The organism is Shewanella sp. SW32 (assembly GCF_025653365.1).
Taxonomy (GTDB): domain Bacteria; phylum Pseudomonadota; class Gammaproteobacteria; order Enterobacterales; family Shewanellaceae; genus Shewanella; species Shewanella oncorhynchi.
On sequence record NZ_JAKKSJ010000038.1, the window covers coordinates 1 to 51068 of the forward strand.

The window sequence follows — 51068 nt, forward strand, 5'->3', positions numbered from 1 at the left end:
GCCTGTTAAGCCCATTGGCCTGGAAGTTGTTATGGCTAAAGACGGAAAAAAGCCAACCGCCCGAACAAGTCCCCAGTGTGCATTGGGCTTATCTAAGATTAGGAAAACTCGCGGGCTGGAATGACAGCAAACGAAGCGGAATTGTGGGCTGGGAAAGGTTATGGCAAGGATGGTTTAAACTGCAAACCATCCTTGAAGGTTACCAGCTAGCCTTGTCTCTTGAGCAAAAGATGTGATCAAGAGACAGCGCAGTGCGGGGGATTTTATTTACATAACAGCAACCCCATTCAAACCTTGCTTTTATAGTATAAAGTCAACGCACATTACCCAGATAAAATCCGCTGTTTTTTTGTTCTAAAATCATTTTTACCTCTCGCTTTAAATACCTCTTTAGAAATAGAAAGATCCAAGTCACACATTAGCAAAGGCCTTGGAGATTTTAAGGTCATGTTAGGTTAGCCTTTCCTTGGGGAATTCTATTTCCAGCATCCACTTAAGTCGCTTCTAATGACCAAAAACACAGACATAGAATCTGTTGGCTCTAGAACATAGCGTTTAAGCAATGCCAAACCTATGCAGGGAAAAAAATGATGAACGCACAAACAACTAAAATCGCACTGCTGTTAGCAGCAAGTGCAGTCACTATGGCCTTAGCTGGCTGTGGTGGCAGCGATGGTAATGATGGTAATCCCGGTGAACCTGGTGGCGAACCTGCTCCAGCGATTCAAACCCTTAATTTCGCCTTTGACAAATCTGTCGTCACTAACGGTATTCCGAGTGTTGAGTTTACCGTCACTAACGAAAATGATTTACCCGTTGTTGGCCTACAAAAAATGCGTTTTGCCGCAGCACAATTAATCCCACAAGGCGCAACTGGTGCAGGTAATGCGTCACAATGGCAATACTTTGGTGATGAAACCTGTGATGTCGCTGCAACATGCCCTGGGACTTTCGTTGACAAGAAAAACGGTCACTACAGTTATACTTTTAGCATGAACCTGACTGCTAACACTAAAGTCACCTATAACGAACAGTTAGCTCAACGGGTATTAATCCGCGCTTATAACACTCCGCTTCCCGATGGTACTCAAGTACCAAACAGTAACGCCTTTGTCGACTTCACTGCCGATACTGGCGCACTGCCAACATACAGTCGCAAAATTGTCGCCACAGAAAGCTGTAATACTTGTCACCAAGATTTAGCCAATGTTAAACATGGCGGCGCGTATTCTGACGTTAATTACTGTGCAACTTGCCACACAGCCGGAAAAGTTGGCGTAGGTAAAGAGTTCAATGTTCTCGTTCACGCTAAACACAAAGACCTTACCTTAGGCTCATTAGAAAGCTGTCAAAGCTGTCACGCAGCAAATGAAGCTACGCCTGATTGGAGTAATTGGTCACGTATCCCAACTGCTGCCTCATGTGGAAGCTGCCATAGCACAGTGGACTTTGCTGCCGGTAAAGGTCACTCACAACAGTTAGATAACTCTAACTGTATCGCCTGTCATAACAGCGATTGGACTGCAGAACTGCACACAGGTAAGACTGCAGACAAAAAAGCCGTTATCGCTCAGTTAGGTATGTCAGCAGCACTTGCTGGTCAAGCTGATGATACTGCAGTATTAACCGTGTCTATCTTAGACAAAGATGGTAACGCAATTGATGCGGCAACCGTTCAAGATAAGATTAAACGTTTAGAGTCCGTTACCAACGTTGGCCCTAACTTCCCGATCATGGGCTACAACCCAAGTCCAGGTAGCGGTAAAGCGAAAATAGCGAAAGACTTAGTCAAAGATGGCGCACTGCAAGAAGGTGTAACCTTAGTTGACGGTAAATTGGTCTTTACAACACCCGTTCTACCTTTCGGTGCAGGCGATACTGATACCGCCTTTACCATTATCGGTTTAGAAGTGTGTAGCACTGGTACAAGCTTAACCGCATGTACCGCAGACAGCGCAACAACGAGCATGAAAGCCGAACTAGCTTTTGGCACTAAGTCTGGTAAAGCACCGAGCATGCGTCATGTTAACTCAGTTGAGTTTGGTACCTGTCAAGGTTGTCACGGTGATAGCTTCGAAATTCACAAAGGCCACCATGCAGGTTTTGTGATGACAGAACAGCTATCACATGCAAAAGATGCCAGTGGTAAGCCAATCGTCGGTGTGGATGCGTGTGTCGCTTGTCATACCCCAGATGGTACCTATGCAAGTGGTGCTAACAAAGGTGCGTTGGAGATGAAATTACACGTTGTTCATGGTAAACAAGGTGTCATCAAAGAATGTACCCAATGTCATAACGACTTCAACCTAGATGCATTCAAGGTCAAAGGCGCTCTGGCAACAACTGCGGGTAAATACACCACGCCAATCACTGCCACTTGTACTTCATGCCACGCGCCAGAATCTATTGGCCACGGCTTAGAAAATATGGGCGCGATTGTGAACGGTGATTATGTTCAAGCCAATCAAGCGGCGCAGTCAGAAACCTGTTTCTACTGTCACAAACCCACACCAACAGATCACACTCAGGTGAAGATGTAATTTGCCCAAGCAGGGGGAGTTCGCTCCCCCTTTCTTGAATTTTGTTGGGACAAATTGGGAAGCCTATTATGAAGAACAGCCTAAAAATGAAAAACCTACTGCCGGCACTTGTCATCTCCATGGCAATGTCTGCAGTGATGTCTTTATGCATCACACCGAGTGCACACGCCTCAAAGTGGGATGACAAAATGACTCCAGAACAAGTCGAAGCCACCTTAGATAAGAAGTTTGCCGAAGGCAGCTACTCCCCTAAAGGTGCCGATTCTTGTTTGATGTGCCACAAAAAATCTGAAAAAGTGATGGACCTCTTCAAAGGTGTTCATGGCGCCATTGATTCATCAAAGAGCCCAATGGCTGGCCTGCAATGTGAAGCCTGTCATGGTCCTATGGGTCAACACAATAAAGGCGGCAACGAGCCGATGATCACTTTTGGTAAGCAATCGACCTTAAGTGCAGAAAAACAAAACAGTGTCTGTATGAGCTGTCACCAAGATGATAAACGCGTATCTTGGAACGGTAGTCACCATGACAATGCCGATGTCGCTTGTGCCTCATGCCACCAAGTGCATGTCGCAAAAGATCCTGTGTTATCAAAAAACACCGAAATGGAAGTCTGTACTAGCTGTCACACTAAGCAAAAAGCAGATATGAATAAACGCTCGAGTCACCCACTAAAATGGGCTCAAATGACCTGTAGCGATTGCCATAATCCCCATGGGAGCATGACAGATTCCGATCTAAACAAGCCTAGCATTAACGAAACCTGTTACTCCTGCCACGCCGAGAAACGCGGCCCAAAACTGTGGGAACATGCACCCGTCACTGAGAACTGTGTGACTTGCCACAATCCTCACGGCAGTGTGAATGATGCCATGTTGAAAACCCGCGCACCGCAGCTGTGTCAGCAATGTCACGCTAGCGATGGCCACGCCAGCAATGCTTACTTAGGTAACACTGGTTTAGGTTCAAACGTCGGCGACAATGCCTTTACGGGTGGAAGAAGCTGTTTAAATTGCCACAGTCAGGTCCATGGTTCAAACCATCCATCTGGCAAGCTATTACAGCGCTAAGGAGACGAGAAAATGAAATTTAAACTCAATTTGATCACTCTGGCGTTACTAGCAAACACAGGTTTTGCAATAGCAGCCGACGGGTATGGCTTAGCCAATGCCAATACAGAAAAAGTCAAAATGTCCGCTTGGAGCTGTAAAGGCTGCGTTGTTGAAACGGGTACGTCTGGCACTGTGGGTGTTGGCGTGGGTTACAACAGCGAAGAGGATATTCGCTCGGCGAATGCCTTTGGGACTTCAAACGAAGTTGCGGGTAAATTTGATGCCGATGTCACCTTCCGTGGTGAGAAAGGCTATCAAGCTAGCGTTGAAGCTTATCAACTGGGCATGGATGGTGGCCGTTTAGATGTCAATGCGGGCAAACAAGGCCAGTATAATGTCAATGTAAACTATCGCCAAATCGCCACTTACAACAGTAATAGTGCCTTAACGCCCTACTCTGGTGTCGGCAGCGATAATTTAACCTTGCCAGACAACTGGGTAACTGCGGGTTCAAGCAGCCAGATGCCGTTACTGATGGACAACCTAAATGCCTTAGAACTGTCGCTCAAACGTGAGCGCACAGGGTTAGGTTTTGACTATCAAGGTGAATCGCTGTGGAGTACGCATGTGAGCTACATGCGTGAAGAAAAAACTGGCTTGAAAAAAACATCAGGTGGATTCTTTAACCAATCCATGATGTTAGCAGAGCCAGTTGATTACACCACTGACTCCATTGAAGCCGGCATTAAACTCAAAGGCGATCGTTGGTTCACGGCACTTAACTACAATGGCTCAATTTTTAAGAACGAGTACAACCAGTTAAACTTCGACAGTGCCTTCAATCCGACCTTTGGTGCTCAAACCTCTGGCACACTCGCCCTTGACCCTGACAACCAGTCACACACAGTGTCGCTCATGGGTCAATACAACGACAATACCAATGTGTTAACAGGTCGTGTGCTTGCGGGACAAATGAGTCAAGACCAAGCATTAGTCACTTCAGGCTATGGCTATCAAGTGCCAACAGAGGCCGTTGATGCCAAAGTTGACCTCACAGGGTTGAACTTAAAAGTCGTCAGTAAAGTGACTAACTCACTGCGCTTAAGTGGTAGCTACGACTATAGCGACCGTGATAACAATACTCAAATTGAAGAGTGGACCCAAGTCAGCATCAACAATGTCAATGGTAAGGTGGCCTATAACACCCCTTACGATAACACTAGCCAACGCTTCAAAGTGGTGGCGGATTATCGTATTACCCATGGACTGAAGCTTGATGGCGGCTATGACTTCAAACGTGACGACCGTAATTATCAAGACCGTGAAACCACGGATGAAAATACCGTTTGGGCACGTTTGCGCGTTAACAGCTTTGAAACTTGGGATATGTGGGTTAAGGGCAGTTACGGTCAGCGTGATGGTTCGCAATATCAAGCTTCTGAATGGACATCTTCTGAAACCAACAGCCTGTTACGTAAGTACAATCTGGCTAACCGCGACAGAACCCAGATTGAAGCTAGAGTCACCCACTCGCCAATCGACAGCTTGACCATAGATTTCGGTGCCCGTTACGCATTAGATGACTACTCTGACACAGTTATTGGCTTAACTGAGTCAAAAGACACCAGTTATGATGCCAACATCAGCTACATGATCACCGATGATTTACTGGCGACAGCCTTCTACAACTACCAAATCATTGAGTCTGAACAAGCGGGAAGCAGTAATTACAGCACCCCAACGTGGACAGGATTCATTGAAGACAATGTAGATGTGGTCGGGGCGGGCCTGAGCTACAACAACTTGCTTGAGAACAAGTTACGCATGGGATTGGATTACACTTATTCAAACTCCGACAGTAACACTCAAGTCAGACAAGGTATCACAGGCGACTATGGCGATTATTTTGCCAAAGTGCACAACATTAACTTATATGCTCAATATCAAGCCACCGAGAAAATGGCGCTGCGCTTGGATTATAAAATTGAGAATTATAAAGACAATGATGCCGCCAATGATATCGCCGTCGATGGGATCTGGAACGTCGTAGGCTTTGGCAGCAATAGCCATGACTACACAGCGCAAATGATCATGCTGAGCATGAGTTACAAACTCTAATCGATCCTGTTCATAACACGAAAAGCCCGCATGTTGCGGGCTTTTGTTTAAGTGCAGCAGGATCTTTTAAAGCGATAACATCATGGCAGATAACAGTAAAAATCTTGAATAAGATCAGACTCTGGCGCGAAAGTCCACCCATAAAAACCTTAATCCTTGAGTTTTGGCTCACTTTAGCGGATCTTAATTCAATCTTTTAGTTAATCCTCTGAGCCCATGCGTATTTATTCTTCAATCTCCCAATCTCAGTGGCTGTTATCAATTCCCGTACTATTGGGGCTAAGCCTATTACCCTTACCCGCTATGGCGTTCGACCCTTCGGGTGGCACAGCGAGCCTATTTATCATTTTAGGCCTAGGTGGTTTTACCTTAATCAATCTGTTTCTACAGGGCTTATTCTTTTTTGCGGGTCAGTATCGTAGCGCCACTTTTGCCAAACGCCATGTATTAAGCGCACTAATAGTGCCATTAATTGCCATTGCGTTAGCCATTTATGATCATAGAGGTTGGAGTGATTTCGCCCTTAACTTAGGCATTATCTGTGTCGGTATTGGACTGATTTTATTGCCACTACAGCTTTGCCAAATCGATAAACCCACCAATCGCAATGCTGATTGGATCATCAGCCTAGGGGCATTATTCATCTTAGCTCTGAGCTATGTGATTGCGCCATTAGCCCTCTTTACGATTGTGCTGGCCCACATTTGTTTGGCTTCAAGCACAAATCAAATTCCTAAGATATTAAGTTATATCAGTTTAATCCTTGGCTATTCTCTTTTTGGCTACTGGGTATATCAAACAGTGATGATGCTCCAATCCTGATTGAAAATGAATGAGCAACGATAAAATTAGCGATTAAATTGACTAAGACGAATCTCACTAAAGCGCCATCGCCACTTTGCGTAACTGTATCGCCATCATGCTCGGCATCAATGGCTAAACTGCTGGCAAAAATCAGCGCCTGTACTTTATGTAAGGCCCATTTACCCTTAGCGCCCAAGCCGATATTACAGGCCAGTACCCAAGCGCGAATTTTGATTGCAGGCCAAGCTCCGGGCGTGAAAACCCACCATAAAGGCATACCTTTTGACGATGCCAGCGGTGAACGGCTGCGCACTTGGTTGAATGTCACGCGGGAGCAATTCTACGACCCCAATCTTTTTGCCATTATCCCTATGGGATTTTGTTTTCCGGGCAGTATCGAAAAAAACGGTAAAAAGCAGGGTGATAAACCACCGCGCCCCGAATGTGCTGCCACTTGGCATCAGGCCTTGCTCGCCCTAATGCCGCAAATAGAGCTAATTGTGATCCTCGGCCAATATGCCATCGACTATCATCTACCGCGCGAATCGTCCGAGGCCGTAAACCTCACTTCGCCGATCACTGAGCCTCAAACAACCAGCAGTAAAATTTCGACCAGCGCTAAAGTAAAAGCCATCCCCAAACTGAAACCAATAACTGTGACCCAAGCATGCGCGCAATGGCAGCAATATTGGCCTAAGTATCTTGTCTTGCCGCACCCAAGCCCGCGTAATAATCTTTGGCTTAAGCAGCATCCTGAGTTTGAACGCGATATGCTACCCAGATTAAGAATGCGTATTGCATCCCTGTTAAACCTTCAACCCCACTAGGCGCCTGTATGTATCTGCTTGATTCTGCCATTGCTAAGCAAATTGTGAGTCGCACAATGAAAATCATTGGCCACAATATCAATGTGATGAACGGCCAAGGGGTGATTTTAGGCTCAGGCGACCCTAAGCGTATAGGGTCAACCCACGAAGGCGCGCTGCTGGCGATTGCCCAAAATCGCAATGTTGAGATCAGTCAAGAAGTCGCCTCAGGGCTGCATGGCGTTAAGCCAGGCATCAATTTACCCTTACATTATCAAGGACAAATTATCGGCGTCGTCGGCATTACCGGTGATCCACGTGAGCTCACCCATTATGGTGAGTTACTCAAAATGACCGCCGAAATAATTGTCGAACAAGCCAACCTGCAGGATAAATTGCAATGGGAGAATCGCCAGCGTGAAGAGTTTATTCTGCAACTGATCAAAGCTGAAACCGATGATGCACAATTGCACCGCTGGGCAAAACAACTCGACATTGATATCAGCCTGCCAAGAGTCGCGGCCATTATTGAGATCAGCGAGAAAAACATCCAGAAACACCACTTAAAGACCGACACCCCCCCATCGGCCTTGTACTTAGCTGAGGCATCCACTCAGCCCGCCGATGAACGTAGCCCCAGAGTCAGTGAAACCCTCAAGCAAGTGCTGCATCTATTGCAATACCCAGACCGTGGTAACTTGATTGCCATGACCTCAATGTCGCAGTTGGTGATCCTAAAGCCTGCTTTTTTAGATGGAAAACAATGGGATCCTGAGCTTGAAAATCAGCGCATCGATAAGCTGTTGCAGCGCTTACCCGCCCAAATGGATTTAAACTTTAAAATTGCCCTAGGCCATTTCTTCCCGGAAAAAGGTGGGATAGCGCGCTCCTATCACACGGCTCAAGAAACCTTGGCACTCGGTAAGCAGCTCAATGCAGAAGGGAATAAATACCTGTTTGAAGATTATTCCCTACAAGTGTTACTTGCAGGGCTAAAACATGACTGGCGCGGTCAGGCGCTGGCAACGCCCTATCAGCAACTCGCCAAGGCGGACAAAAACGGCCAATTACGCAAAACCTTAGCGGCATACATCACCCACTTTGGCGATGCACAGCAATGCGCGAATGCCCTGTTTATTCATCGCAATACACTCAGATATCGCCTTGATAAAATTCAGCAAATCACCCAAGCCGACATTCAATCCCTGCATGGATTATTAAGCCTGTATCTTGGGCAATTAATTGATACTTCGACTCGCTTAACTTAACGCTCAAATGACTGAGCAACTCAACAGATTCGCCAGAAAAAAGCCCGCAGATGACGGCGCCGACCTGATGGCCAGATCAATTGAGTAAAACTTGGCCTGTACTAAAAAATTAATTGAAAGATTTATACCGTATCCCCTTTCCTATCCTTTCATATAGTATCGCGTCGATATGCTAGCGCTCTCTACTTAGTCCATTGAAAGGAATGATAATGACCTCAATCAAACTGACTTTACTCGCCAAAGCTTGTCTCATTAGCGGCTTAGCGCTGACTTCACCTTCGTTAATCGCGGCCGAGAAAACCATTCCCGAACTGATCGATGCCGTCAACGGCACACCCGATGTGGCAAGTCGCGAGGCGGGTAAAAATGTCAAACTGCGTAATCACACTAAGGGATTTTGTACCTCGGGCAGTTTTAAACCGAATCCACAATTACAACAAACGTTGGCAATTCCATTTTTTAATCAAGATAGTATCAAGGTTACAGCCCGCTTTTCCCTCGGCGGTACAAATCCGCAGATCTCCGATAAAACCGCTGGGCGCTTTATGTCACTCAAAATTGATGGCGATAAAGAGAACCTTAACTTTGTCACCACTAACGTTCCTGTTTTCTTTGCCAAAAATCTCGAAGAGTTTTTTAACTTTCAAACCAAAGTGAAACAAGGTCCTGAAGGTAAACAGTGGCTTATTGATAATCAACCCAGCGCCAAAGCTTTTTTCGACCATGTTAAACAGTTGCCTCCCAGCCCAAGTTTTGCCAACAGCCGCTACTTCGGTGTAAATAGTTTCCTGTTCAGCACGCAAAAAAACAGTGTTCAACAAGGTGAAACGGTCGCGGGTAAATGGATTTTTGAATCTGTCACTGGTACTGCCGCGCTGTCAGCCAGTGAACTTGCCAATCTCAGTGATGATTTTTTAAAGGCGGAATTACTCGAGCGCATTAAAAACCAGCCAGCACAATGGAACCTTTATATTCAACTCGCCGAAATGGGTGATGAGATTAATGACCCAACCGTGATCTGGCCTGAAACTCGCCAGCGTTTACTGGTAGGCCAAGTGATGATTAACGGTGAACGAGATAGCGATCCCCAAGTACAGCAGTGTGATAAAGGCATATTTAACCCACTGTTATTGCCTAAGGGCATTACTGCATCTGCCGATCCGATACTCAATGCCCGCACCGCAGCCTATGTAGAATCCTTTATTCGTCGTCAATAAAGAGTCGAGTTAAGTCCCTCCTGTTTAGGATTGGCAAATAGCCCTATTTGCCAATCCTTATCGACAAGCGCCTCCCTTACCGACAAAACGCCTCCTCCTGCATTCGAATTCACCTAAGCATTTTTGTGCATGAGCACAAAAATGGCGAAACATAACGCGGTAATTCCGTGGATTTAGCCAAAGCTATTCAAACATACCTGCACAATAATAGGATGACCTTAAAGCAGCCCTCATTTGGACTCAGGCCCAAATAAGCACTGCGCCCTACACTATAAGTCAAAAAACTTACTCAAAAACTTCAGCCAAGAACTGAACGGGACAAACTATGAACTTAGTGCTTATTCTCATCGGCGTGATTGCATTTATTGTTATCGCGACCTCAAAATTTAAACTCCACCCCTTTTTAACCTTAATTCTGGCCGCCTTTATCGCAGCCTTCGCCTATGGCTTGCCGAGCGGAGAAATCGCTAAAACCATTACTACAGGGTTTGGCAATATTTTAGGCTATATCGGCTTAGTGATCGTCTTAGGCACTATCATAGGGATTATTCTGGAAAAAAGTGGCGCCGCCATCACCATGGCCGATGTGGTGATCAAGATATTAGGTAAACGCTTCCCGACACTCACTATGTCAATTATCGGTTATCTCGTGTCTATTCCGGTCTTTTGTGACTCGGGTTTTGTGATCTTAAACTCACTGAAACAATCGATGGCGAACCGCATGAAGGTCTCTAGTGTTTCCATGAGCGTTGCCTTAGCCACAGGTCTGTACGCCACTCACACCTTTGTACCGCCAACGCCAGGCCCTATCGCCGCCGCAGGCAACTTAGGCTTAGAGTCCAACTTAGGCTTAGTGATCGGTGTGGGTCTCTTTGTGGCAGCTGTTGCGGCACTCGCAGGTATGTTATGGGCAAACCGCTTTGCCGATGTTGAGCCCGATGGTGAAGGCGCAGAAGAACTTAAAGCGCAGGCCAGTGACTATGAAACGCTGAAAAAAAGCTATGGCACGCTACCAAGTCCATTAAAAGCTTTCGCACCGATTTTTGTGCCTATCGTATTAATTTGTTTAGGTTCTATCGCTAACTTCCCTTCAGCGCCTTTGGGTAAAGAAGCTGTGTTTGATGCGCTCGTGTTCCTCGGTCAGCCCGTTAATGCCCTGATGATTGGCCTGTTTTTATCCCTGCTGCTATTAAAGGGTGAGAATAAGATCAGCGAATTTAGCGAACGCATCAGCCAAGGGCTCGTCACTGCTGCGCCGATTATTTTAATCACAGGTGCAGGCGGTGCCTTTGGTGCGGTATTAAAAGCCACGCCTATCGGTGACTTTTTAGGCACATCACTGTCGGCACTGGGTATAGGAATCTTCATGCCATTTATCGTCGCTGCAGCGCTTAAGTCAGCGCAGGGTTCATCGACGGTAGCGTTAGTCGCAACCTCTGCACTGGTTGCGCCTATGCTTGGCGATATTGGTCTTGGTAGCGATATGGGCCGAGTACTAACAGTAATGGCCATTGGCGCAGGTGCGATGACAGTTTCCCACGCCAATGACAGCTTCTTTTGGGTCGTCACCCAATTTAGCCGCATGAGTGTCAAACAAGCCTATAAAGCCCAAACTATGGCGACCCTAATCCAAGGTGTAACGTCCATGGTAACTGTGTATGTGCTAAGCCTAGTGTTGCTCTAATATTAATAAGTTCTTGATTCAATATTGTCCCTTGGGCGCATACCGCGCCCAAGATATATCTCTGTTATACGCCCTAATAATTGCAACAGATTAATGTGCCAGTGATGGATATAAATGCCCTTATATTACCTCAGTTTTAGCACAGGGATGTTGTTGCGCCCAACGTAAGTGGCCTTGGGTTTAGTGTTCAACATTGAGCCCTGTTTTATCCCATTTAGCTGTAGGATTTTTAATGAAAATAGTTATCGCCCCCGACTCATTTAAAGAAAGCTTAAGCGCGCTCGAAGTGGCCAACGCAATCGAGCAAGGCTTAAAACAAGTGATACCCGACTGCGACATAATCAAAATACCCGTTGCCGATGGTGGCGAAGGCACAGTGCAATCTATGGTGGACGCCACGGGCGGCAGTATTGTCAGCTTAGAGGTCATGGGGCCACTGGGGCATAGAGTGCAAGCACACTATGGCATTCTTGGTGAAGGCATTCTCGGCACTGCGATCAATACAAGTTCTGCTTCAATTTCACGTGCAGATCCAACGAGCAAATCGCCACATCAAGGCGCGATTGCCGTGATTGAAATGGCCTCAGCTTCAGGTTTGCACCATGTGCCGAGGGAGCAACGTAATCCGCTGCTTACCACAAGTTATGGGACGGGCGAGCTGATTTGTGATGCGCTTAATCGGGGGATAAAGCACATCATTTTGGGGCTAGGCGGCAGTGCCACCAACGATGGTGGCGCAGGTATGGCCCAGGCGCTGGACATTTTATTGCTCGATGACCAAGGTAAAACCTTGCCTTCTGGCGGCGCGGCACTGGTCAATCTTGCCCGTATCGATATGACCAACGCCCATCCACTACTGAGCCAATGCACTTTCGAAGTTGCCTGTGATGTTGATAACCCACTGTGCGGTGAACGCGGTGCCTCGGCGATTTTTGGTCCGCAAAAAGGTGCGACGCCCGAGATGGTTAAGCAGCTAGATGCCGCTCTTGCCCATTATGCCGATGTGATTGCCCGCAATGGCATTAGCGATCACCGCGATCATGCAGGGGCTGGCGCGGCTGGCGGTATGGGTCTTGGCGTGATGGCTTTTTTAAATGCCGAGCTTAAACCCGGGGTTGAGATTGTGATGCAAACCGTTGGCCTTGCGGACAAAATCCGTGGCGCCGATTTAGTGATCACAGGTGAAGGCCGCATCGATGGTCAAACCGTGTTTGGTAAAACCCCAATGGGCGTGTTAAAGCAAGCCAAACTGCAGGGCATTCCCACTATCGGTATCGCGGGCTGCCTCGGTGAAAACGCCAATGCCATATTGGATCACGGTATGGCGGCTATCTTCCCTATCATCCCGCACTTAAGTCCGCTTGATGATGTGCTGGCCAATGCCAAGCTAAACCTTTGCAATACCGCCCGAAATATCGGCGCGGTACTCATGTTAGGCCAACGCTAGTACTGGAACTAATGCTTAAGTAATTCCCTCTGTTTAATGATTTGAAGAAAGGCGCCATAACGGCGCCTTTGCTTATTTAGGCCGCAACGCTTTGGCAATACCAATCGTATTAAATATCTGTTCATTCAGCGGGAGTTCAACGCGCTTTAGACAAGGCGAAGGCTTGAAGGCATAGTGGTGTTCTGTCGAAAGCCTTGAACGCAGTATAAAGCGCGTTGCCATGTAGTGAACATCAGCCGCCCTTCGGGAGCCTCACAGCCATCCCACTCCCGTGTTGCATTGCCTTAAAAGGGAATAACCATTTCTGCGTCAATGCGCCTTGGATTGAGATGCCTGTGAGGCTCTGAACTGATTAGATATTTAACGTGATTGGTATACATGAAATTTTAGTGCTTGATGCCTAAAAGGCCTTGCAGTAAAGTGAGCTCCCTTTTTGGTATTCCGCTGATTGAACATTTGAGAGTCACTGATCGAGCATCACTGGTCCGTTATACTCTTCGAGCCAATTTGCGGTTTCACTATAAAAATTAATAGACGGCAAGCCCCATGACCCAGAAACTCCCTCGCCAAGCCACCGCATCCGAAGCAAGTTTGCTCCGCATTTTTACTGCACCGGAAGATGCAAGCTCAACGCTGAGTATTATTGAGCAAAAGCTCTCCGAGGACTTAGCAGGCTTTTTGGGTGACAGTATCGCCGCGCTCGAAAAACCCTTGTCGGAAATTGAAACCGATTTTCAAGCCTTTGAGATCCCAACTCAACCACGTTTTGTCTCCGATTACACCGACGAAATTATGCAAAATCTGGTGGCGCATTCGGTACACACAGCGGCACCGAGTTTTATCGGCCACATGACTTCGGCACTGCCCTACTTCGTGTTGCCGCTGTCGAAGATGATGGTGGGACTCAATCAAAATCTGGTCAAAATCGAAACCTCAAAGGCATTTACGCCGCTTGAACGCCAAGTGCTCGGCATGATGCACCATTTGATTTATGCCCAAGATACGGATTTTTATCAAAGCTGGATGCACAGCGCCAATCATTCTCTCGGGGCATTTTGCTCTGGCGGCACGGTTGCCAACATCACGGCCCTGTGGATTGCCCGTAACCAATTATTGAAAGCAGAGGGTGAGTTTAAAGGCGTCAGCCGCGAAGGCTTACTCAAGGCACTACGCCACTATGGCTATGACGATTTAGCGATTTTAGTGTCGGAGCGGGGCCACTATTCGCTGGGCAAAGCCGTCGATCTGCTTGGCATCGGCCGTGATAATATCATCAGCATTCCCACGGGCAGCGATAACAAGGTCGATGTCGCAAAAATGCGCCAAGCCGCCCTTGAACTTGCTAGCAAGAACATCAAAGTGTTAGCGATTGTTGGCGTGGCAGGCACCACAGAAACCGGTAATGTTGACCCACTGACAGAGTTAGCGGCGCTCGCAAAAGAGTTAAATTGCCATTTCCATGTGGATGCAGCGTGGGGCGGCGCAAGTTTATTATCCAATAAATACCGCCACTTACTCGCAGGTATCGAACTTGCTGACTCAGTCACTATCGATGCCCACAAACAAATGTACGTGCCCATGGGCGCAGGCATGGTGTTATTTAAAGACCCAGAGTTCGCCCACGCCATTGCCCATCACGCCGAGTATATTCTGCGCCGTGGTTCAAAGGATCTCGGCAGCCAAACGCTGGAAGGCTCACGCCCCGGCATGGCGATGTTAGTGCACGCTTGCTTACAGATCATCGGCCGCGATGGTTATGAAATCTTAATCAATAACAGCCTTGAAAAAGCCCGCTATTTTGCCGAACAAATCAAAGCCCATGAGGATTTTGAGTTAATCACTGAGCCAGAACTTTGTCTGCTGACTTACCGTTATGTGCCCGCCAGCATCCAAGCCGCCATGCAACTTGCCTGTGAGCAAGCAGACACAGTAAAACTCGCTCGCTTTAACGAGCTGCTCGATGGCCTCACTCAGTTTATTCAAAAGCACCAACGCGAACAGGGTAAGTCTTTCGTCTCCCGTACCCGCATTCAGCCAGCCCGCTACTTTAGGCAAGCGACAGTGGTATTCCGTGTGGTACTAGCCAACCCCCTCACCAGCCATGACATCCTCAATCAAGTACTGGTTGAACAAAGTGAAATTGCCGCATTGGATAACGAGTTTTTACCTGCGTTATTGGCAATGGTTGCTGAATAGCAAGTGGTTTGATGTAAGCTTTAAATCCCAGTTCAAATACAGTGTGTTAATCGCAAACAGCCGCAAATATTTGCGGCTGTTTTTGTTTGTAGAGCTGGGATGAAGGAAGGTGAGGTTAAAAAATATAAGGCTTTTCCAAGCACTTCTGATCTCGTTGCGGATACGCCGAATTCCATTGCTTCCGTGACACGCCGTGAAGCCATCCATGGCGGCTCTACGATGACATCCATGTCATCGAAGGTCACGTCCGCAGTTGAATTCGCCTTTGGAAATTTCTGGGTAATCTGCTGCATTTAGAAGAACAAATAGCGCGAGCATATGGCAGAGATATTGCGCACATCCTATAGAGATTATGATGTGAAAGAATAACTATGAAAGCTGTGGGCGTCCTCACTCTTTTTGTCCTTACTCTCTTTTAGTACCAACCCGATAGTTGAACATAGCAACGTTCTTCACACTCTTCAGGATTTGGACTCCACCAGCGAGCAAGAGAAACACGAACCAATGATCCAGCAGGAATTGAATCAACTGCTGGTTCCAGTCCAACGTAAGGCATTTCGTAAATCTGAGTTTTAACTTTATAACGAATACGCCCCTCATCCGTTCTAACTACGTTCAACTCTTCTGGAATTAGCCAAAACCCTACACTATTATTCGGTAATCCATTAGATCTATTGATATAAGGTCCGCCGTTATTTGTGAATCTAAGCTTATTCTCAAATAACCCTGTAATGCTTCCATTGTATGGTGTTAAACGTTGTAGGATATAGTTAGATAAATCAGCAATGGTCTTGATATATATTTGTTTAGAGACCAATACATCTTCGACATGTGGAGGAGTAGTGTTCAAACGGTGTTTGTAACTAAGCCTCCAAAGTTGACCAACTTCAAATTTGGTATAATACCCTTGGTTCTTTCCATCACTTGTTAAAAGGCGAATATACTTACCATCTGAAATATCGTAACCACCGACACAATAGCCTTGCGACATTCTAGTTTTTGAAGTAATCACAACTTTGTTCATAAATGAACTATCTCCAGTAAAGAATTAATTTTTTTGAGTCTTTCTGTTACCAAACTCCTATGACACGCTAGATGCTCTTCTTCTACGCAGAAAAACACTACTGATTCTCCATATTTTAAAGCCAACAATTCTTGACTGAACTGATAATTTTCCAAGATATTTTTATCATAGAGGCAACAAAACTCTTCACTTAGTCGATGCCGCTGACGTTTGTAAGTATTAGAGGCCGCATCGTGTTTTTTTTGAATTTGTCGAATATCACTAGTTGGAGCTAACTCTTTTATATGATTATATTTAATATCGAGATCCATCAATTTTTTTTGTAAATATTTACTATTAACAAATTTATATTTTGAACCTCTGACTCCTCTTCTTTGCCTTATGTCAAAAAAACAAGTAACATTATTGTTAATCATCAAATCAAAAAAATCATCCTCACTCTTTCCATAAGCACCAATTGTATATAGCTTCATTACTCACCTATACTTTCTAACTGATGTGAACTCGTCATCAAAAATAGAGCATTGACCATTTGTAATTCTATTTATTATTTCTTTCTGAGTTCTAATTATATTTCCCTCATCCAGATGAGTGATATCAATACCTTTTTTAACAAGCACCTCACCTATCAATTTAGAGCGATGACACTGCTCTGGTTTCATCTCCGCGCACATAATTATTACGTTTACTGGTAGGTTATTAGCTTTAATCAGTCGTTCCAATCCTTGCTTAAAAGCATCACTATCAGCCGTTTTACTGTAATCTACCTTACCGTCAGTATAACACTCCGGATCACTAGGAAGTCCACCAACGGTATCTCCCATATATACGTATTTAATCCCTAGCACTCTCAGATTAGCTTTAATGGTTTCACCATTAAAATCAGGATTATACTTAGAAAAAGGTTTAGTTCTCACATCTATTAAATACTTAGCGCCATGATCTACCAATGCCTTAGTAAACTCCTCGAAACTTCTGCGACTATAACCAATAGAAATAATTGACATACCCCTCCCCCCCTAAAAATCACTTCATCACTGTATCAATCTAGACAGATTTAGTAAATGAAATGGCGTTGTTGTTTAAATCATTTCATAGAAGATAATCATTCCAAGGCTTCTGGCCGATTAAGCAACTTGCTGGCGAACGGGCATACCCAGTCTAATGACTTTGTTCATCGCCTTCACACCGGCCAGTGCCTCTGCCAGCAAAAGACAAAAAGACAGGACATCCACATGTTTCTGAGATAAAAAAGTGCTCATCTAAAGCATCTACGTGAAAATAAATGATGATAGTGTGAAAACTGCCACTAAAAGATGCACAAGTATTAACGAAATTAAGCACTCTCATGGAAGTGACCGTTGACGGCATGGATGCCGTCGTCGAGCCCTCAGGGATGAGTTAATGGCGTGTCACTGGAATGAAAGTGCTTAATTGTAAAGACGGACTTATAGCCTCAAAAAAATAAAAAGAGTAAGGACACCTACATATTTTTAAGGTTAAAAGTGAATATATGCCCTGATGTACCGACTTGAAAAGGGAAACTGATAGTGTGGGAACTGGCTAAAAAAGTACGCAGGAATTAACGAAATTAAGCACTCTTATGGAAGTAGCCGTTGGCGGCATGGCCGCTCATTCATATCTGACCCATAGGGATATGGGGAATATCACTATTATGTCGGGAACATAATTGACCATGTGACCGTGGCATTCGCGCATCCATATGCCGTAGATGCCGCCGTCGAACCCTCTGAGATGACTTTTATTATTTAAGCAGAGCGTGTCACTGGAATGAGAGTGCTTAATTGTGTCGCTGGATTTATAGTTTCAATATCAACACATCACTATATCAAGGAACGACTATGTACTTTATTGCAGCTTTTGGTCTATTGATGTTGTTATTAAGCCTAGTGATGGTTGTAAAACCTGCGTCTTTCTCAAAGGGTATCATTTCATTTAGTGAGCAGCCCTACTTCCATATTGCTGAGGTGTTTAGCCGAGTTATTGCGGGTCTCATTTTTACCCATTACTCAACCGATACTCAGTTTCCACAGGCCATTTTTGCGATAGGTATTGTGTTGTTCGGTGTTGGAATGGGCTTGGCGTTAACGCCTCCAAGGTTACATAGGAAGTTTGCGCTATGGTCTGCTCAATACTTCAACAATAAATTCCGTTTCATTGGTCTATTTTCCATCCCGCTATCTTTGCTACTTATCTATTGTGCTGTTGGCGCCTAAAAAATAGTTTGCAATCCAACAACAAGGATTTTGTCACAATAATTTAGTTTTAACTAAAGCATCGCCACTTGTAAAAAACAATGCTAAGGTAATGATTCGTATAACAAGTATAGCTTTCCAAGCAGAATCTGTCGGAGAAAAAGGATGTTTATCAGATATATTTTAATGCTCACTGCCGTGCTGCTATGCCTTTACCCTGTTTGGGGATTAGTGAGCCCAGCAAGCTACTTGCAGGAGATATTAGAGGTTTATCCCGATGCGGAACAAGCCAGTCATACTCAAGTACGAATTACGGCGGCTATTTTATGGATAAGCAATCTGACGCTATCATTTGCGTTACTATTTATTGCAAAATTCATTAAACAACCTCAAACGTACAAATTCGCGAAAATATCGTCTATCGCATTAATTAGCTATCCATTTATTCTGACGATAACAGAGGCAATTTCTCACAGTATTCTATACCGCCACCTAGAACATCCTACGTTGACAATCGAGTTTTCAGCGCAAAAATTGTTCTATTTCGTATTTGGCCTGATCATTCTGGGAATTTATCAATCCCAACAAGAGTACAAACGCATCAAAGAGAATGGTTAATTTATCAACATATTTTGAGGAAAAACCATTGAAGTTCTTCACCTCTTTTATTTTTGCTTTTATTGGCTCAAAATTATTATTCAAATACTTCGATTTTCACTACGATATTTTTAGCGATCCTTTTGATCCATTGAAATTTATTATTGATACGGGGGTGTTCGTTGTTATTTTTATATCAACACAGATAATGTATGAAAAAATATTCAGTAAAACGAATAAACAAGAACAGCCATAATTCCCCCAACTAATGCACATAGGGATAATGCGCAGAGGGACCATGAATAATATATGCTGTTAACACGCTCACAAGCGCTAAGCGACCAACCGAAACCACATAGGAACTGAAAGCTTTATATGCGAAAGATAATTCTCCCACTGATCATGCTAAGTCTAGGAGCACTGCCTTTATATGCTCAAGCACAGGGCATCGCCGATTTATTGGGTAAAAAGTATGCAGAGGTGAAATCAAGTTTATTGGCTGCAGGCTGGGTGTTAACGCCCGTAGCGGAAGATGAAGCACCTATGACAGAAGACTATCCCGAAATAACCTGTGGTAACGGCGCGATGGCAATTTGCTCTGTCGGCTTTAAGCGAGACAATAGTACACTTGCCTTAGTTGTTGAATCTATTGAACAAGAGCTTATTGTGACAGGTGAATACTAAACAGCCCAATAGATGATGTTAAACTCAGCCTAAGCATCTAATGTAAACGAGGTAGTGATGTCATCTATCCCCCAATCAAAACAAGAACTTGAATTGGCTATTTACTCAGTTTTCCCCAAATTGATGGCAGACTATCGTTCAATCCCAGCCCAAATGTCCCGTGTGTGCAGCATAGAAGGAAACATCAAAGGTACACAAATTAGTGTAAGTGATACCGTCGCTTACCTTATTGGTTGGAGTAAATTAGTGCTCAAATGGTACGAGTTAACATCGCAAGCACTCCCCGTTGATTTTCCCGATACGGGTTATAAATGGAATCAACTGGGATTATTAGCAGAGCGATTTCATCATGAACATAGCCAATGGCAATATACTGATTTAATTGATGAATATGAAATGACAATGGAAAAGCTGTCAACGCTGATTGCTAGCCTCAGTGATCAGCAGTTATATGGCGTAACTTGGTACGATAAATGGACTCTGGGCCGTATGATCCAATTCAATACTTACTCCCCGATGAAGAATATGCGTACCAAAGTACGACGATTCAAAAAAGACAATGCATTACCCTAGTAAACAACTCTTTTCAGCACGGAGGTATTCATGCCAAGTACCCACACTCACCCGCAGTTAGGTCCAAACCCCAACGATAAAGCGCCAATGAAAGGCTTTCCTCAGGTTGGCTTTCTTAAAAACTTTATTACCCGCGAGAACATTATCGTCGGTGATTACACTTATTATGACGATCCAGCTGGTCCTGAAAGATTCGAGTCGAATGTGCTTTATCACTTTGACTTTGTTGGCGATAAACTGATTATTGGTAAATTCTGCGCTATTGCGAAAGACGTGAAATTCATTATGAATGGCGCTAATCATCAAGTGTCTGGCTTTTCGACTTATCCCTTTTATATCTTTGGTAATGGTTGGGAGAAAGCGGCGCCCAATGCCGAAGATTTACCTTTTAAAGGCAACACCTGTATCGGTAACGATGTGTGGATTGGTTATAACGCCACTATCATGCCTGGAGTGAAAATTGGCCACGGCGCCATTGTTGCCAGTCAATCTGTGGTAACAAAAGATGTACCACCCTACGCTGTGGTTGGCGGAAATCCTGCCACTGTCATCAAGCTGAGATTCGAGCAAGATGTGATAGATGAGCTCGTTACCATCGCTTGGTGGGATTGGCCGGTAGAAAAAATCACTCAGCACCTACACGCCATCGCGGGCGCGGATCTGAGTCAATTAAAGCAGGCGACCTAAGATAAGCGGGTCGCGAACAAGCTTGACGAAAAATCTCAAGCGACAGCAATAAGCAACAAACATTAAGAAACCGCCATTAAGCGCAGAACAAAATCCAATATGCGCAATTTTGTACAAAAGCGCTGAGGATTTCTGGGTTACTATCAGGTACAACCCGCCCATTCATCTATTCAAGAAAGGAGGCTTAATGAATACAGAACATGCGGCCTACCAGATTGCCGATGAATTAGGTGGCCTCGAGTTACTCAATGCCCACTACCATAAACAAAACTTTAGTCGGCACACCCATGAAGGTTATACAGTCGGCGTGATTGAAACGGGGGCGCAGCGTTTTTATCGCACAGGTGGCAACCATGTGGCGCCAAAGCACAGCATCATTCTCGTCAACGCCGACGAAGTCCATAATGGCTGTAGCGCCACCGAGGGCGGTTGGTCCTATCGTGCCATGTATCCAGTACCCGCGCAGTTTGCCAATATTAACAGTGAGCTAGCATCAAACCGCGGTGCGCCCTATTTCCCTGAGCCCGTAGTGTACGATCCTGAATTAGCCGAACTGCTGCGCCTCACCTTTACTACCTTAGATACATCGGACAATCGCTTACTGCGCGAAAGCTTGGTCTATTCAAGCTTGACACAGTTGATGACACGCCATGGCAAGCATCGTCCAAGCGACAACCTCGCGGCAATAGCTAAGCCTGCGTTAGCACTGGTGAAATCCTTTATCGACGATCATCCTGCAGCCGACATCTCCCTTGAAGAGCTGGCAACACTCGCGGGATTAAGCCCCTATTATTTGCTGAAGCAATTTCAGCGTTATTACGGCTTACCGCCCCACGCTTATCAAATTCAGGCAAGAGTGAGACTCGCCAAGGGGAAAATCAAGCAAGGCACACGGCTGCTTGATGTCGCCCTCGATTGTGGTTTTCACGATCAAAGCCATTTGAATCGGCATTTTAAAAAGACCGTCGGCGTAACGCCGGGGCAATTTGCCAAAGAAATAGGCCGCAATATTATCCAAGCCTAAACAACCACTTTAAGTTAATCTGCCATGCTCATTCTTGCTTTCTCCTCTATTGACTAAGCAAGCAACCTTATCCATATATGTTTAACAGCAACCCCGTCGCCGCTATTTTTAGGAGCCAAAGTGACCACCGACAAGCTTATAAAACCTGATGTTTATCCTGTGCATCCCACAAAATCCAAGGCATTTTTAAAAGGTACATTAGCCATGATGCCGTTGACGATAGCGGTTGTACCTTGGGGAATTTTAGCGGGCTCCTTCGCCATTGAGGTTGGGCTAACGCCCATTGAGAGCCAAGCTATGTCGGCGATTATCTTTGCGGGCGCGGCTCAATTAGTGGCACTCGGCATGGTGAAAGCTGGTATTGGTCTGTGGAGTATCTTAATTACGACGTTACTCATCACCTCACGCCATCTGTTATATGCAATGGCGATGCGCAGTCAAATCAGTCCGTTGCCGTTAAAGTGGCGCCTAACATTGGGCTTTTTGCTCACAGATGAACTGTTTGCCATCGCCAATCAAGGCAAGTTACATAAGTTCGACCCTTGGTACGCCCTTGGCGGCGGTTTGAGTTTCTATATCGGTTGGAACATAGCCACACTACTTGGCATAGTGGCGGGCAATGCGATCGAGAATTTAGATGAGATGGGATTAGATTTTGCCATCGCAGCCACCTTCATCGCTCTGGTCGTTCCTACCATAAAAAAACCATCGATTCTCGTCTGTGTATTAGTCTCGCTCACCCTAGCAGTGGTATGCGCCGTTTTTAAAATTCAAGCGGGACTGCTCATTGCCGCCATTGCGGGAATGACGGCAGGTGTACTTTACGCCAAAGCGACCAAGGAAGCGGAACGCGCAGAACAATCCGCCAGTCAGCTAGCAAGCGCACAGACCAAAACAGAAGTGGATACAGGAACAGGGACTGACATTAAGACAAAAACATTGTCAGGAGAAAAAGCATGATTTGGTTAATGATCTTTTCAATGGCGGCGGTTGTGTTTATCAGTCGTCATTTACTACTTGAGCCTAAACTACCGCTGCGATTAAGTAAGGGCACCCAAACCTTTTTAAGTTACTCGGCCCCTGCGGTACTCACTGCGATCTTTGCGCCCATAGTGTTTGTGCAGGAAGGTCAGCTCGATCTGAGCCTAGACAACAGCTATCTCATCTGCGCCGTAGTCGCTACTGTGTTGGCGCTCGTCACCCGTAATACCTTGCTAACCACAGTGCTGAGTATGGGACTGTTTTTCTTTATCCACTAAGTCAACAAAGAGTCAGTGCTCAGCAACGGCACTGACTCTTGCATCAATCACTGACACCGTTCCTACCACTCTTTTACACAGCCTACCCCCCCTCTGAGACATCGCCCCCTAGAAAATCACTTCCACGTTATCTTGATCTTCCACAATCTTCATGTATTTAGGCTCTTATGTCTGTGCAACTAATAGTATCGGCTTTAACGGTATTTCACACATCGACGATAATGGAAGAGTGATGATATTTATCAGCAATAACAAAGACTCAAACAATAAAAACAAAATACTTAACCTAACCATATTCAAACTATTTAGTCTCTAAAAACGTCCATTCAGAAATATTATTTACTGCATCTATTACAGCATTAATCTCGGTATAGTTCTCGGTATAGTTCTCGGTATAAAGAGTCCATTAAAAAAGTTTTACATAATAAAATGCCGCATAAATATTAATCCACACTCAAAAACCAACCCATTAAAAATTAAAGTAAATACACTATATTATAAAGTTTTAAATACCGTTTAAAAATAAATTAATTAACACTTTTAACCAAATTCAAACACGCCTTAAATTAATTCATTTTTATTTTGTTTAATAAAAATAAAAGTGCTAGTTTTTAGATGTGCCTAGCAGTAATGATTATTTATATGATTCAGGACTACATATAATTGCCATCGGCGCTCTCAATGAAAGGACGTATTTTATTAAAATAAAGGAACAATCATGAGAACAAAATCTAGCCTGGGTATATTAACGTTATCCTGTTTAACCGCACTTGGAACTGTTTCTTTGTTGGCCGAAGCTGCTATTCCGAATACTATTCCAAAACTGTCAATGGTAGAACACGCTGCCCCTGATCTTGATTCGCTTAAAAATGATGCGATTAACGATCCCTCGTTTATCAGCTCGTTATTCTCCTTAGGACACCATCTTGGATATGCATGGGCTGGCGGTACGGCATCCCAGTATGTTGGTGAAGACATCGAAGTCAGAAGGGAATCGAGCAACGAATACAGTCTTAAAGCCCGCTATAACGGCAATGATCCTTATGCAAACGGCTACAGAGCGAATGAACGTTTGAAGGTAAATTTACAAAATATTCATTTCGTCACTAATCCTCAAAGTCTAAAGTTAGGTTCACCTCAAGTTTATGATCGTGAGGCTATTTATACTGCTCCTGTGGTTATCTATAACTGGGGCGATACCGAAGATACCGGTGTGGCCACCCTAAACTATGATTACACCACTAGCTGGGCCAAAACCGATAATTTCTCCTTCTCCGAAAAAATTGGCGTAACCAATAAATATGAAGTGGGTATTCCAGGAATAGGTGGAGCAAGTTCTGAAATCAGCGCCGAATTTTCTGCCAGCCAAGGTTGGAGTGAAACCGACGGCAAAAGTACAACGATTTCGAGTCAGGCGCAGTACCGCGCAATTATGCCGCCTCGCAGCAAACGTTATATCTCAATCACCCTATTTAAACAAAAGGCGGATGTCCCATACACCTCAAGTTTATATATGATGTACGATATAAAATATGAGAACTTCTTAAAATGGGGAGGTAATGCGCATATTAATCACCCTACAAATAGACCTAACTTCCCTTACACCTTTGGCGGAGCGAATGCGAATAATCTGAATGGACCAGAAGCCTTAGTCGATCAATATCTTCATCAAGATATAAACGGTTATGGTGTATGGGATTGGCCTGCTGCGATTAATTCGGCACAGTCAAAAAGTGGGTTTGAGTGGCAATTGGCGAATATTGTTAGACAACATGGCGCACCTATCAGCGGTAAATTTACTGCAATAGATTCAAGTCAATTTAATATCGATGCCAGTGAATCCTATCCACTAACGGATGAAGACATTGCTAATCGTCCTAAAAGCGCTCAAAAATTAGGACTGAGTCGCAATATTCAGGTTGCCGTCGGCGAGATCCAAAACAATGATGAAGATGGTTTAATCAAAAAACTGAATATTTCGCAATCAAGCGAAGTCATGTTAAACAATTAAAAACGGTGAGCTTAGACTCTCAATAACAGCGATGACACTAGTATCAGAGAGATCTCGATACAACTAGCCCGTTACTAGCAAATTAAAAATGTAATACAAAGCCACTCATTCGAGTGGCTTTTCTTTCGCTTCTGCTCGCGCCTTCGATTGCTCATCCATCAGGCAAATATAATCTTCAAGCTCTTGCCCAAGAGTGAGATCAAAATGACGGTTTAACCGCACAAGACCTGTGATGCGATCGACCCTGAAATTACGAAAATCAGCACGTAGCTCACACCATGTCAGTAAGGTCCAAGTGCCACGCCAAAAATAGATGGCGAGCGGACGCACTTCACGCTCGGTGACATCAAGTTTGACGTCTTGATAGAAGAGTTTGACGTATTCGCGGTGCTGAGCCGCATTACGCAAGGGATCGAGGAATTGAAACTCATTGGAGTCGAGGTAAAAGTCCGGTGAAAACATCAAGGATTGATAGGCTTGTAGTCGTTTTGGTAGTACGGCTTCGACTTTGATCATCGCCTGCCTCGCTGCGCTACCAAGCTCCTTACCACCCCAAGTTTGCACCATACGCATGCCAACTTGAATCGCTTCGAGTTCGGCTTCGTTAAACATCAAGGGCGGAACATTAACCTCGTGGCGCAACAAATAGCCGACACCCGCTTCCCCTTCAATAGGAATGCCACTTAAACACAGGTCCTGCACATCACGGTAAATCGTGCGTGTAGAAACCTCTAACCGTTCAGCCAACTCTTGGGCCGTGGTCAGGCGTTTATGTTTAAGAATTTGCACTATTTGAAATAGGCGGTCGGCGCGGCGCATTGACTCTGATTTAATCCTTTAGTTGCCTATCAGTTGATTAAGCATTGTGAGTTTACATAAATCACTGACATATCCTGATACTCACTTGAGTGATAGTTTACGATTTAAATCATAAAATCCCGATATAGATCTCAACCTCAGTAGCACTAAGATAGACTTCAAAATCCGTTTGATAGCGTCGCTGATGAAAGCAATCAGCCGCGCTAAAATAACCCCACACTTGCCCCCAAAGATCGATAACACACTGTGGCATATCACCCTGAGCAGTGAATTTTAGGTACTTGCCCGCGTTAAGCTCCAATGGCGTAAAATGACTTGCATCAACAGGGGCATCAATTGCCTTACCCACCAGCACAGAAAACTCGCCATTCATGTCTGACTCATAGTCATAATACACGCCATACATGGGCGAATTGAGCATAGCGGTCAGCTGGGATGATTCAAAAAAGGCTTGCCATAAACTGCCAATTTTAGCGCTATCGATAGACATTTCTGCCCGATTATTCGTGCGGGTGCTTAGTCCAAGTAACGGTCGAGCATCAATATAAACCACATCCATCTTTGTTTCTTCCATAGAAATCTAAACCAATAGGTTAATGTTAGCGTCGTGCCTTAAGGACACGACGCTAAAAATTTAACACTCGAGACTACTTATCCTTAGACCACAGACCCACTTTGTTACCTTCGCTATCGGCAAATAAGGCGATATAACCACATTCACCGTCTTTAATCGGTGTGACTGGCAGGATAATCGTCACCTCTGCTGCGATAAGTTTATCCACTAAAGGTTGCAATTGTGCGCTGAAATGCAGATATACAGTGCTACCTTGCATCGATGGCTGGCTCATGCTGCATTTGACTAGCCCTATGCTCGCCGCGCTCGCATCCTCGGTGACTATGGTCGCATATTCCATGTCTTCCATATCGTCACGTTTAAACTCAACCCCAAAATGCTGTTGATAAAAAGCAATGGCACGGTTCATGTCACTGACAGGAATTTCACCCCAAACTAACGGTGCAATAGATAACATTTTCACTTTCTCCTTGTTGAAAAAATATCAATGATTCAAAACCTTATTAGTACAATTCAGGACTGAATCATTAACGGGCGACAACAAGAATAAAACAAGGCTACTGACAGCATGATGTCAGTAGCCTTTTAATAAAAGTGAATTTTGGCGTTTTAACTTAACCAGCAACCAAGATTATTTTGGCAAACTGGCTTGGTGAGCCTGAATAAAATCATCCATGGCTTTGCTCGCCCTCGCTTGGGCGCTAGCTAAGGTATCTGTATCAACCATAGTTTCTACCACTTCGTAGTAGCACTTAATTTTAGGTTCAGTGCCAGATGGTCTGACGATCACCCGAGCCCCGCCCGCTAAGCAGTAAGTCAATACGTCGCTCGGTGGTAAGTCGATTTTCTCAACATTTCCATCGACAAAACGACGCTCAAGGGCCTTTAAATCATCGGTTGAGAGCACATCTAACTCACCAATCTTCACAGGTGGATGCTCGCGCAAATAGGCGCCAATATTGGGCGTGTCAGGTTTTAAGGCAATGCTCACCTGCGCATTGAGATGGAACCCATGCTCACGGTAAATTTGCTCGAGTCTGTCCCAAATCGTTTGCCCCTTCGCCACCAGCTCGGCAGTCAATTGGGCAAATGCCACCAGCGCCGACAAGCCGTCTTTGTCCCACACCATGCTGCCAACTGTGTAGCCAAGGGCTTCTTCATAGGCAAACAGGAACTGATCCTCAGGCGAAGTTTTCGCAATCCCTACATTCATCAGCCACTTAAAGCCAGTGAGCGTGGTAAAGCTTTGCGTGCCAAAACCCTGAGCAATCTTAGATAACAGGCTCGATGACACTATCGTTGTGCCCGTAAGACGCTGATGATCTTTAGCGTGAGATAGTAAGTAATGCCCAAAGAGCACACCGACTTGATCGCCCGTCAACATCTGATACTCGCCATCCTCTTTACGCACTGCGACCGCAAAACGGTCGGCATCGGGATCGTTAGCACAGGCGAGCATAGCGCCGTGTTTTTTCGCCTCGGCAATCACTAAATCCATCGCACCCTTTTCTTCAGGGTTTGGGAAGTTCACCGTCGGGAAATCCCCATCGGGTTCACGCTGGGAGGCAACCGAATACACTTGGGTGAAACCAGCATCTTTCAATACCGTTTCAGCCATTTCGGCACCCACACCGTGCATGGCGGTATAGGCTAAACTCACCTTTTCAGGAGCGGTATGGTTTTGCAGCACCTCAGCTTGCTGCACGCCATGGCGATAGCTTTGGTAAAAATCGTCCTGCAGGATAACTAACTTACCTTGTTTTACCGCGTCATCATGCTCTAAAAACGGAATAGCTTGATTCGCGGCGCGCTCAATTTGCGCGGCAATGCCAGAGTCGTGGGGCGGAATAATCTGCGCGCCATTCTCCCAATAGACTTTATAGCCATTGTATTGCGGCGGGTTATGACTCGCGGTCACCACAATGCCCGCTGCCGCATTAAAATGTTTTACCCCAAAGGCCACCAACGGCGTTGGCGCTACTTTGGACGTTAAGCGTACCTTAATCCCCATAGCGGTGAGCACACTCGCCGCATCATGGGCAAAATTAAATGAATCATGGCGGCCATCATAACCAATCACCACGCCACGCTCGGCGGTATCTTTAATCTGATCAAGTAGATAAGCACCAAGACCAGCAGAGGTTTGGCGGATCACCAAACGGTTCATCCCCATAGGCCCTGCACCGACGACACCGCGTAATCCTGCGGTGCCAAATTCCAAGCGACCCGCAAAGCGCGCTGCGAGTTCGGCTTCATTGCCGCTATCAATTAGGGTTTGTAACTGGGCTTGAGTGCGAGGGTCTGGATCATTTTCAAGCCAATGGTTTACCTGTAACTGCAGATGGGTATTCATATCACGCCTCATTGAAAATCATTTGCAATCACCTTAGGAAAAAGCACGTAGAAGAACAAGCTAATTTGCATTAATTTCAAAATGAGCCAAGGGTATTGCCATAAAAAACGCACTATCTAACAGGTCATGCCAGATAGTGCGTTGGTTTTAACAAACTGGTTTCAAAACGGATTTAGAGTTTAAAGATATTATCCTTCGTATCTCTGTCGATGAGCTTCACAAAGGGATCGACCCCCACATAACTGGGTTTTTCAGCCAAAGTGATCGTCAGCTTGTTTTCACCACTGACCAGCCTGTGCTTCTCAATCAATAACACCTGTTTGTCATCCTTTAGCTTATCGGGATCGGCACTAAAGGCACCGATATCGATGATGGCATCTAAAGGTTGTTCGGTTTCTTCACCTTTACCACTCGCGACTTTGCGACTGGCATAAATGCTCAAGTCAACTTGCGTCTTACCATCGGGCAGAGTGGTCATGACCGCATTGGTTAACCTAAGATCGTAGAGCGTGATGTCATTAAAAGACTCATCGATAAAGCGAGCTTGCGCTTCATCTGTCCCTTGCTCAAGGTAACTCACTAAATCCAATGTGGTTGGGAAAGGATCGTTACGATACTGATAACGCGCTAAGAATGCCTTCAAATTAGCGTTAAGTTTCTCTTCACCCAACACATCTTTAATCGCCATCATCACCACTGAGCCTTTCTGATAATGAATGTACTGCTGATTTTCACTGCGCAGCAGAGGCATTTCTTTGATGGACTCGGATGAACGGCCGCGTAAATATCTATCTAATTCGTATTTCAAGAATTTACGGATCATTTTATCGCCATACTTTTTCTCCAGCACCATCAACGCCGAATACTGCGACAAGCTTTCGGATATCACAGCACTGCCCTGCACATCGGCAGCGCCCACTTGGTGTCCCCACCATTGATGTGCCACTTCATGGGCGGTGACGTAATACACAGGATCGATATTATCCTCATTGCGTAAATCAGTAATAAAACCAATACGCTCTGAGTAAGGCACTGTATTAGCAAAACTTTGTGCAAAACTACGGTAACCCGGAAACTCCATAATTCGCATTTGCTTATGCTGATAAGGCCCAAATGCTTGTGTGTAGTAATCGATAGAATCTTTAACCGACTCTATCATGCGCGCAACGTTCCAAGGATGCTCCGCATGGTAGTAAACCTCAACCGCAACACCATTGTGCTCAGTTTTTTCCACCTGATAACGGCCCGAAATAATGGCGTAGAAATTCACCATAGGGCTATCCATCGAATAATGGAAATACTCACGCCCATCCTGCTGCCACTGTTTTTGCAAATACCCTGGCGCTAATGCAATTTGATCTGCACTTGTCGAAATAGTGGCTTCAAACTGAATGAAATCACCATCGACACCAAAGAAGTTTTGCGTGTAGTAACGGCTGTCTTCAAGCTTGTTCGCTCGAGCTTTTTCGGCTAAATCGCGCTTTTCGCGCTCGTGGCGATCCATCAGCTCATAGCCGTCTTGATAACCAAAGAGGGGCAATAGTTCGAAATTGTTGATGAAGGTGCCATTTTCAACCACAGACATATCAAAGCCAGCTTCAGCAATACCCACAGACTGACGTACTAATTGAATGTCCCCTTGCACCACCTGCCCAGGCTGCACTGGCGTCGAAAAGGTCAACCAAGCATTGCGATAGCGGCTATCTAACTCACCTAAGTTTGTATTCGGGATATTGATTTTTACCGTTTCGGCCTCAGTATGCTCGGGCCACTGCACTAACATCCTTTCGATTGGTTTATCTGACTTGTTTTGCCATTCGAATATCACCTTAGCAACAATTTTTCGCTCTTCAGGGAAAATATCAATATTCGCATTGACCTTAGTGGCCACTAAAATCGGCATGCTTTGGTATTGTTTGAAGGCCTTCTCATAATCAGCTTGCAGATCTGTGGTTTCATCTTGGGTTAAATAATGATTCAACACTTTTGTTTGGTAGAACAAATAACTGCCCATGCCCAAAAATACCACCAAAGCAACGCTTACAATGACTTTGCCACTAAAACCAAGCTGATAACTCAGTAATCCCATACGGGTTTTAAGGCTTTGCTGCGGTCCGCGATGGTACAAGCCATAACCTAAAACAAACAGGATAAGGCTAAAAGCCCCCCAGTAAATCATATAGAGTGCATGACTTAATAAGCCCCAACCGTAGCCGTTCATATCCGAGTAAATTAAGGTCGGTGATTGACCAAAGTTATATAGGCTATGGCCAAATCCCCAGCTTGCCATAACAAATGTCGTTAGATAATAAGCGACAAATAGTCCCATACCTGCGTACTTATTTGGGCTAAGCACTTGTAGGAAAAACGCTAGCACAGCGGTCATCAACAGCGGCAGGAGGTAATAAAATCCGAGCCTGATAAGGTATTGAGCAATCTCAAGATTGGCTTGACCTTTTATCAGTTGAAAAGCAATTGTGGTACACATGGCGAGCACATAGAGCAAGGTCATCACAATGACCACAGATACTAACTTTGAGCCCCAAAAGCTTAAGTTTGATACGGGAACGCTATCGACGATATCTCCCATTCCTGAACTGCGTTCACGCCAGACGATTTCTGCGCTGTAATAAATCAGCACTATCACCATCAATAACCCCGTCGCGCCGGCAATGTTATTCACCATATCTTGGGTTAATGGCCAATTAGATGTGCCATACCAACCAAAATCATCGAACATGGGGCCGACTAAATTGAAAATAGTCAGCACACCTAACACCACAAATGGCGCGGTAAATAGTACTTGCCGTACTTCAAATTTAACCCGCGTCCAAAATTGCTGACGACCATTAGGATCAGTTGCCATAGCCAATTGTGCCAAAGGCACTAAGCTGGGAACTTTTCCTGCTTTATCGGATTTTTTCTCACGTTTCTTAGTCAAACTCGGCTGACGGAAAATCCCTGAAACGGCCAGTAATACACAGGCAATTCCAAACCATATCGCCCGGTTTTGCAGTACGAGTCCTGAGAATTCAATTAACTGGCTATTCTTCTCGCTAATGGTCCAGTAACGGGTCACTTCGGCAAAGGTGCGCAGCGCAAAGGGATCAAGCAAGGCGGCTATGGTGCGATATTGTGGCTGACTCGCCATTTCGCCCGTCAAGGTATAAAGCACCAACATGGCTACAGCGGTCAGATAGAGCGCCATTAAGGAACGAAAATGACTTGCCATCGCATAGAATAGAGTCGAGATCAGCAGCAAAGTCGGCATGGCGAGTAAAAAATACGGCACAAGATAATTCGATAACGCAAAAGGCCCAAAACGGCTAGCATCGACCCATGGCATAAAAGAGCCGAGCATTAACCCTATGGGGATAAAGGCAAATACCATCATCACCACAACAAAACTGCCGAGAAATCGACCAAATTGGTATGCAAATGGTGATAGGGGTTTGCTATAAATCAGCTCTTCCATCAAATGCTGATGATTGCGAATAGCCGTGCTACCCACAAAATTCACCACGGCAAACATGGAAATAAGTCCCATGATCAACATGGTTTGAGTAATCCCAAATGGGCTGTTTTTCATCACCTCACCGCCGCTACCAATTTGAATATTGTTGGAGACGACTGATAGAAAACTCATTAAAAACAATAGAAAAGAAACAACATAAAAGGATGGCTGACGCAAATAATAACGCCACTCAAACCTAAGCATTGATAACAACATATTGATATCTCCTTAGGCAGCCTGACGGCGGTGACTGAGTAAAGTCGAAAAATACAGATCTTCAAGCCCAGCAGTCGCAGGGGTAAATCCTTCAGGACAAGTTTCAGCTATCACATTCAGTACTGTGCGTCCCGCTAATAAACGCTTAGAAATCACAGGTAATTGCGCCTCAAGCTCCTGCGCCTGTGCTTGACTCACAGTCTTAGTCCAAATTTTTTCCGTTAATTCACCCACCAATTGATGTGGATTGCCTTGAAGCAGAATTTTACCCGATGCCAAAACCGCCATATTAGCGCAGAGTTCAGACACATCTTCGACAATGTGAGTTGAGAGGATTACCACTTTTTCCTCGCCTAAACTCACCAGCAAGTTATGGAAACGGTTACGTTCTTCGGGATCGAGACCCGCAGTCGGCTCATCCACAATCAATAATTTAGGATCACCAAGCAAGGCCTGAGCAATACCAAAACGCTGACGCATACCGCCAGAAAAACCACTCACGGCTTTATTTTTATGCTGATAAAGATTGGTGTGTGCCAGCAATCCTTCAACCGCTTCTTTACGCAGCTTGCTTTGATTAATGCCCTTAAGAATGGCTAAATGATCTAACAGGTCATAGGCACTAATACGCGGATAAACATTAAAGTCCTGGGGCAAATATCCCAAGGTTTTACGCAGCGCTTGAGGATCGGCTAATACATCAATACCATCAAACACTATGCTGCCACTATCGGCACTTTGCAGGGCGGCAATGGTACGCATGAGTGATGACTTGCCAGCGCCATTGGGTCCGAGTAAACCAAACATCCCTTTGGAAATCGTTAAATCAACACCATCGAGTGCTTTAACACCGTTATCATAGGTTTTAGTGAGATTAGAAATAGTCAGCATGCTTCCCTCTTGCGTCTGTGAGTTCAAAATACCAACAAACTATCACATAAAATTAACCCTCACAGTAGTTATCAAGATATTCATGTACTTACAGAATGATAGCCAGCAAAACAAACTACATATTCTTAATCCCTAAAATAGCAAAAGGGACTCTATTTGAGTCCCTTGCTATTGAAATACAATATAAAAGTAAAAATATGCTGCGAATTAAAATATGGCGTACCAAATACAATTAGTTACATAAACGCCAACATTAGCGCGAGGGTAAAGTGCCATCAAATATACGTACTTTGATATTCTTTTTCAGGTTATCTTGGTCTTGTTGCCATTCTTGCCACTGGGTGAGACTGATACTGAGCTGCAATGAAAAATCAGTAGAAATCCACTGTTTTTGCCCTTGAGTATATTTAGGTGCAGGGACTATGTTACTGGGTCCAACGAAGGACGCAGAACACATAAAGGTTTTGAAATACACTTGGTCAATCGATAAATCGAGGGCGCTGGGCGATGTTAAACATTGACCACTGCCCGGCTCTTGATACGAGGCAAATTGGTACAGGATTGCCGGTGTATTATTGGTACTATCGGGAACTGAAGCAGTTTGATGACAAGATAAACAGCTACTTAATGCATTATCCGCAGGGCCATTTAGGCGCCCATTACACCCTAAGTGTCCCGCATTGGTGTGCTCATTCAAACGGCCAACGACCTCTTGAAATACGGCGCTATCCTTAAGCCCTGTGATTGGGTTTTGAGGGAATGCTGCCGCTCCCACTGTTGCTGGCGGCGTGTCATTCCCCCACATTAATCCCAGAGGTGAGATACGATCCCAAGGATTTTTCTCTTTCGCTTTAAACTGACCATCGGCGACAAAAGTGCCATAGGCCCAGCCCACGGGTGAACGGCTGTCGCGCACTGCAATATCAAACTGCAATAAGTACACATCGGCGACAGAGCGCGGGCATTGCTCTGTTTCCTGTTGAAAACTGCAAGCACTGCCATCGGCGTTTTTACATACACAGAAATCACTGGCACTGATATTGGCTTGCCAAACAGGTACATTTTCAAGGAAAGGATAGTTATTAGGCGTTGCGGTTGTGAACAGTAACTTGCCAATCACACTGCCTTCATTAAATGCAAAGTTTTGCTGGGGCATCACAGGTGATGGTGCCCCGGTCCATACCTTGCCAATGCTGTTTGCCGCCTGAGGATTATAAAAGCCCACCGCCCACATAGTGGTTTTAAGGGAGCCTTGGCCTTTTATCTCCATAGTAACGGGGGCTTCTCGGGTCAAGCCATGGATAAATTCCCGCCCACTCATGGGATCATAGGTCTGATAGGGAATATGGTACCAAGAGCGCACCTTGTTGTTACACAGATCCCAGTCTTTACTGACATCGCCTTTGTCGATGTTTCCCTCTTGGATGTACTTCATCACAGCCCAGAGGTATTGCTCAGCTTGGGTATTTTTATCACTTTCACTCAGATTTTTATCGAAAGGATTGAATTTAAGCCAAGGTGCAGCGCTATCTGGTTTAGCACTCGAATAAGCATCACTGAGGCTAAAAATAGGCCCCTTCCAGCCAGAATAAGCTTGGTTGATAATGACTTGATTGTCCCACATACCTGTTTTTGTAAAAGCAGGATCTTGGAAGTAACTTGGATAGGCTCCAGTACAGGTTAAATTTGCGCTAGATCTAGTGTTAGGCGATTGCTTATCTGCAGCTTTTGCGTTGACTGTGGTCAATGAACAAACGGTGAGCAGAAGTATGGCGGTAATGTTGAGTTTCATAATATCGTCCTTGAAGAGTATTAGTCCTAAAAACTCCCTTTGTGAGCCTAAAACTAACAACGGCTCAAATTAAGCATAGACTAATTTTTAACATCTTCTGTAAAGCTTAACGATTCACATATTAAGGATATAAAAAAGGCCGTTTAGCATGACTAAACGGCCGAAACATATTGCTTATTGGACTAGCCGTCCAAGCTATTTCTCAACTTCTTGCCCGCGCGTCTTCCACAGCGAATACAAGACACCTAAGACTAACAGACCAAAAGTCACACCAAGGGATACTGCTGTTGGGATAGTAAAGTCCACTATTCCCTCGTGATTGAAATACACTAAACCCACTTTCACCCCAATAAACACTAATACTACTGACAGCGCGTATTTAAGGTATTCAAAACGATGCACCATAGCAGCCAACGCAAAATACAAAGCACGTAGCCCCAGAATCGCGAAGATATTCGAGGTATAGACGATGAAAGGATCTTGGGTAATCGCAAAAATAGCTGGAATACTGTCGACTGCAAACACCAAATCCGCGGTTTCCACTAAGATCAACGCCAAGAATAACGGCGTCGCCCACCATCCTTTTGTTAACTGATGATCTTCGCCACGAACCCAGAATTTTTCTTTATGCAGCGTTGGCGTAAAACGCATCTTAGTGCGTAACCATTTATAAAACTTATTGTCTTGGATATCACCGTGCTCATCGTTTGAGAAGAGCATTTTCACGCCAGTGAAAATCAAGAAGAGTCCAAATAACACAAGTACACCTTGATACTGGGCAACAAGCACAGCACCAAGACCGATCATAATGGCGCGCAACACTATTACGCCCATAATGCCCCAGAAGAGCACTCTATGTTGGTATAAACGTGGGATACCTAAGCTACTGAAGATTAACGCGATAACAAATACGTTATCCATAGACAGTGATTTTTCAATCAGATAGCCCGTTAAGTATTCCATACCGGCAGTTGAACCCTTGTACCACCAGAGCCAGGCCCCAAACAATAAGCCCATACAGATATAAAAGGCTGAAAGCTTTAAACTTTCAGCCACGGTAATTTCATGCTGATCCTTGTGCAATACGCCAAGGTCAAAGGCTAATAACGCCAGCACAAAACCGAAAAACATTAACCAAACCCAAAGCGGGTAACCCACAAATAGGGTGGTAAAAAACTCCATAAGTCTCCTTAGTAACACATAACGACTGATCTAAATCAGTAAAGTTGAGCAGATAGACATTGACTCATTGTAGAAATATAAACTGTGAAATCTTATATGAAAAATGCAACTATCAAGATTAAAATTCTTTTACAATCAATATAATTATGGTGCTTATTTATACTTATGCCTCGAATAAGTTCACTTCTCAATCACAGCGCTTCCCTGAGAAAATCATCTAACCCACCCATTCGTGACATTCCTTTAGATAGCAGCCTCGAACAAGCGCGTAGATGCTCTACCAATAATGCAAAATTGCTATCAATCATAAAACTTACACTATCCATTAAACGACGAACTACAGCTAAATCAAGGCTAAAGCCGCTAAGATAAAACTGCCACAGTTGAATTATGGCCACTATTTAGCACTCATTTCTTAACTGAAAATGAATTAATTTAACCGCTTAGTATTGCTATAGCGAGCCTTAAAGAACGGCTAAAAATGTTAGTTATACAAAATATTCATCACTTTCAAGACCCTTGGCTGTTCCATATCATCCGAGTGTGATTAACTGCTGCAACAGCGCTGTCTTTTAGCAATCAAAAGCGCCGCGATAATCACAAATAATGAAAAATAATTAATAAAATTCATTACGATAAAATGAATCATTAGCTGCTCGGCGCATAAAGTGCCAGCATTGGGAGTCTTAAGTGTCAATAGAACAAAACCCGCCGCACGCAATGCAGGGCCCACAAGGCTCGCCCCCAGCTGAAATGCTATTTGGGCATCCTAAGGGCTTATTTGTCTGCTTTTTTACCGAAATGTGGGAACGCTTCTCTTTCTACGGTATGAAAGCATTACTGTTTCTTTACCTGATTAAATATCATCTATTTACCGATGAATTTGGTTACAACGTGATTGGTGCTTACGGTGCCTTAGTGTATGCCATGCCCGTAGTGGGTGGCTTATTGGCCGACCGCTATATCGGCATGCGTAAAGCGGTGATCTTTGGCGGTATTTTATTGGTGCTCGGCCACTTAGGTATGGCCTTTGAAGGCCATCAAGCGGTTATCGTTGCGGGTGAAGTTCAACGGGATGAACAAGCGCTGCAAGTATTCTATTTATCCCTCGCCTTAATCATTGTCGGTGTGGGCTTTTTAAAACCCAATATTTCCACCATAGTCGGTCAGCTTTATCCTAAATCATCCGCTAAGCGAGATTCTGGTTTTACCATTTTCTACGCGGGCATCAACTTAGGCGCCACCTTAGCCCCGCTAATTTGCGCTTATTTAGGTGAAACCTATGGCTGGAAGTACGGTTTTGGTTTGGCAGGTTTGGGGATGTTAGCGGGTTTATTGGTGTTTATTCGTGGCAAGAAACATCTGCAAGGCTTCGCTGAACCCAGAGATCCTGCGCGGATTTTAAAGAAAACCGCCGGCATAACGACAGAACAATGGATTTACTTAAGCGCAATTGGCAGCGTAATCATAGTCTGGGGGTTAATTCAAACCCACTCCCTCGTACTTTCGATTAGCAGTTTATTACCCGCAGTGAGCCCAGTGATTTGGTTCTTGCACTCAGTATCACTAGTGCTTGCCCTTGGTATTGGCTGGTTCATGGTGAAACATTGTAATCCGATTGAACGTCAACAGATGTCGGCTTTGCTGCTTTTCATCGTTGCGGGTTTGGTCTTTTTTGGTTTATATGAGCAGACCTATGGCTCTTGGGTAGCATTTTCGGACCGTGTGATGGACCGTAACATGTTCGGCCTCGAATGGAGTGCCGGACAATTGACCTTCCTCGGCGCCTTCTTTGTGATCAGTTTGTCGCCTATCTTCGCTTGGCTGTGGCCTGCCCTCGCCCGTAAAAATTGTGACCCGAGTAAACCGGTTAAAACTGCACTCGGTATTTTGTTCGCGGGTTTATCCTTTATGGTGCTTGTGCTCGGGATCCAGATGCCGCTAAGCAGTGGCTTAGTGAGTATTTGGTTCTTAGTCGCGGCTTATTTTGTATTAGAAATCGGGGAATTATTGTTGTCGCCCATAGGCTTATCTGCCGTGACTCAGCTTTCGGTAAAACGCGTGGTCAGCCTGATGATGGGTGCTTGGTTCCTTGGCACTTCATACTCTGAAATCTTAGCCGCCGAATTAAACAAACTCGCCGCGATTGATACCCAAGGCGGCGTGATAAGTGACGTACCGAGTGCGATGGCGCTATACGAGCAACTGTTTATCTTCTCGGCGCAAATTGGCGTGGTGATGGCATTAGTCTTCTTTGCCCTTGCGCCATTAATGAAAAAAATGATGCACGAGAAAATGGCGACTAACTCAGTTTAAGCACACAAACAGAAAGTCGGTTGGCTTACTTTCGCCCTCTGAGGCGACGGTAAGCCAAGACGATAAGGTGCAAAGTAAGTAACCCCGTAAAAGCCGCGCAGAAAAACAGCAATGCAATCGAGTTTACATCCCTAGGCGCATCACGATAAAGCCACCACCACAGCGGCCAGCCGATGGCCGATAAAGCCGTAAGCTGCCACATACAGCGTTTGCAGCGACCAATCTTTTGTCTGAAAATTGACGTTTTACAATCACCGCAACTCATAAATCCCCAATAACATGATGGCAGTATATCTAAAACTAAAGCGACACTTTAAGCCTTGCCATCCCTTGATTAATAGAGACGAGCGCACGATAACCTAAATCTCGTTTAGCTGCGCTGATATCAAAATAATGGCTGCAGGATAACTGCCGTGCCACGAAGCGCGTCATCATGGGCTCTTCTTGCTTCTTTAGTAGAAAATACACAGTTTCCAACACGGCGCCAGCTACATATGCTACAGATTGAGGCACACGCTTAGTCACTGGCGGTAAAGCATCGCAGGCCAAAATCAGATTGATCATCTCGGCCATAGTGATGGGTTCATCATTACTCAGAAAATAAGCTTTCCCTTGACACTTAGGCTTTGCTTGGCAAAGTTCTAGTGCCGCCAGCACATGGGCATAGGCAGCGTTATCTATGTAGATGGTATCGACTAGCTTATCTTCGCGGCCAACCAGTTTAAGCTTACCTAAACGCCCGCGCGACAAGACCCGAGGTACTAGATGGGGATCGCCAGGCCCCCATATCAAATGCGGCCTGAGTGCGACGGTTTTTAACGCATAGGGTGCAGTGGCTTGAGTCGTCACTTGGCTAGAGACTTGAGTCACATCAGGATTTTCAAGTGGCATGTCACCCACTTGATTGGCATCGAGCATCATCTTTTCAGCGATGGCTTTAGAGTGGGCATAATGATTCAGGAATCTTGTAGCATAGGGAGTAGACTCATCAATACCCGATTCATCCTGCCCTGCAAAGGTCACACTCGGGGTACTGGTATAAACTAACTTATCTATTTTTAATGCCTTACAAGCGGCAATCACATTGGCAGCGCCCTTTACATTCGGACAAAAATAGCTGTCTCTGTCCCCCCAAACACCCGCTTTAGACGCCACATGGAATACGATATCGCAGCCTTGCATCGCCTGCTGCAGCAGATCTTTATTGACTAAATCCCCTTGCAGCATGACTACGCCCAGCGCTTCAAGTTCGGGATAATGCCCACGCGCAAAACCTGTGACCTTAATGCCCGCAGCTAACAATCTCAGGCAAATCGCTTTACCTAAAAATCCCCCCGCCCCCGTGACAAAGGCGTGTTGCACCCTAAGCGCGAGCTGCGCGAGTGCCGTTTGTTCAGCCGCATCAAATTGGGCAAGCGTCGTGCTCTTGATTGGGTCTTTCGTCATTAAGGGTATCCATTTCAGCACATTTACATGAACTTAAAGTCGGTGTAATAAGTTTAAAATAAGCACAAGGGCTTAAAAATAAGCGAGTTTGTTCAAATGAACACAGAATATAACGTAAAAAATGCAGGAAAAAGCCGTGGAGTTTTAAATCAACCTTTCGTTTGTGATTGTGCCCAAACGGCTAATTTTTCTCTAAAAATCTTGGCATTATGCCGCACATCCACAGGGAAATCAGGATGGATAAGAAACCGCCTTATGCCCTGAGTCTGCGTAAATTGCTCGGCGATGGCGATCAAATCTTGGTACAACTGCTGACTCTTATTGCACACCAATGACTGGTCGAGTTCGATACAAATTAATGGCTCTATCTCGTTCGCCACTTTAACTCCCACTAAAGCGGAGCGCTTCACATTGGGATGTGTATTAAAAATGCGCTCGCAGGGAATGGAATAATAACGTTTAGCAAACAATCCGTTAAGAGTGGCGTCGACTCTGTGGGCCTTACGACCACACATCCACAGTAGACCTTGATCATCAAGATACCCCAAATCGCCCATGCGGTGTCTAACGGTATTGGTTGACGAGTCCCAAATCTTGGCCGCCGCAGTCGCGCGTTTGCCTTGGCTTTCGTTTTGGCTAGCGTGCTGACTATTGTTTAGATAATAGGACTGACTCACCATAGGCCCCTGCACGACTATCTCGCCGATTTCACCATTATTCAGCTGTAAGGCATCATCCCACTCGGGAATAACCTCTTCGCTGATAGCAATAATGCGAATCGTCACGCCATCGATAGCGCGACCGACACAGATACCACCGCCGTTATCTGTGATGTCAGTCGTGGCAAATAACGCATCGCTGGCAATCATACTAATAGGCAAAGATTCGGTTGCGCCGTAGGAATTTAAAATCGGCACACCTTGGCTCAGCATCTTACTAAAACGGGCGATGGAGGCAATGGTGGCTGGCGCACCCGCGGAAATCACCCGCTGTACGCTGGGCAGTTTATGCTGTTTTTGTTCACCTGCGCGGCCTAAACGTTCGAGCAAAGCAGGATTAACAAAAATATTACTGCATTGATATTTCTCAATCGCGGCAAATAGAAATTCAGGATTAGCAGTAATAGGTTTGCTGGCATCCATTTCTGGAACGATAGACGCCATGCCAAGTGCGGGACCAAAGAGTGAAAACAGCGGAAACGTGGCGAGATCGCGCTCGCCATGGCAAATGCCATAATCGTTTTTTAGCGCTTGAATTTGTGCCTCAAACATACCATGGCTATACACCACACCCTTAGGCGTGCCAGTGCTGCCACTGGTAAATAAAATCGCCGCTATCTCATCAGATTTAAGCATCACCATGGGATATTCAGACTTTGGAGCAGAAGATTGTACTGAGGTGCTTTGCAGCAGAGTCGATAAACTTATCGCACCAGTACCGATACGGATTAACTTTGCCGCTAAGCCTGTTTTGCCGTCATCAACATTGAGTAATGACTTAATACTGCCCTTACCCCAACCAAATAGACGTCTAGCAATATGAGCCTTGGGAATACCGATAAAGGCATCGGGCGCGGCTTCAGCAAAACACTGTTTAAGATTGCGGATCCCCATGCCGGGATCAACTAGGATAGGAATAACCCCCGCTTTAAACAGCGCAAAAGTAAGTGCAAAAAAATCCAAACTCGGCGTGACCATAAGCACAGCCTTCATGCCGCGCTCAATGCCATGGGCATTAAGCGCAAAGGCTATCGCATCGCTTTGTCTATCCAGATTAAGGAAGTCCAACTCGCTGTAACGCAAATTCGCCACAGAAGCGCCCTGAGCGCTTTGTACTGCTACCGCAAGATGATGGGGAATGGCATGGGCGGCTTGCTTGAGATGACGACAAATATTGGCATCACTGACCGTTGCTGACGTAGAAGAACCCGTTAAAAGCGGCGTTTCCAACGGCGTCACTAAAGGAGCAACCAAAGGAGCCACTTCAGTCTCAAGCAAGGTCGACATTAACCTGCGGCCTGTTCGGACGGCGCCGCTTCTACGTGGTCGTCAGCCATAAAGCCTTTGATATGGGCAATCACTTCATCGCTGGCATCTTCCAAAATGTAGTGACCACAATCGGCAAATTCATGCACGGTCGCATGGGGCATGTGTTGGCGCCATTTCGCTAAAAAGTGCTTATCGAATACAAAGTCCTTGAGACCCCAGCAAATCAGGGTCGGCACTTTAGCAAATTTAGGTAAACTCGCAGCAATATCAGAGACTAATTGATAATTTCTATCGCCTTCACGCAGTGGAATATCCTGCACAAAACGCAGCGTCGAAATGCGATTGGCCCAAGAGTTAAACGGCGCGACATACGCCTCGCGAATGTATTTCGACATCGGCTGGCGCTTAACACCCACATAGGAAGCAATAGACGAAAAGGCATTGAAACCGCGTACCAACACTGTGCCTAACAGGGTATTACGACAGATCCACAGCGGCCAAGGAAACGGTTTAGTCTCGGGCAAATGGAAAGCGCCCGTGTTCAATATCACTAAGCGTTTAATGCGCTCAGGATAACGCGCCGCATAACCCATGCCTATCATGCCGCCCCAGTCGTGTACGACTAAGGTAATGTTTTCTTTCACATTCAGGCTATCGAGCAGGGCTTCGAGATCATCGATACGGTTCTTAAGGGTATAGTCATAACCACTGTCGTCTGGCTTATCCGACAGGCCACAGCCGATATGATCCGGCACTATGCATTGGTGAGTGTCTTTTAAGGCGCTAACAAGATTACGGTAGTAAAACGACCAACTAGGATTACCGTGAACCATCACCACAGGCTCGCCTTGGCCCTGGTTGATATAATGTAGCTTGTTGCCATTACGGCTAAGAAAATGACGTTTAAAAGGCAACAGAGTGTCTAACATGACGCTTCCTATCTTGATTCTTTATGAGAGCGAATAACGGGTTATGTACAGCTGGCTTAGCTTATCGACTGAACTAAAGACTAAGCTATCAACTGAATCATGGACTTACTGGGTTGACTCGAATGTATGCCAGCCATCAAGCAAAGGCGTGAAAAGGTGCAATGCACCCTACCACTTAATGCCTAACATCATGCAATTCAATCCACTGCCTATGCCTAAAAAGCTCACTTGATCGCCCGCTTGTAAAAAGCCTTGATCGTGCGCCATCGCAGCGGTCACAGGTAACGACACTGTGCCCATATTGCCCAGCAGCTGATACGTTGGAAATTCTTTTTCGGGGGGGATATTGAGCGCACTCAGTACTTGCTTACGATTTGAAGCGCCTACTTGATGGCAAATCACTTTGTCCACTTGCTCAACCAGCCAATTACGCTGCTCAAGGAAATGCTCCCAAGTGTGCTTCGCCAATTCAACGCCTTCTTTAAGCAAGGTAACGGCATCGGTACGCATAAACTCGCGATACAGGTTATGCCCCACTTCCTGCAGACCCCATTGACACAACTGGTGATGCTCAGGCGCCGATAAGTGCGATGCCCCCAGCAATTGATGCTGACGCACATTTGTCAGCGGCAAGCTGCCATCGGTAAGGATCACCGCCACGGCACCAGAACCACCGGTTAAGGTCGCCAGTGACTGGGCAAAATTCTGCATGGTCGGATCGGCCAACATGTTATCGATAGTGACATCGACAATATCCCGCGCCGACTCACAGGACACCACCATACCCGCCTTGATTTGACCCAACTCAATACGGTTCGCGATATCTAAAATACCCGATAACACCCCAAGACAAGCATTACTGATATCGTAAATCGCAGTGTCTTTTGACACACCCAATTCGGCAGCAATACGACACGCGGTCGCGGGCTCATGTTGATCGCGGCACACGCCGGTATAGACAACCGCACCTAAATCGGCGACATCAATCCCAGTTTCAACCATGGCTTTACGGGCAGCTTTAATCGCACCGTCGGACAATTGATGTCCTTTTGGCCACCAGCGGCGTTCGGTAATCCCAGTCAATGCGGCAAGCTGTCCCATAGGAATACGGAACTTTTGATACAAAGGAGCAAGACGAGACTCTAGCTCACTACTGGAAACCACAACAGGCGCCAGTTCATAGGCCAGGCTATTAATAAATACGCGGGAATATTTCATGAAACTGTTTTATTCGCTCACTAGAATGACTGACCAGCAGGTCAGCTTTCAGTTGTTATTCGTCATTAATGCGACATTTGAACAAGAAAAGCCCGATGATTCAATAAAAAACCATCTTGAGTGTAAGACTTGTCTCACAGCGCAGGTTCCAAACACGACGGCCCTGAATTCACTATCACTAAACTTAAATGCGCTAATATAGAAATAATTCATAAAAAACATCACAGTACAGTATGTTTTTAGACGCGCAAAATTATACCGCCATTTTTTGCGCTAAAATCAGCGTATTTCTTGGTGTGACGCTGTTTGCACAAAATTCACCCACGCAAACACCATATCCTTGTTCCTGCAAAAAACAAGCGCGATCTAAGATTAACCACTGCTCCAGTGCGCTGCGGAATAAATGCGCGACTAAATCAATACGGCGAGTTAATTGTTGTCTTTGTCGCCCAACGTCAAGCCAAGCTTCAAAATCCCTGTTTTTCGCTAAATTAACTGCCTTCGTCTCGGCCGCCCACAGGCAAAAATCCGTAAAACTGCCGCTCAACTGGCTCTGTTTTAACGAGGGTAAAGGCAAATATTCGTCGATTTGTCGACATTCACGTTGCAGTGCATCAAAGCCTAAGCGCCACGCAATTTCTTGATGGCGTAGCGCTTGCTGTTTGGGATTAGCGATCACACTCTGCTGCAGCGGTAACTGTAAATCATGGCGACTGAGCTTTAGGCTGCTCTGCTGAGCAAGAATGGATAACGGCTGATAATGGCTCGCTTGAATTAAATGATAGCAACAGGGAGAAATAGCCAATGCCTGCGTGCCCGCCTCGGCCGCCAGCGTTAACAGCCGAACATGCAAATCTCCGCAGGCATGCAAAGCAACTGCTTGCTGCTGAGCAGTTAAGGGGTTAGTTGTTAACGGATTCGCTGCTGAGGGATGTTCAACTGGTGTTTCGACAGTGGCTATAGCCCTGTGCTCAGCGCCAATAGCAAAGGCATCGGCGCAAATAAAGGTTTGCGATAACTGCCACTTATCAGCAAAAGCCTGCCCTGCTTCACACAGCGGCGCCTGCCACTCTAAGCTCACCACTTCGGCGCCGCGAGCTTTAGCAATCAAGCGGCCCAAATGCCCTTTACCCGCACACCATTCCAGCACAGGTAAATTAAGCTGCGGTAAATGCTGCACAAAGGCGGTAATTTGCTGCCATTTTCGGCCTTTAATGTGAGCACTAAAGTGCGCCTCATCATCAAAGGACAAACCGCGGTCCTGCGCTTTATCTACCTTTGTGGTATCGGTAATTGCAATATCAGCAATGGCAGTGGTAAGCAATGACAAGTCCCAATCTTGGCCTAATGCCCTAAGATCGCGGTTTAATGCCGGTGACAACGTCTTAACCAGTAAAGATTGCTCGGCATCGAGTCCATCAAGCTCATCATCAGCCAGCGCCCACACAGCTTCGGCCAACAGCGGAAAATCCTGTGCCCAAGGCAAAGCGTTCACTTCAAATGCACGCACTTGCCACAGGGCAGCACTCTTTTCAAGCAACTGATTAAGCTTGCTAAATTGCTGTGAGTAAGTGAATTGTTGCTGCAGATTATCTTGGTTCACGTCATGCCCAGTGTAAAAAATACTTGTCTCGTATTAGGCTGAGCGAATCAGCCCTACGGATGACTTTATGCGAAAAAATGTTAGTATCGCGGCCATTAAAAGCACTCAACCTGACTGTTAACTGCAAACCGCGGTCAGCAATACCTAAAGAGGACACACATGCTTTCACCTTGCGTCGCACGCTGCGGTTTAAATGATGAAGACTACTGCATGGGCTGCTTTCGACATATAGATGAAATTGTCAGTTGGCGCACGAGTAGCGAAACGCAACAGGCGACCATTTGTCAGCAACTTCCCGCCCGTAAAACGTTATTTGAAGGCAGTGAAAACCAGCATATTTTAAGCCGTGATAAATGGTTAGCTGCCGAAGCGCGTTTAACCGACAAAGACTAAACGCCGCCTGCTAACAGCCTACAAGACTATTTTTTCAGCATTGATTTCAAGTCAGCAAAGGGATTGTAGGTCGCCGCCGCTTGCTTGGTTTCTGTGGTGCTACCGTAACGGATCAATTCTTCAAAGCGAGAATGTTCGTTGTCATGGCAATAAAGACATAATAATTCCCAGTTTGAACCGTCTGACGGGTTGTTATCGTGGTTATGATCCCTATGATGCACAGTCAGTTCACTTAAGTTTTTTGGGGTAAATTCGCGGGTACAGCGGCCACACACCCAAGGATAGAGTTTTAACGCTTGTTCACGGTAACCGCTCTCACGCTTAGCTTTGTACTCCCGCGCATCGGCTAATACTTTATCTAACTTACTCTGGCCTGGCACTGATGACATAGTGTAATCCCTAAAACAAACCCTAAAAAAATTGCCCCAAGGATAATCCGAGTTATCACTTGGGGCAATATCTCCCGCACTTTGCGGGTTAATCGTGCGCGATTTGTAGACGTAAATGGCTAAGCTGACTTACGTTACTGGCTTAGCTTACTTAACTTACGTTACTTAGCTTACGTGGGCATGATCGGCATTCGACAAATGCAAATAATGTAAGTATTTTTCATACTGAGTCACCACATCCGCGAGGATTTGCTCTTCGGTATAACCCATCACATCGTAATGCTGACCACCTTGTTCAAGGTACACTTCAGCGCGGTAATACAAGGTATTTCCCTGCTCGATTTCAGTCCCTATTGGGTTAGTGATGTCAAAACAACGCGTTCGTACACCGTAAACAAAGGGCAAATTCACCTCATTGCTGATCACTAATCGCACGCGGCCATCTAAGTATTCAAGATCGGCCACTATGCCTTTAGCCATAAAGTGTTGGCACACCTTAGACAAAGCGGGCGTCGCAACATTATTCAAGAACACTTGCGCTTCTTCATGGGTAGGATGCGAGACTAAAACCCCAATACGCTCTTCCCAGCTCATATTAGTTTTGGCGTATTGCACACTAGTATTGTGTAACTGCACGCTATTAATCTTCAGCCAATCATTTTTCAGGGCTTTAAATAAGCCCAGACACATGAATAGCATCACCACTAAGAACGGCATAGCACTGGCGATAGCCGCCGTTTGCAGCGCCTGTAACCCACCCGCTAACAACAATACCGATGCCACGACCCCTTGCAACAGTGCCCAAAAGATCCTCTGCCATACGGGGGCATTGTTATCACCACCCGAGGTTAGATTATCAATCACTAAGGATCCCGAATCCGACGAGGTCACAAAGAAAGTGACGACTAAACAAATCGCAATCCCAGAAAGTAACGTAGGAAACGGCATGTGCTCGAAAAACACAAACAAGGCCACTGACACATCGGTATTCACCGCCTCGGCAAGATAGGTCGCGCCGTGATTCATAATCGAATCAATCGCCGTATTACCAAATACCGTCATCCACAGAAAGGTCAGCGCCGATGGCACAAATAACACACCTATCAAAAACTCACGGATGGTACGGCCGCGACTCACACGCGCAATAAAGGTACCGACAAAAGGAGACCATGAAATCCACCAGCCCCAATAGAGCAAGGTCCAGCCTCCGAGCCAATCTTCCTTATGTTCATAAGCGTACAAGTTAAAGGTTTTGCCCACTAAATCACTTAAGTAACTACCGGTATTCTGCACAAAAGCCTGCAACAGCATAACCGTAGGGCCAAGGATCAAGACAATAAGCAATAAAATAATCGCGAGACCCAGATTGAGTTCGCTTAAGCGTTTCACGCCTTTATCGAGACCAGAAAATACCGATAATGTCGCCAATAAAGTAATGCCGATAATCAAACACACCTGCACCACAGCATTATTAGGTAAACCTTCAAATAGATAACTCAGACCCGAGTTAACCTGCAACACCCCAAAGCCCAGTGATGTCGCCACCCCAAACATAGTGCCAAGCACAGCAAAGGTATCCACTGTATGGCCAATAGGACCATAGATGCGTTCACCAATTAAGGGATAAAGCGCACTTCGCGGCAATAACGGTAACTTATGTCGATAAGAGAAATAGGCCAGACTCAATGCCACCACAGCGTAAATCGCCCAAGCATGCAGTCCCCAATGGAAGAAAGTGATCTTCATTGCCTCTTTTGCGGCAATAAGACTCTCAGGGGTTGCATCCGGCGGCGCCAGATAGTGCATCACAGGTTCAGCGACCCCAAAAAACATCAGACCAATACCCATACCCGCCGAAAACAACATGGCGATCCAGCTTTTATAGCTGTAGTCAGGCACTGAATGATCTGGTCCTAGTTTGATATCGCCGAAGCGACTAACCATGACAAATATGATAAAAATCAGGAAAAACGCCACACTTAGAATGTAAAGCCAGCCGGCTTTCATTTCTATCCATGACTGCATTGATCTAAAAAAGGTGTTTGCCTCTGTGGGCCATACTGCGCAAATCATCACCATCAAGATGATGAAAAAGACCGACGAATAAAATACCGGCGGATTAATACTAGACTTGATTGACATTGACTCTCCCTATTTCTAGCGGGTTCACACTCCAAATATCTCAACATACCAACGGCGAGATAGGACAAAACTTATACTTAAAATTTGGTTAATACTGCGTGGCTCATCTATGACCAGTATGGGGGAAATCCCAAAGATCATGGCAACGACTCGCTATGGCTAAACGCGACAGGATCTGAACAACGGGATTAACAACACTCGACTTTTTTAAGCCAATGATTGATGGATAAACAGAATTAACACCACTAAGGCAGCTAATACCCACCTTTAGCATAAAACAAATATATTACTAGAATATTCAGCATAAAAAATGGCAACCATATTGGTCGCCAAAAAATTATACCACAAAAATCATCAAATTTAATTTTAAACGCTAAAACGCACAAACCTTCATCGGATTACTTAGTCGGTGACTGCGAGATACCAGCAGTTAAATTGAAGCGCATCGCCTCCTCAAACGACCAATCAACCATAATTAAATCATCCCGCTTAACTAAGCTCGTCACACCCGCCATTTGATAGCTCAATTGGAACAACACAGGCACCCAATCGCCCTCTGGTAGCGCATCTAACAAGGGCTGTGGCGGCGTATCCGTCATAATAAAACCCACCACAAAACTGCCATTCGCCTGTTTCACTAACACTGTCTTTTGGCTTGTTGGCTTACCATCACGATTCATCAAAGAGGCGATATCACGGATACTGCCATAAACCGATTTAAACAATGGGAAACGCATCAACTGGCGCTCAAGCCAACCATAAAGCCACACAATCGGGCTGACCGAAAACAGCAGGCCCACGGCAAAAACTAATGCCACCACCAGCATAAATCCCGCGCCGACAAAGTGTTGGTTAATCCCTACCAACTCTAAAATCACAATTCCCAAACCATCTAACGATACAAACAACGACCAAAATAGCCACAAACTCAAGGCCATAGGTAATAGATTCATTAAGCCGCGGGCTAAGGTTTTTTTCATCACACTCTCATTCAGTCATAGGGATACAGAAGGCATAAAATATTTACGCAAAAAACGCCACAAATGCTACCACAGAGTCACTTTTGCACCAGCACATGATGTAAGGTATCTGGCAGTAATAGTCTCAAGCATAGAGACAGCGTTCAAATTCAGGGCCCACTCTGAGCCATTCTAAGGAAAGTAAAATGCGCGTAACCCGCTTAGATCATTTGGTCTTAACCGTAAAAGACATCGCCGCCAGTGTCGAATTTTATCAAACCGTGCTCGGGATGAAAAAAGTGGTATTTGGCAATCAACGTATTGCGTTAAGTTTTGGCGACCAAAAGATTAACTTGCACCAAGCGGGCGCAGAATTTGAACCTAAAGCCGAAACAGCCACGCCCGGCAGTGCCGACCTGTGTTTTGTGGTCAGCCACAATATAGAAGAAGTGATCGTCCACTTAAACGCACTTCAGATTGAAATCATTGAAGGACCAGTGCTACGAACCGGCGCCACAGGCCGGATAAACTCTGTCTATATCCGCGACCCAGATTATAACTTGCTTGAGTTATCAGAATATCTACCCGCCTGCACGGGATAAGCGAATTGGGGCAATATCAGCAGCAGTTCTGCTAGCACGCGGCGAGCAGAACTGCTGCTGACGTTATACTGGTTCACTGTTGTTTGCGATAAGACTCTCGACAGTTGAGTGGCATTTATTGTCATTACTTCCCTGATTAACTCGCGATCCTTTTAGCTAATTAAGAAGTATCCCTATAGGCTCAGCTAAAAAGCGAGTGCTCAAAACAAGACGACTGGGTTTTGCAGCGTTAATTATCATTACTTCCCCAGTGACTCGCCGTAAACTCATCCTTGAGGGCTCTACTAAAACATATATGGACCCATCCGGTTTGCAAGACATTCGATATCAATTTTGAGAAGAGTTCATTGCACCCATATATTCGGCCTCTTATTGAGGGATTCCTCTGGCCCTGATGGATATTTGCTTCTACTGTCCTTATCATCCCTGCGGCTTCATCAGAGCCTGTGTTTTCGTAAGGTTTTTAGTAGATCAGTCTGACTGTCTCATCATCAAATCAAGTGTCTTAGCAACTTGCTGGTTGGTTAATCGTTAA

Annotated in this window: 43 protein-coding genes and 1 pseudogene; 24 read left to right on the plus strand and 20 right to left on the minus strand. The window is 45.3% G+C overall.

From position 1 onward, the window contains the following. The 12 genes and pseudogenes from L5M28_RS19205 to L5M28_RS19260 all read left to right on the plus strand — a co-directional run. Positions 1–236, plus strand: a pseudogene (locus L5M28_RS19205) (IS4 family transposase); the annotation flags it as partial. A 351-nt stretch (positions 237–587) separates the two neighbouring features. Beyond that, positions 588–2540: an OmcA/MtrC family decaheme c-type cytochrome gene (locus L5M28_RS19210; RefSeq protein WP_263197772.1), complete on the plus strand. Its 1953-nt coding sequence runs from the start codon at positions 588–590 to the stop codon at positions 2538–2540. Between the two features lie 68 nt (positions 2541–2608). Next, complete coding sequence (gene mtrA / locus L5M28_RS19215; protein ID WP_028760483.1) at positions 2609–3610, plus strand: decaheme c-type cytochrome MtrA; 1002 nt, start codon at positions 2609–2611, stop codon at positions 3608–3610. A gap of 12 nt (positions 3611–3622) precedes the next feature. After that, entirely contained in the window at positions 3623–5710 is a 2088-nt protein-coding gene (locus tag L5M28_RS19220; protein ID WP_263197771.1) for an MtrB/PioB family decaheme-associated outer membrane protein, read from the plus strand. A gap of 216 nt (positions 5711–5926) precedes the next feature. After that, entirely contained in the window at positions 5927–6532 is a 606-nt protein-coding gene (locus L5M28_RS19225) for a hypothetical protein (RefSeq protein WP_263197769.1), read from the plus strand. Positions 6533–6642: 110 nt separating this feature from the next. Further along, on the plus strand, positions 6643–7341 hold the full coding sequence (locus tag L5M28_RS19230; protein ID WP_263204212.1) for a uracil-DNA glycosylase family protein: 699 nt from the start codon (positions 6643–6645) through the stop codon (positions 7339–7341). A gap of 8 nt (positions 7342–7349) precedes the next feature. Next, positions 7350–8588: a sugar diacid recognition domain-containing protein gene (locus tag L5M28_RS19235; RefSeq protein ID WP_263197767.1), complete on the plus strand. Its 1239-nt coding sequence runs from the start codon at positions 7350–7352 to the stop codon at positions 8586–8588. A gap of 209 nt (positions 8589–8797) precedes the next feature. Continuing rightward, entirely contained in the window at positions 8798–9805 is a 1008-nt protein-coding gene (locus L5M28_RS19240; protein ID WP_263197766.1) for a catalase family peroxidase, read from the plus strand. A 325-nt stretch (positions 9806–10130) separates the two neighbouring features. After that, positions 10131–11489, plus strand: coding sequence for a GntP family permease (locus L5M28_RS19245; protein WP_173245672.1), 1359 nt, complete (start codon positions 10131–10133; stop codon positions 11487–11489). A 232-nt stretch (positions 11490–11721) separates the two neighbouring features. Next, positions 11722–12936, plus strand: coding sequence for a glycerate kinase (locus L5M28_RS19250; RefSeq protein WP_263204196.1), 1215 nt, complete (start codon positions 11722–11724; stop codon positions 12934–12936). A 546-nt stretch (positions 12937–13482) separates the two neighbouring features. After that, on the plus strand, positions 13483–15132 hold the full coding sequence (gene panP / locus L5M28_RS19255; protein WP_263204197.1) for a pyridoxal-dependent aspartate 1-decarboxylase PanP: 1650 nt from the start codon (positions 13483–13485) through the stop codon (positions 15130–15132). 99 nt (positions 15133–15231) lie between these two features. Beyond that, a complete protein-coding gene (locus L5M28_RS19260) occupies positions 15232–15429 on the plus strand; it encodes a hypothetical protein (RefSeq protein WP_263204198.1) in 198 nt (65 codons plus the stop codon). Positions 15430–15547: 118 nt separating this feature from the next. On the opposite strand, the gene L5M28_RS19265 is transcribed toward L5M28_RS19260, so the two are convergent. Genes L5M28_RS19265 through L5M28_RS19275 form a run of 3 tightly spaced genes read right to left on the minus strand, consistent with a single transcriptional unit; the run spans position 15548 to position 17163 of the window. Beyond that, on the minus strand, positions 15548–16156 hold the full coding sequence (locus L5M28_RS19265) for a dual OB domain-containing protein (RefSeq protein ID WP_263204199.1): 609 nt from the start codon (positions 16154–16156) through the stop codon (positions 15548–15550). Then, positions 16153–16629 carry a DUF488 family protein gene (locus L5M28_RS19270; protein ID WP_263204200.1) on the minus strand — a complete coding sequence of 159 codons (477 nt, stop codon included), beginning with the start codon at positions 16627–16629 and terminating at the stop codon, positions 16153–16155. Before L5M28_RS19270 ends, L5M28_RS19265 begins: the two co-directional genes overlap by 4 nt. A 3-nt stretch (positions 16630–16632) precedes the next feature. After that, complete coding sequence (locus L5M28_RS19275; RefSeq protein WP_263204201.1) at positions 16633–17163, minus strand: DUF488 family protein; 531 nt, start codon at positions 17161–17163, stop codon at positions 16633–16635. An 855-nt stretch (positions 17164–18018) separates the two neighbouring features. Here L5M28_RS19275 and L5M28_RS19280 point away from each other — a divergent pair. From L5M28_RS19280 to L5M28_RS19320, 9 genes are all read left to right on the plus strand, one after another. Then, a complete protein-coding gene (locus L5M28_RS19280; protein ID WP_263204202.1) occupies positions 18019–18393 on the plus strand; it encodes a hypothetical protein in 375 nt (124 codons plus the stop codon). A 144-nt stretch (positions 18394–18537) separates the two neighbouring features. After that, positions 18538–18990, plus strand: coding sequence for a hypothetical protein (locus tag L5M28_RS19285; protein WP_198572175.1), 453 nt, complete (start codon positions 18538–18540; stop codon positions 18988–18990). A gap of 354 nt (positions 18991–19344) precedes the next feature. After that, positions 19345–19653, plus strand: coding sequence for a hypothetical protein (locus tag L5M28_RS19290; RefSeq protein ID WP_263204203.1), 309 nt, complete (start codon positions 19345–19347; stop codon positions 19651–19653). A gap of 57 nt (positions 19654–19710) precedes the next feature. Then, positions 19711–20226, plus strand: a complete 516-nt coding sequence (locus L5M28_RS19295; RefSeq protein WP_263204204.1) for a ClbS/DfsB family four-helix bundle protein — start codon at positions 19711–19713, stop codon at positions 20224–20226. A 30-nt stretch (positions 20227–20256) separates the two neighbouring features. Next, positions 20257–20913, plus strand: a complete 657-nt coding sequence (locus tag L5M28_RS19300; protein WP_263204205.1) for a Vat family streptogramin A O-acetyltransferase — start codon at positions 20257–20259, stop codon at positions 20911–20913. Between the two features lie 187 nt (positions 20914–21100). Continuing rightward, a complete protein-coding gene (locus L5M28_RS19305; protein ID WP_263204206.1) occupies positions 21101–21937 on the plus strand; it encodes an AraC family transcriptional regulator in 837 nt (278 codons plus the stop codon). 120 nt (positions 21938–22057) lie between these two features. Next, complete coding sequence (locus L5M28_RS19310; protein WP_263138161.1) at positions 22058–22897, plus strand: AzlC family ABC transporter permease; 840 nt, start codon at positions 22058–22060, stop codon at positions 22895–22897. Beyond that, positions 22894–23196: an AzlD domain-containing protein gene (locus L5M28_RS19315; RefSeq protein ID WP_131525746.1), complete on the plus strand. Its 303-nt coding sequence runs from the start codon at positions 22894–22896 to the stop codon at positions 23194–23196. Before L5M28_RS19310 ends, L5M28_RS19315 begins: the two co-directional genes overlap by 4 nt. 718 nt (positions 23197–23914) lie before the next feature. Further along, positions 23915–25207 carry an aerolysin family beta-barrel pore-forming toxin gene (locus L5M28_RS19320; RefSeq protein ID WP_263204207.1) on the plus strand — a complete coding sequence of 431 codons (1293 nt, stop codon included), beginning with the start codon at positions 23915–23917 and terminating at the stop codon, positions 25205–25207. A gap of 105 nt (positions 25208–25312) precedes the next feature. Here the strand turns inward: L5M28_RS19320 and L5M28_RS19325 are convergent, their stop codons facing one another. From L5M28_RS19325 to L5M28_RS19360, 8 genes are all read right to left on the minus strand, one after another. Further along, positions 25313–26026, minus strand: coding sequence for a helix-turn-helix transcriptional regulator (locus L5M28_RS19325; protein ID WP_263204208.1), 714 nt, complete (start codon positions 26024–26026; stop codon positions 25313–25315). A 109-nt stretch (positions 26027–26135) separates the two neighbouring features. After that, entirely contained in the window at positions 26136–26585 is a 450-nt protein-coding gene (locus L5M28_RS19330; RefSeq protein ID WP_263204213.1) for a GyrI-like domain-containing protein, read from the minus strand. An 88-nt stretch (positions 26586–26673) separates the two neighbouring features. Next, complete coding sequence (locus L5M28_RS19335; protein ID WP_131525743.1) at positions 26674–27057, minus strand: VOC family protein; 384 nt, start codon at positions 27055–27057, stop codon at positions 26674–26676. 174 nt (positions 27058–27231) lie between these two features. Beyond that, entirely contained in the window at positions 27232–28953 is a 1722-nt protein-coding gene (locus L5M28_RS19340) for a phospho-sugar mutase (protein WP_263197743.1), read from the minus strand. Between the two features lie 172 nt (positions 28954–29125). Then, positions 29126–32683: an ABC transporter permease/M1 family aminopeptidase gene (locus tag L5M28_RS19345; RefSeq protein ID WP_263197740.1), complete on the minus strand. Its 3558-nt coding sequence runs from the start codon at positions 32681–32683 to the stop codon at positions 29126–29128. Positions 32684–32695: 12 nt separating this feature from the next. Further along, positions 32696–33574: an ABC transporter ATP-binding protein gene (locus tag L5M28_RS19350; RefSeq protein WP_263197738.1), complete on the minus strand. Its 879-nt coding sequence runs from the start codon at positions 33572–33574 to the stop codon at positions 32696–32698. A gap of 253 nt (positions 33575–33827) precedes the next feature. Continuing rightward, on the minus strand, positions 33828–35366 hold the full coding sequence (locus L5M28_RS19355; protein ID WP_263197736.1) for a hypothetical protein: 1539 nt from the start codon (positions 35364–35366) through the stop codon (positions 33828–33830). A gap of 195 nt (positions 35367–35561) precedes the next feature. Next, positions 35562–36548, minus strand: a complete 987-nt coding sequence (locus L5M28_RS19360; RefSeq protein WP_028760515.1) for a TerC family protein — start codon at positions 36546–36548, stop codon at positions 35562–35564. A gap of 690 nt (positions 36549–37238) precedes the next feature. Between L5M28_RS19360 and L5M28_RS19365 the strand changes: the two genes are divergently transcribed. After that, positions 37239–38864, plus strand: a complete 1626-nt coding sequence (locus L5M28_RS19365; RefSeq protein ID WP_263204209.1) for a peptide MFS transporter — start codon at positions 37239–37241, stop codon at positions 38862–38864. Between the two features lie 25 nt (positions 38865–38889). Here L5M28_RS19365 and L5M28_RS19370 read toward each other — a convergent pair whose 3' ends face one another. From L5M28_RS19370 to L5M28_RS19395, 6 genes are all read right to left on the minus strand, one after another. Next, positions 38890–39129 carry a DUF3624 domain-containing protein gene (locus L5M28_RS19370; protein ID WP_263179721.1) on the minus strand — a complete coding sequence of 80 codons (240 nt, stop codon included), beginning with the start codon at positions 39127–39129 and terminating at the stop codon, positions 38890–38892. Positions 39130–39164: 35 nt separating this feature from the next. Beyond that, on the minus strand, positions 39165–40310 hold the full coding sequence (gene oleD, locus L5M28_RS19375; RefSeq protein WP_263204210.1) for a 2-alkyl-3-oxoalkanoate reductase: 1146 nt from the start codon (positions 40308–40310) through the stop codon (positions 39165–39167). Positions 40311–40459: 149 nt separating this feature from the next. Next, positions 40460–42316, minus strand: a complete 1857-nt coding sequence (oleC, locus tag L5M28_RS19380) for an olefin beta-lactone synthetase (RefSeq protein WP_263204211.1) — start codon at positions 42314–42316, stop codon at positions 40460–40462. Next, positions 42316–43227: an alpha/beta fold hydrolase gene (locus L5M28_RS19385; RefSeq protein WP_173245712.1), complete on the minus strand. Its 912-nt coding sequence runs from the start codon at positions 43225–43227 to the stop codon at positions 42316–42318. Before L5M28_RS19385 ends, oleC begins: the two co-directional genes overlap by 1 nt. Before the next feature lie 168 nt (positions 43228–43395). Next, complete coding sequence (locus L5M28_RS19390) at positions 43396–44445, minus strand: 3-oxoacyl-ACP synthase III (protein ID WP_028760522.1); 1050 nt, start codon at positions 44443–44445, stop codon at positions 43396–43398. A gap of 253 nt (positions 44446–44698) precedes the next feature. Beyond that, positions 44699–46048, minus strand: a complete 1350-nt coding sequence (locus L5M28_RS19395) for an SAM-dependent methyltransferase (protein ID WP_263197728.1) — start codon at positions 46046–46048, stop codon at positions 44699–44701. 159 nt (positions 46049–46207) lie between these two features. Here L5M28_RS19395 and L5M28_RS19400 point away from each other — a divergent pair, with 159 nt between their 5' ends. After that, a complete protein-coding gene (locus L5M28_RS19400) occupies positions 46208–46441 on the plus strand; it encodes a DUF1289 domain-containing protein (protein WP_219256120.1) in 234 nt (77 codons plus the stop codon). 26 nt (positions 46442–46467) lie between these two features. Here the strand turns inward: L5M28_RS19400 and L5M28_RS19405 are convergent, their stop codons facing one another. The 3 genes from L5M28_RS19405 to L5M28_RS19415 form a co-directional block, all read right to left on the minus strand. Continuing rightward, positions 46468–46830: a YajD family HNH nuclease gene (locus L5M28_RS19405; RefSeq protein ID WP_028760525.1), complete on the minus strand. Its 363-nt coding sequence runs from the start codon at positions 46828–46830 to the stop codon at positions 46468–46470. 165 nt (positions 46831–46995) lie between these two features. Beyond that, positions 46996–48972, minus strand: coding sequence for a BCCT family transporter (locus L5M28_RS19410; protein WP_105249669.1), 1977 nt, complete (start codon positions 48970–48972; stop codon positions 46996–46998). Between the two features lie 398 nt (positions 48973–49370). Further along, positions 49371–49952, minus strand: coding sequence for a DUF502 domain-containing protein (locus L5M28_RS19415; protein WP_028760527.1), 582 nt, complete (start codon positions 49950–49952; stop codon positions 49371–49373). Between the two features lie 185 nt (positions 49953–50137). Here L5M28_RS19415 and L5M28_RS19420 point away from each other — a divergent pair, with 185 nt between their 5' ends. Then, positions 50138–50533 (plus strand): VOC family protein, encoded by a 396-nt coding sequence (locus tag L5M28_RS19420; RefSeq protein ID WP_263149029.1) that lies wholly within the window; start codon positions 50138–50140, stop codon positions 50531–50533. Positions 50534–51068: the final 535 nt, after the last annotated feature.

Excerpts from the sequence above, each read along its gene's own strand:
- L5M28_RS19225 (WP_263197769.1), top strand. The coding sequence starts at position 5,927 with ATGCGTATTTATTCTTCAATCTCCCAATCTCAGTGGCTGTTATCAATT.
- panP (WP_263204197.1), top strand. The coding sequence starts at position 13,483 with ATGACCCAGAAACTCCCTCGCCAAGCCACCGCATCCGAAGCAAGTTTG.
- L5M28_RS19220 (WP_263197771.1), top strand. The coding sequence starts at position 3,623 with ATGAAATTTAAACTCAATTTGATCACTCTGGCGTTACTAGCAAACACA.
- L5M28_RS19335 (WP_131525743.1), bottom strand. The coding sequence starts at position 27,057 with ATGTTATCTATTGCACCGTTAGTTTGGGGTGAAATTCCTGTCAGTGAC.
- L5M28_RS19370 (WP_263179721.1), bottom strand. The coding sequence starts at position 39,129 with ATGAGTTGCGGTGATTGTAAAACGTCAATTTTCAGACAAAAGATTGGT.
- L5M28_RS19330 (WP_263204213.1), bottom strand. The coding sequence starts at position 26,585 with ATGGATGTGGTTTATATTGATGCTCGACCGTTACTTGGACTAAGCACC.
- L5M28_RS19260 (WP_263204198.1), top strand. The coding sequence starts at position 15,232 with ATGAAGGAAGGTGAGGTTAAAAAATATAAGGCTTTTCCAAGCACTTCT.
- L5M28_RS19350 (WP_263197738.1), bottom strand. The coding sequence starts at position 33,574 with ATGCTGACTATTTCTAATCTCACTAAAACCTATGATAACGGTGTTAAA.
- L5M28_RS19345 (WP_263197740.1), bottom strand. The coding sequence starts at position 32,683 with ATGTTGTTATCAATGCTTAGGTTTGAGTGGCGTTATTATTTGCGTCAG.
- L5M28_RS19285 (WP_198572175.1), top strand. The coding sequence starts at position 18,538 with ATGTTTATCAGATATATTTTAATGCTCACTGCCGTGCTGCTATGCCTT.
- L5M28_RS19280 (WP_263204202.1), top strand. The coding sequence starts at position 18,019 with ATGTACTTTATTGCAGCTTTTGGTCTATTGATGTTGTTATTAAGCCTA.
- L5M28_RS19320 (WP_263204207.1), top strand. The coding sequence starts at position 23,915 with ATGAGAACAAAATCTAGCCTGGGTATATTAACGTTATCCTGTTTAACC.
- L5M28_RS19305 (WP_263204206.1), top strand. The coding sequence starts at position 21,101 with ATGAATACAGAACATGCGGCCTACCAGATTGCCGATGAATTAGGTGGC.
- L5M28_RS19295 (WP_263204204.1), top strand. The coding sequence starts at position 19,711 with ATGTCATCTATCCCCCAATCAAAACAAGAACTTGAATTGGCTATTTAC.
- mtrA (WP_028760483.1), top strand. The coding sequence starts at position 2,609 with ATGAAGAACAGCCTAAAAATGAAAAACCTACTGCCGGCACTTGTCATC.
- L5M28_RS19275 (WP_263204201.1), bottom strand. The coding sequence starts at position 17,163 with ATGTCAATTATTTCTATTGGTTATAGTCGCAGAAGTTTCGAGGAGTTT.
- L5M28_RS19250 (WP_263204196.1), top strand. The coding sequence starts at position 11,722 with ATGAAAATAGTTATCGCCCCCGACTCATTTAAAGAAAGCTTAAGCGCG.
- L5M28_RS19290 (WP_263204203.1), top strand. The coding sequence starts at position 19,345 with ATGCGAAAGATAATTCTCCCACTGATCATGCTAAGTCTAGGAGCACTG.
- oleC (WP_263204211.1), bottom strand. The coding sequence starts at position 42,316 with ATGTCGACCTTGCTTGAGACTGAAGTGGCTCCTTTGGTTGCTCCTTTA.
- L5M28_RS19360 (WP_028760515.1), bottom strand. The coding sequence starts at position 36,548 with ATGGAGTTTTTTACCACCCTATTTGTGGGTTACCCGCTTTGGGTTTGG.
- L5M28_RS19420 (WP_263149029.1), top strand. The coding sequence starts at position 50,138 with ATGCGCGTAACCCGCTTAGATCATTTGGTCTTAACCGTAAAAGACATC.
- L5M28_RS19355 (WP_263197736.1), bottom strand. The coding sequence starts at position 35,366 with ATGAAACTCAACATTACCGCCATACTTCTGCTCACCGTTTGTTCATTG.
- L5M28_RS19385 (WP_173245712.1), bottom strand. The coding sequence starts at position 43,227 with ATGTTAGACACTCTGTTGCCTTTTAAACGTCATTTTCTTAGCCGTAAT.
- L5M28_RS19400 (WP_219256120.1), top strand. The coding sequence starts at position 46,208 with ATGCTTTCACCTTGCGTCGCACGCTGCGGTTTAAATGATGAAGACTAC.
- L5M28_RS19390 (WP_028760522.1), bottom strand. The coding sequence starts at position 44,445 with ATGAAATATTCCCGCGTATTTATTAATAGCCTGGCCTATGAACTGGCG.
- L5M28_RS19300 (WP_263204205.1), top strand. The coding sequence starts at position 20,257 with ATGCCAAGTACCCACACTCACCCGCAGTTAGGTCCAAACCCCAACGAT.
- L5M28_RS19265 (WP_263204199.1), bottom strand. The coding sequence starts at position 16,156 with ATGAACAAAGTTGTGATTACTTCAAAAACTAGAATGTCGCAAGGCTAT.
- L5M28_RS19270 (WP_263204200.1), bottom strand. The coding sequence starts at position 16,629 with ATGAAGCTATATACAATTGGTGCTTATGGAAAGAGTGAGGATGATTTT.
- L5M28_RS19325 (WP_263204208.1), bottom strand. The coding sequence starts at position 26,026 with ATGCGCCGCGCCGACCGCCTATTTCAAATAGTGCAAATTCTTAAACAT.
- L5M28_RS19245 (WP_173245672.1), top strand. The coding sequence starts at position 10,131 with ATGAACTTAGTGCTTATTCTCATCGGCGTGATTGCATTTATTGTTATC.
- L5M28_RS19415 (WP_028760527.1), bottom strand. The coding sequence starts at position 49,952 with ATGAAAAAAACCTTAGCCCGCGGCTTAATGAATCTATTACCTATGGCC.
- L5M28_RS19230 (WP_263204212.1), top strand. The coding sequence starts at position 6,643 with ATGGCTAAACTGCTGGCAAAAATCAGCGCCTGTACTTTATGTAAGGCC.
- L5M28_RS19315 (WP_131525746.1), top strand. The coding sequence starts at position 22,894 with ATGATTTGGTTAATGATCTTTTCAATGGCGGCGGTTGTGTTTATCAGT.
- L5M28_RS19235 (WP_263197767.1), top strand. The coding sequence starts at position 7,350 with ATGTATCTGCTTGATTCTGCCATTGCTAAGCAAATTGTGAGTCGCACA.
- oleD (WP_263204210.1), bottom strand. The coding sequence starts at position 40,310 with ATGACGAAAGACCCAATCAAGAGCACGACGCTTGCCCAATTTGATGCG.
- L5M28_RS19240 (WP_263197766.1), top strand. The coding sequence starts at position 8,798 with ATGACCTCAATCAAACTGACTTTACTCGCCAAAGCTTGTCTCATTAGC.
- L5M28_RS19210 (WP_263197772.1), top strand. The coding sequence starts at position 588 with ATGATGAACGCACAAACAACTAAAATCGCACTGCTGTTAGCAGCAAGT.
- L5M28_RS19410 (WP_105249669.1), bottom strand. The coding sequence starts at position 48,972 with ATGTCAATCAAGTCTAGTATTAATCCGCCGGTATTTTATTCGTCGGTC.
- L5M28_RS19405 (WP_028760525.1), bottom strand. The coding sequence starts at position 46,830 with ATGTCATCAGTGCCAGGCCAGAGTAAGTTAGATAAAGTATTAGCCGAT.
- L5M28_RS19340 (WP_263197743.1), bottom strand. The coding sequence starts at position 28,953 with ATGAATACCCATCTGCAGTTACAGGTAAACCATTGGCTTGAAAATGAT.